Genomic DNA, 56,188 nt, shown 5'->3' with positions numbered 1-56,188 from the left:
CCGCTCAGCCGCGCGCACCTGCTGGACCGGATGGCCGCGCTGCTCCCGGACGTCGACCCGGCCACGGTGACCGGGCTGCGGGCGCACCACCTGCCGCTGTCCACCCACCGGCCCGCGCCCGGCCGCGGACGGGTGGTGCTGGCCGGGGACGCGCTGTCGCTGATCAACCCGTTCACCGGCGAGGGCATCTTCTACGCGCTGCGCTCCGGGGCACTCGCCGGCGCGGCGGCGGCCGGCTCCCCGGCCGAGGCCGCCCGGGCGTACGCCGCCGCGCTGCGCGCCCGGCTCGGCACCCACCTGCGGCACAGCTCGATCGCGGCGTGGCTGGCGCGGCGGCGCCGGGTGGTCGACGCGGTGGTCGGCGCGGCCCGGCGGGACGAACGCGTCTACCGCACCGTCGTGGAGCTGGGCCTCGGCGACGGCCGGTTGGACGCGCGCACCCTGATGGCGATCGGGGCGGACCTGCCGCGACCGCGCCGGACCGGCGCACAGTCAGGTGATATGCCACCGAGACACTGATCTCTCCCGCGGGTCGCTACCCTGCAAGGTGATGACTCTGCGGAAACTCCTCTACTCCGTGTACGAGCGCCGGCTGACGGCGAAGCTCGCGGGCAAGCCCGTACCCGCACACGTCGGCGTGATGTGCGACGGCAACCGCAGATGGGCCCGGGAGATGGGCTTCGTCGACCCGAACGACGGCCACCGGATGGGCGCCGAGCGGATCAAGGAGCTGCTCCGCTGGTGCGACGCGGCGGGCGTCGGGCACGTCACACTCTGGCTGCTCTCCACCGACAACCTGTCCCGCCCGGCCGCCGAGCTGGACCCGCTGCTCCAGATCATCGAGGACCTCACCACCGAGTTGGCCGAGGAGGGCAACCCCTGGCGGCTGCGGATGGTCGGCGCGCTCGACGTGCTGCCGGCGCAGCACGCCGCCGCGCTCAAGGCCGCCGAGGAACGCACCCGCGACCGCGACGGCGGGGCTCAGGTCAACATCGCGGTCGGGTACGGCGGGCGGCGCGAGATCGCCGACGCGGTCCGCTCGCTGCTGGTGGAGCACGCGGCGAACGGCGGCACGATCGAGGAGCTGGCCACCTCGATCGACGTCGACCACATCTCCGAGCACCTCTACACGAAGGGGCTGCCGGACCCGGATCTCATCATCCGGACCAGTGGCGAGCAGCGGCTCTCCGGCTTCATGCTCTGGCAGAGCGCCCACTCGGAGTTCTACTTCTGCGAGCTGAACTGGCCCGACTTCCGCAAGGTCGACTTCCTGCGGGCCCTGCGCTCCTACGCCACCCGCCAGCGCCGCTTCGGCACCTGACCCGCCCCCACCCCGCCGTCCCCGCGGGCCGCGCGGGGGGTCAGCGGAGGTGGGGCAGGGCTGAGGTGAGGAAGTCGGCCAGGGCGGCGGGGGAGTCCAGGGTCAGGTCGGCGGCGTCGGCCACCTCTCGACCGGTCTCCGGGTTGGCGACGGCGACGCAGACACCGAGGAAGTCGGGATCGGCGGCGGCGCGGGCGCGCAGCGCGGCGAACGCCTTGATGTCGGAGACGTCGTCACCGAAATACCAGGCGCCACCGGCGTCCCGGACCGTCTCGCCGATCACCATGCCCTTGTCCCGGTCGACAGGGGGCTTCAGTTCCAGCACCATCCGGCCCGGCTGGGCGCGCAGTCCCAGCCGCTCGGCCTGGGCCCGGCCCCACTCCTGCACCAGGTCGCCGAGCTGCGGCGCGGTACGCCAGTGCAGCGCCACGGAAAGCCGCTTGTACTCGACGAGCGCGCCGGGCGGCAGTTCGGCGCGGGCCTGCTCGGCCAGCTCCGACATGGTCGGCACCCACGGCAGGGCGGCCGGCTCGGTGACCGTCTCGCCGCCGGAGTGACTGTGCTCCAGGCCGTAGAGCCCGTACAGGTCGATGCCGGCGAGGCCGCCGAGGTGGTCACGGAGGAAGTCCACCGGGCGGGCGGACACGATGGCGATCCGGCGGACGTGCGGGGCGAGCGCCTCCAGTGCGGTGAGCACGTTGGGCGCGGGCCGTACGGCCGTGGGATCGTCGTCGACGGGCGCGAGGGTGCCGTCGAAGTCGAAGAAGAGGACGACGTCACCCGCGCGGTCGGCGGTGGCACGCCAGGCGTGCTCCGCGTTCAACGGGGTCTTCGGCTGCTGGTTGCCCAGATTCAACGGCGGCACGCGCGTCAGCGTACCCCGCGCCGGGCGGCGTATTCGTGGCCGAGATGTGACGTCGGAACGACGTGGTGTTCAGCGTTCGGCGGCTCCTCGTCCCCGGCGACCGAACGGCACCACTGCTGCCTCCTGCCCGTGGCTGAGCAGGTAGCCCTCCACGAAGCCGGTGTTGCGGTCGCCGGTGTGCGCCTCGATCTCGTTGAGCCGCGCCACCAGGAACTCGGTGAGCGCGCTGACCCGGTCGTTTAGTCGATCGTGCAGCTCGGCGACGACGGCGAGGATCACCGCGGTGCCGGCTGTGGTGAGCGCGAAGAGGTTGACGACCAGGGGAAGCTGCCCGCCGTCCAGTACGCCGACCACCACGTTGCCGGTCACGCACGATGTCAGCGACACCACCGCGACCACGACTGCCAACCATTTCAGGGTCATGGACAGACCCCTCCTTCTGTCCCGCAGGGCTGGGTTCGGCTGTGTCCCGTCCCCCCGCCGATGACGAGCCCCTAGCAGTACAAACGTGGACGCTAGCGGGTCCGATCCGTCCCCGCGGCGAAACGATCGGGTCCGACCTTCCGTTCTTTCGCCATCTGAGGAACTACCCGGCCTGTTTACCCCTATTTCGGACACCGCCCGGCAGAGTCGGGCGATATGCGAGGTAACGAATGGTTTCTCGAATGTGGAACTTCTCCGCGTCGGAGACGTTCGGGTCGACCAGCCGGCGCAGCAGCGCCTCCACGTCCGGGTCCATCGGGGGCGGGGTCGGCGCGGTACGCGGCCCGGCGGCCCGGTCCCAGCCGAGCGCGGTGAACGCGGCGGCCGGATCGAGTCCCAGCCCCTCGCAGAAGGCGACGACGCGTTCCGCCTCCGGGTCGCTCGCCCAGTCCCCGCGTACCCATCGGTTGATGGTCTGGCGGGAGACGCCGGTGCGCCGGGAGACCTCGGTGCCGCTCCAGGCCCGCAGTGCGCGGGCGTCGTCGAGCGCGCGCCGGACGAAGGTGGCGAACGCGATCTTCCGTGCGTTGGTCGTCTCGGTCACCCCGTGACGGTACGGCCAGTCGGTCCCGGGAGGGCGGCTCGGCACGCTGCTGTCACGCCGACGTGACGCCGACAGCGGATTTCCGGTAAACGATCCAGTGCTGCTTCTGAGGGGTGTCACCCGGGCAGAATAGATCGACGCCAGTACGGCGGCAAAGGCCTGAAAAGCTGATACTGTCACGCTCATGAGACAACTTACGGTGTGTCACGTGCTTGAGACGACGAGTGCTCACATGCGTCACTCCGCGGGTGCCGAGGGGGTCTCGTGACCGAGCTCGCGACCCGTGCCCAGGCCTTCGGGCTGATCGCGGACGGAGTGTCCGCCGGGCTGAGCGCCCCCTGGCGTCTCTATCTCGCCCGCGGGTGCCGGTACCTCTCGCTCAGCGTCGGCGACCGGGGGGAGTGGGACGCCTGGCGGACCCACCTCGGCTGCCCCGAACTGAGCGTGCGGGTCTACGACTCCGGCGGCGAGATCCGCCGGGCGTCGGTGGCCGAGGTGATCCTCGACGGATGCCGGATCAGCGTCGAGCTGGTCGAGGAGGTCAGCACCGACGACCTGGAACGGCTGCTGGTGGTCGACCCGCTCCCCGGGGCGGACGAGCGATGACCCCCTTTCTCGCCGTGGTGCTCGTCCTCGTGCTCGGCTCCACCTGCTACGCGGCCGGCCGCCTGCACGGCCAGCTCAGCTACCGCATCGGCTACCGGTTCGGTTACCGCCAGGGCTACTTCGACGGCGACCGGGGCGCCTGGAACCGCCGCCGGCGCGACGCCCAGGCGGCCATCGCCTCCGCGTTGTCCGGTCCCAGCCCCACGGTGGTGACCTCGGCCGGGCGCTCGGCGGTGCCGTTCGCCGGCACCTCCGTACCCGCGGCGGTCGCCGCCCGGCCCGGCTCGGCTCCGGCCGTCCGCGTCACCGCCACCGGCCGGCTCGGCGCCGTCGGGCGGGTGGGCACCACGTACACCGGATCGTCGTTCGGCGCGGCCGGTGCCGGACCGCGGGCCGGGACGCTGGTGCGCCGCCAGGGCTGAGGCACGCGCCGCGTCGCGGCGCCGCAGTGGACGACCGGCCGGGGTGCGCGCAGGGGGCATGCATCCCGGCCGGTTCCGGTCCGCCGGTCACTCGAACGGGTGTACGTCCGGCGAAGACCGCGCGATGATCCACGCGCGCCTCTAGCCGCGCGGCCCCGGTGCGATTAGCGTCTAGGCATGGCACGGGGTTTTCCCGGGCCAGCCGGACAGCCCGGACCTGCGTCCTTGCGCACGGGGCCCGCATCCGACCCCGTGTCCTCCGGGCACCGGAAGAGGCGGAACTCGGGTGGCCGGGTGCCCATCCGCGGAGCAGGCCTGTGACCACTCGCCGTACCCCCGCCGGAGCCGAGCAGACCCCGGCCTCGACCGCCCCGACCCGCCGGACCACCCGTAGCCGCCGCGCCGCCGCCGAGGCCGAGGAGCCCCGACCAGCCGGCCCGGCCTTCGTCCTGGACACCTCGGTCCTGCTGTCCGATCCGGCGGCGTTCCACCGCTTCGCCGAGCACGAGGTGGTGCTGCCGCTGGTGGTGATCTCCGAGCTGGAGGGCAAGCGACACCACCCCGAGCTGGGCTGGTTCGCCCGCCAGTCGCTGCGCATGCTGGACGAGCTGCGGGTGCGGCACGGCCGGCTGGACCGCCCGGTGCCCGCCAACGATCAGGGCGGCACGCTGCGGGTGGAGCTGAACCACACCGACGACGGGGTGCTGCCGCCCGGTTTCCGCAACGAGTCGAACGACGCGCGCATCCTGTCGGTGGCGCTCAACCTGGCCGCCGAGGGGCGTGAGGTCACGCTCGTCAGCAAGGACATGCCGCTGCGGGTGAAGGCGGCCTCGGTGGGTCTGCGCGCCGACGAGTACCGGCACGGCCAGGCCAGCGATCCGACCTGGACCGGGATGGCCGAGCTGGACCTGGCCGAGGAGGAGATCGGCCGGCTGTACGCGGGCGAGGCGCTCGACGTCGACGCCGCGGCGGGCCTGCCGTGCCACACCGGCCTGGTGCTGCACTCGGGGCGGGGCTCGGCGCTGGGGCGGGTGCTGCCGGACAAGACGATCCGGCTGGTCCGGGGCGACCGGGAGGCGTTCGGCGTGCACGGGCGCTCGGCGGAGCAGCGGATCGCGCTCGACCTGCTGCTGGACGAGTCCATCGGCATCGTGTCGCTCGGCGGGCGGGCCGGCACCGGCAAGTCCGCGCTGGCGCTCTGCGCCGGCCTGGAGGCGGTGATGGAGCGTCGCCGGCACAAGAAGGTGATCGTGTTCCGTCCCCTGTACGCGGTCGGCGGCCAGGAACTCGGCTACCTGCCCGGGTCGGAGTCGGAGAAGATGTCGCCGTGGGCGCAGGCCGTCTTCGACACGCTCGGCTCGGTGGTGCACGAGAACGTGCTGGAGGAGGTCACCTCGCGCGGGCTGCTGGAGGTGCTGCCGCTGACCCACATCCGCGGTCGGAGCCTGCACGACGCGTTCGTCATCGTGGACGAGGCGCAGTCGCTGGAGCGGGGCGTCCTGCTCACCGTGCTGTCCCGGATCGGTCAGGGGTCGCGGGTGGTGCTCACCCACGACGTGGCCCAGCGGGACAATCTGCGGGTCGGCCGGCACGACGGGGTGACGGCGGTGATCGAGGCGCTGAAGGGGCATCCCCTCTTCGCGCACGTCACGCTCAGCCGATCGGAGCGTTCCCCGATCGCCGCTATGGTCACCGATCTGTTGGAGGACATCCCTGGCTGACCGCCGCTTTTGTCCCACTTTGTCCGCATTTTTAGGGTGACGCAGATCACTTTTGAGCCCGGCCATTTCCCACCGGCCTCACTGTGCGCAATGGTGTCCATCGAGCGTCACCTACCACTCGGGAGCCGGACACGGCCCGGAGTCACACCGGTACCGGTGCGCTCACGGCACCGGCGTGACCCGACCCGGCCATGCGCGTGCCGTGTCCCTGCCCCCGACGAAGGGAAACTTCGTGAGTCGGCTCTGGAGCCGGTTCGGCGCCCGTACGGCCGCTGTCGCGCTGCTCTCCGTGGGCGTCGCCGGCGGCTTCTATCTGGGTGAGGATCGACAGACCCAGCAGCAGGGCCTGACCGCGCAGGTCGGCCTCGAGGTCGACCAGGCGGAGTACGCGTACCAGCGCGACCGGCTGTCCGACCACCGCGTGGACTCGTCCCGGCAGCGTGCCGCCGAGTACCAGGCGAAGCTGCGTGCCGCCGCGGCGGCGAAGGAGGCCGCCGAGCGGGCCAGGAGGGCCGAGGCGGCCGCCGCCACCCGCAAGAAGGAGCGGGCCGCGGCGGAGGAGGAGACGAAGATCAAGCCGTACGACGGCCCGATCCCGTCCTCGTGCGCGGAGTACAGCGGCAACCGGAAGATCGGTTGCGCCGTCATGCTCGACAAGGGCTTCGGCATCGACCAGTTCCCCTGCCTGGACAAGCTCTGGACCAAGGAGAGCGGCTGGAACCCGAAGGCTTCCAACAGCTCCTCCGGGGCGTACGGGATCCCGCAGGCCGTGCCGGGCAGCAAGATGGCCTCGGTGGCCGACGACTGGAAGACCAACCCGGCGACCCAGATCACGTGGGGCCTCGGCTACATCAAGGGCCGGTACGACACCCCCTGCGGCGCCTGGCAGAAGTCGCAGAGTTCGGGCTGGTACTGACATCACGACGACGGCGGGACACGCGGGGAGACCCGGTGGCCCGCCGTCGTCGTATCGGCCCCCGACTGGCGGCCTGCCACTTTTGCTGATAGCTCTTGGTAGGTGACCTGGCACGGCGGCCCCAGCGGCGACCCCTACCGGTTCGGCACCGACGCGTTCTACGCGGCGCTCGGCCGGGCCTTCGTCGCCATGTGCGCGGTCGTGCCGGTGCTGTTCCTCATCGAGGCGCTCGACGTCGGCCTGCGACTCGGCCTGGACTACACCGCCGGCATCATCCCGCAGCGGCTCCAGGGCCTGGACGGCGTCTTCTTCTCACCGTTCCTGCACGCTGGCTGGAACCACCTCTACAGCAACAGCATCCCGCTGATCCTGCTCGGCACGTTCGTGCTCGCCGCGGGCACCCGCCGGTTCCTCTGGTCCACCGCCGTCATCATCCTGGTCAGCGGCCTGGGCGTCTGGTTCACCGGCTCACCCGACTCGGTGGTGGTCGGCGCCAGCGGCGTCATCTTCGGCTACCTCGGCATCCTGCTCACCCGGGGCGTGGTGGAGCGGAGCTGGTGGAACTTCGCCGTCGGCCTGCTGGTCGGGTTGCTCTACGGCTGGCAACTGCTCGGCATCCTGCCCACCGACGAGCGCATCTCCTGGCAGGGCCACCTGTTCGGGCTGCTCGGCGGCGTGGTCGCGGCGATCCTGTTCCGCCGCCGCAACGACGCCGGCGAATCCGACCGCCTCGGCTCACCCAGGATGACGCTGCCCTGACGGCGCGTTGATCGAAGCGCGGGACGTGCTTGCCCGGGGCCACCCGCCCGCCTACCGTTTCGGCATCAGCACGGGGTGATCCGAAGCGGAAAGTGACGGTACGCCATGCGCGAGGTCGATGTCGCCGTGATCGGGGCCGGTCCCGCCGGGCTCTTCGCCGCCTACTACGCCGGTTTCCGCGGACTCTCCGTGTCGGTGATCGACGCGCTGCCCGAGCCGGGCGGCCAGGTCACCGCGATGTACCCGGAGAAGCTGATCCTCGACGTCGCCGGCTTTCCCGCGATCAAGGGCCGTGAGCTGGTCACGAACCTGGTCGCCCAGGCCGCGCCGTTCCACCCCGACTACCGGCTCGGCGTACGCGCGGAGAAGCTGTCCTATTTCGACGGCCGGCCGGTGCTCGGCCTGGCCGGGGGCGAGCAGCTCACCTGCGGCGCGGTGCTGGTCACCGGCGGGCTCGGCAGCTTCACCCCCCGGCCGCTGCCGGTCGCGGAGAGCTTCACCGGCGGCGGGATCGTCTACTTCGTGCCGCAGCCCACCGAGCTGACCGACCGGCACGTGCTCATCGTCGGCGGCGGCGACTCGGCGTTCGACTGGGCCGCCACGCTCGCCCCGCTGGCCCGGTCGGTGACGCTGGTGCACCGGCGGGACCGCTTCCGGGCGCACGCCGCCACCATCGAGCGTGTCCGGGCACTGCCGGTGCGGATCGTGGTGAACGCCGAGGTGAGCCGGCTGTACGGCGAGGAGACGGTCACCGGCGCAGAGCTGACCGTACGCGGCGGCGAGGTGGAGACGCTGCCGGTGGACACCGTGGTGGCCGCGCTCGGCTTCACCGCCGATCTCGGCCCGCTCGCCGAGTGGGGGCTGAACCTCGATCGGCGGCACATCGTGGTGGACAGCGCGATGGCGACCAACCTGCCCCGGGTGTTCGCGGCCGGGGACATCACCGAGTACCCGGGCAAGGTCCGCCTGATCGCCACCGGCTTCGGTGAGGCCGCCACCGCCGTCAACAACGCGGCCGTCGTCATCGACCCGAGCGCGCACCTGTTCCCGGGTCACTCCTCGGACGGCACCTGACGCCGTTCGGTGTCAGGGCAGGCCGACCAGGTCCGCCATCAGGCCGATCTGGTGGTCGAAGTACTCGTCGCGGTGCGGTAGCGCCCGGTTGATCCGGCCGAACAGCTCGAAGCTGATCAGCCCGAACAGCTGGGTCCATCCGGCCATGCCGCGGGCCAGCAGCGCGGGCGGCACGTCCATGCCGAGCAGCCCGACCAGTTCGGCCACGTCGCCGCGCAGCGGCTCGGGCAGTTCCTCGTCGGGCGGGGCGAGCCGGCCGGAGGCCAGGCCGTCGCGCAGGATGCCGACCAGGGTCACCGGAGGGCGCTGGGCCGGCGCGACGGTGTCGTCCGGGGCCGCGTACCCGGGCACCGGGCTGCCGTAGAGCAGCGCGTACTCGGCGGGGTGGGCCAGCGCCCACGTGCGGGCGGCCCGGCAGGCGGCGAGCCAGCGTCCGCGCAGGTCGGCCTGGTCGGCGGCGGCGTCGGCCGCCTCCACCGCGTCGCCGAGCGCGTCGTACGCCTCGAGGATCAGCGCGGTGAGCAGGTCGTCGCGGCTGGGGAAGTAGCGGTAGATCGCCGAGGAGACCATGCCGAGGTCGCGGGCCACAGCGCGCAGGGAGAGGTTCGCGCCGTCGGTGTCCAGGTGTCGGCGGGCCACCGTCTTGATCTCTTCGATCATCCCGGCGCGGACCCGGGCGCGGAGCGAGGGAGCGACCATGCCGTCACTCTGCCACGGATGAGAGCGGCAATCAAAAGAGAGAGCACTGCTCTTGACGCGGACTGCTCGCATGAGTCATGCTCTGTTTCGAGAGCGGTGCTCTCGATTCGGACAACTGCTTCAGCAAAGGTGGAACCTGTCATGGCACTGCACGTGATCGTCGGCGCCGGCCCCGTCGGCACCGCCACCGCCCGCCTCCTCGCCGAGCGCGGCGAGCGCGTCCGCGTGGTCACCCGGCGCGGCACCGGCCCCGAGCACCAGGCGATCGAGCGGGTGGCCGCCGACGCCGCCGACGCGGACCGGCTCGCCGCGCTCACCGAGGGCGCCGACGCGCTCTACAACTGCGCCAACCCGGAGTACCACACGTGGCAGACGGACTGGCCGCCGCTCGCCGCCGCCCTGCTCACCGCCGCCGAGCGCAGCGGCGCCGTGCTCGCCACAGTCGGCAACCTCTACGGGTACGGCCCGGTCGACGCACCGATGACCGAGGCCACCCCGCTCGCCGCCACCGGCGTCAAAGGCCGGGTCCGCAACCGGATGTGGGCCGACGCCCTGGCCGCCCACCGCGCCGGCCGGGCCCGGATCACCGAGGTACGCGGCTCCGACTACATCGGCCTCGGCGGCAAGTCGCTGCCCATGATGGTGCTGCCCAAGGTGGTCGCCGGGCAGCGGGTGTTCCTGCCGGTCGCCTGGGACGCCCCGCACACCTGGACGTACGTGGGCGACGTCGCCCGTACCCTCGTCGCCGCCGCCACCGACCCGCGGGCCTGGGGACGGGCCTGGCACGTGCCGAGCGCGCCCCCGATGTCCATGCGGGCGCTCGCCGACCGGGCGGCGCAGCGGGCCGGGGCGCCGGCGCCCCGGCTGACCCGGATGCCCTACCCGGTGCTCTGGCTCGGTGGCCTGGCCGACCCGTTCGCCCGGGAGCTGCGGGAGACCGCGCACCAGTTCGCCGGACCGTTCGTGATGGACTCCACCGCCGCCAGTGAGACGTTCGGGATCGAGGGGACGCCGCTGGACCGGGTGGTCGACGAGATGGTCACCGGCCTGCGCGCCGCGCCCGCCGCCGCCCGCTAGGGGCGGCGGGCCGGGCCGAAGGCGGCCACGAGCACGGCGACCATGGTCAGCGCCGCGCCGAGCAGCGTGTCCAGCCCGGGGTGCGAGGCGGCGGTCGGCAGTACCAGGTCCAGCAGCACCGCGCCGACGATCTGCCCGGCGATCGTGGCCAGACCCAGCAGCAGCACCCCGGTGAACCGGACGAGGGCGGCGGCAAGCGCGATGAACACGATGCCGAGCGGGCCGCCGAGATAGAGCCACGGCTCGCTCGGGAACGCGCCGTCCGGCCGGCCCCGTACCGCCAGGTCCACCGCGAGAGTGACGAGCAGTGCCGCCGTGCCGACGGTGAAGTTCACGAGCGTGGCCGTCATGGCGCTGCCCGCCGCCGCCCGCACCCGCCCGTTGACCGCCTGCTGCCAGGCGATGCCCACCCCGGCCGCCAGCGGCAGCAGGGCCAGCACCAGCGCCTCCGGGTCGCCGAGCCGGTCGCCCACCGCCAGCAGGACGGCGAGCACGGTGAGCACCGCGCCGATCAGCCGGTTCGGGGTGACCGGCTGCCGGCCGCTCGGGCCGATGCCGGCCCGGTCGACGAGCAGGCTGCTCCCGGATTGCCCGGCCACCACCGCGACGGTGAAGACCGCCACGCCGAGCGCGCCGATGGTCAGCCCCTGCGTCGCCACCAGGAACGCGCCGCACACCCCGCCCAGGCACTGCCACGGTCGCAGCGTGCCGGCGCGCAACGCGCCGCGCAGGGCGGCCAGTCCCCGCCGGCCACCGGGGGTGGCGGGGACCAGCACCAGCAGGATCAGCAGACCCACACCGAACGAGACCACCGCGGCGGCGATCCCGTCGGCCAGGCGTACGCCCAGCTCACCGTTGATCCGGGACTGTACGGCGACCATCACGCCCGAGGCGGTGGCCAACCCGACACCGGCGACACGTCGCCCGGTCGACAGCGTCGGCGGTGCCGGTGGTGCCGCCGTCCCGGCCCGGCTCACTCCTGCTCGGCCAGCGGGCGGCCGTCGAAGTCGACAGCCGAGTAGAGGGCGAGCTTCTCCAGGCGGTGGTACGAGTCGATCACCCGGATCGTGCCGCTCTTGGACCGCATCACGATCGACTGGGTGTACGCGCCACCGGAGCGGTACCGCACGCCGCGCAGCAGGTCGCCGGAGGTGACGCCGGTGGCCACGAAGAAGCAGTTGTCGCCGGTGACCAGGTCGTCGGTGAACAGCACCCGGTCCAGGTCGTGCCCGGCGTCCAGCGCCTTACGGCGCTCGTCTTCGTCCTTCGGCCAGAGCTTGGCCTGCATCATGCCGCCCATGCACTTGAGCGCGCACGCGGCGGTGATGCCCTCCGGGGTGCCGCCGATGCCCATCAGCACGTCCACGTCCGACTCGCCGCGAGCCGCCGCGATGGCGCCCGCGATGTCGCCGTCGGAGATGAACCGGATCCCCGCGCCGGTACGCCGGATCTGCTTGACCAGGTCGTCGTGGCGCGACCGGTCCAGCACGCACACGGTCACCTCGGCGGCGTCGGTGCCCTTGACCTTGGCGATCCGGTTGATGTTCTCGGCCACCCCGGCGTTGATGTCCACCACGTCGGCGTACATCGGGCCGACCGCCAGCTTCTCCATGTAGAAGACCGCACTCGGGTCGAACATCGCGCCGCGCTCGGCCACCGCGAGCACCGCCAGCGCGTTCGGCATGCCCTTGCTCATCAGCGTGGTGCCGTCGATCGGGTCGACCGCCACGTCCACCTCGGGGCCGGTCCCGTCGCCGACCTCCTCGCCGTTGAACAGCATCGGGGCGTTGTCCTTCTCGCCCTCGCCGATCACCACGACGCCGCGCATCGGGATCGAGTTGATCAGCTTTCGCATGGCGTCGACAGCTGCGCCGTCGCCGCCCTCCTTGTCGCCTCGGCCGACCCAGCGGCCGGCGGCCATCGCCGCGGCCTCGGTGACCCGGACCAGATCGAGGGCGAGGTTGCGGTCGAGATCCTGGGGCGTCCGCGTCCTGGTGGTTGTCATGGCGGCCTCCTCGCGACGTTGCGGGGTGGGACCGGCGGCCACCGCCGCCGGTTTTGTCGCTGATCCTCACACGATCTCAGGTTCGCCGTCCCGGCGGGGCGGAGGAGGCCAGGATCACGTCACCCGGTGGGCTGCGACAATGACCCTGTGGAAGCCGCACAGCCTGCCGACCGCACTCCGACCGACGCCACCCCGCCGGACGGCCAGCCCGCGCTGGTCGAGCCCGCGACCGCGCCGTCCGCGGCCCCGCAACCAGCGGCTGTGGCACCCGAGCCCGAGCCCGCTCCTGCGACGGGCAAGGCCCGGTCCGAGCGGTCGCCGAAGGACATGGCGCTGTCCCTGCTGATCCTGCTGGTCCCGATCGCGTTGCTGCTCGCCTTCTACCGGGGCTTCCTCGGCGGCGACTCGCCGGTCACCGTCGACCCGGCGCCCGCGCTGGAGCAGGCCCGCTCCGCGAACGCCTTCCCGGTCAGCGAGCCGACCGGGCTGGGCGACGACTGGCGTACTGTCAACGCCCGCTTCCGGACCGAGCCGGACGGCTCGACGCTGCGGATCGGGTACGTGACCCCGGAGGGCCGGGGCGCGCAGCTCGTGGAGAGCGACGTCCCGGCGGAGAAGCTACTGCCGGCCGAGCTGACCGAGGGGCAGCCGCAGGGCGCCGCCGACCTGCCCGGCGGGCTGAGCTGGCAGCGCTACACGGCACGCGGCAACGAGCAGGCGCTCGTCCTGCTGGAGCCGAACCGCACCGTGATCGTGGTCGGTGACGCGGGCGAGACGGAGCTGCGCAAGCTCGCCACGTCGCTGCGCTGACTCCTCCCTCCGGGTGAGGCGGGATTGCGGATCCCCGCTTCCGGGAACAGAAGGGACATCGAGCCCGGACGACCCACCTGGAGAGGTTGACGTGAAGATACGACGCTTCAGCGCCACCGCGTTCGCCGCGGCGCTGCTCATTCCCGGCCTGGCGGCCTGCAACGGCGACGGGACGACGTCCGACGCCTCCGCGACCCCGAGCGCCTCCGGCAGCGTCGCACCGAGCGCCACGGCGTCCAGCAGCGCGGCCAAGCAGGCCCTGCTCGACTCCACGAACGCGATCCGCGAGGGGAACTTCAAGTTCTCCATGACCGGCGCGGGCTCCACCGCCGAAGGGCAGGTGCACGAGCCGAGCCAGAGCGCCGACATGCGGATGACCATCGGCGACCCGTCGTCGGACCTGATGATGAAGCTGGACCTCATCCACGCGAAGCCGGACAGCTGGGTCAAGCTGGAACTCGGTGGCACCGCCGCCACGCAGATCCCCGGCGTGAAGAACCTCAACACCGGCAAGTACCACCACCTCGACCAGAACCGGATCAAGGGCAACCGGGCGCTGGGCTTCGACTTCGAGAAGCTCGACCCGGCCGGCAGCGCCGTGCTCACCCAGGGCATCACCGAGGTACGGCAGACCGGCGAGGGCGCGTACGAGGGCACCGTCGACGTGTCGAAGGCCGCCCAGGCGGGTTCGCTCGACCCGGCCGTGATCACCGCGCTCGGGGCGCAGGCCCAGTCGGTGCCGTTCACCGCCAAGGTCGACACGCAGGGCCGGCTCAGCGAGATGGTGCTCAAGATCCCGGCCGCCGGGCAGAGCGCCGCGCAGGACCTGAAGATCACCTACACCGACTACGGCAACGCGGCGCCGGCCCAGAAGCCCTCGGCCGACCAGGTCGTCGAGGCCCCCGCCGAGCTGTACAACCTGTTCAACTGACGTCTGCGGTGGGGTTCGGCTGGCGCGCCGAACCCCACCGTCAGTCCTCGGCGCGCTGCCGGGCGGCGTCGATGCGGGCGCGGGCGCCGTCCAGCCAGCGCTGGCACACCCCGGCGAGCTGCTCGCCGCGCTCCCAGAGGGCCAGCGACTCCTCCAGCGAGGTGCCGCCCGCCTCCAGCTTCTCCACCACCGAGGCCAGTTCGGCGCGGGCCTGCTCGTAGCTGAGCTGTTCGTCCTGCTTCGTCCCGGTCATCGTCTCTCTTCCCTCACCCGTCGACGGTGGCGGTCAGCTCGCCCTCGGCGAGGCGTACCCGCAGTGGATCGCCCTTGGCGACTTCGGAGGCCGCGCGGACGACGTGGCCGTCGGCGCGCTGCACGATCGCGTAGCCGCGCTCCAGCGTCGCGGCCGGGGACAGCGCGCGCAGCCGGGCCAGCGTGTGCCGCAGGTCGTCGGTGGCGCCCCGCAGCCGGTGCTCTAGGGACCGGCCGGCGCGGTCGCGCAGCGCTGACACGTCCACCGCCCGCTGCTCGACCATCACCTGCGGCCGGGCCAGCACCGGGCGGGAGCGCAGCAGGTCGATCCGGTGCTGCTCCCGGTCGACCAGGTGACGCACCGCCCGTTCCAGCCGGGACCGGGCCTGGCCGATCAGGCGGACCTCCTCGGTCAGGTCCGGCACGATGCGCTTCGCCGCGTCGGTCGGGGTGGAGGCGCGCACGTCGGCCACGTAGTCGAGCAGCGGCGCGTCCGTCTCGTGGCCGATCGCGCTGACCACCGGCGTGCGGCAGGCGAAGACCGCCCGGCACAGCGCCTCGTCGGAGAAGGGCAGCAGATCCTCGATGCCGCCGCCGCCGCGGGCGATGACGATCACGTCGACGGCCGGGTCGGCGTCGAGCACCTTCAGCGCGCCGACGATGTCGGGTACCGCGCTCGGCCCCTGCACCGCCACGTTGATCGTGCGGAAGTCGACGGCGGGCCAGCGGCGGCGGGCGTTGGTCAGCACGTCCCGCTCGGCCGCCGAGGCGCGGCCGGTGATCAGGCCGACCCGGCCCGGCAGGAACGGCAGCCGCCGCTTGCGGGACCGGTCGAACAGGCCCTCGGCGGCGAGCAGCTTCTTGAGCTTCTCCAGCCGGGCCAGCAGCTCACCGAGGCCGACCTGGCGGATCTCGTCGGCGCGCAGGCTGAGCGTGCCCCGCGCGGCGTAGAACTCCGGTTTGGCGTGCAGCACCACCCGGGCGCCCTCGCGCAGCTCCGGCGCACCCGCGTCCAGCACGTCGCGGTTTGTGGTGACGGTGAGGCTGAGATCGGCCGACGGGTCGCGCAGCGTGAGGAAGACGGTGCTCGCGCCCGGGCGACGGCTGATCTGCGCCACCTGGCCGTCGACCCACACCCAGCCCAGGCGGGCGATCCAGGCGCCGACCTTCTGGCTGACCACCCGGACCGGCCACGGCTCCTCAGCCGTGCTCCGTCCGTCCGGGCTGCTCCGCCCGTCCGGCGCCCCCCGGCCGTCCTCTCCCGCGCTCACCCGCCCACCCTACGGCCCGGGACCGACAGCGCCCGCGCGCGCCTCGCGGCCGCTGCCGTGCGGGAGGGCGGCACGTACGATGGGCGGGTGACTGACGCTGAGACGACTCCCCGGACCGGCAAGCGCGTGCTCCTGGCCAACCCGCGCGGCTACTGCGCAGGCGTGGACCGGGCGGTGCAGACCGTCGAGGAGGCGCTGAAGCTCTACGGCGCGCCGATCTACGTGCGCAAGCAGATCGTGCACAACAAGCACGTGGTGCGCACGCTGGAGGCCCAGGGCGCGATCTTCGTGGAGGAGAACGAGGAGGTGCCGGAGGGCGCCACGGTCATCTTCTCCGCCCACGGCGTGGCCCCCGAGGTCTACGAGCAGGCCAAGCAGCGCTCGCTGCGGGCGATCGACGCCACCTGCCCGCTGGTCACGAAGGTGCACCACGAGGCCCGGCGGTTCGCCGCGCAGGACTACGACATCCTGCTCATCGGGCACGAGGGGCACGAGGAGGTCATCGGCACCGCCGGTGAGGCCCCCGCCCACATCCAGCTCGTCGACGGCCCGGACGGGGTCGACAAGGTCACCGTGCGCGACCCGGAGAAGGTGGTCTGGCTGTCCCAGACCACGCTGTCGGTGGACGAGACGCTGGAGACCGTGGCCCGGCTCAAGAAGCGGCTGCCGCTGCTCCAGTCGCCGCCCAGCGACGACATCTGCTACGCCACCTCCAACCGCCAGCACGTGGTCAAGGAGATCGCCCCCGAGTGCGACGTGGTGATCGTGGTCGGCTCGCGCAACTCCTCGAACTCGGTCCGGCTGGTCGAGGTGGCGCTGGACGCCGGGGCCCGCGCCGGCTACCTGGTCGACTTCGCGCACGAGATCGAGGACGCCTGGCTGACCGGCGCCCGGACGGTGGGTGTGACCTCCGGCGCGAGCGTGCCCGACGAACTGGTCCAGCAGGTGCTCGCGCACCTGGCCGAGCGCGGTTTCGGCGACGTGGAGGAGATCACCACCGCGGACGAGCGGCTGACGTTCTCGCTGCCGCAGGAGCTCAAGCGCGACATGAAGGCCGCCGCCGCGGCCCGCGGCTGACCGGGAACGGATCGGCGGCCCGCCGCGTCCAACCGACCATGAAGACTCCTCGTACGGTGCTCGTCGCACTGCTCGCCGGCCTCGCGCTGACCGCCTGCGCCGCGCCCGGCGACGGGTCCGCCGATTCCAGCCCGAACCCGAGCCCGAGTACGACGGGAGCCGCCCCCGTGACCAGCCAGCCCGACCCCGGTACGAGCCCGAAGCGTCCCGGCCCCTCCTGGAAGGGTGGCCCGTCGACCCCGCCGGGGGTCGGCGGCACCGTCATCAGCGGCACCGTGCAGGCCGGCGTGGAGCCGAACTGCCTGCTGCTCGACGGCCACCTGCTCGTCGGCGGGCCGCGTGACGTGCTCAAGGCCGGCGCCCGGGTCGAGGTCACCGGCCGCCCCGAGCCGGGCATGATGACCACCTGTCAGCAGGGCACCCCGTTCGTGGTCGAGTCCGCCCGCCGCGCCTGACCGCAAGCGCGAAGGAGCCCCGCCCCCTCCGAGAGGGGACGGGGCTACTTCGTGTCAGCGGCTCAGTTGACCGCGAGGACCTCGACCGAACCGCGGCCGACGACCGCGCCCTCGGTGGTGGTCACGGCCATGTCGCCGTACAGCTCCCGGCCGGCGGCCGGGGTGGACAGGGCGGTCACCGCACCGGTGAGGGTGGCGGTGGCGCCGTTGGCCAGGGACAGCGGCGTGGACGGCGCGGAGAGCGTGCCCAGCGCCGGGGACGCGAACGAGTCCCGGTAGTCGTACGCGGTGCTCGGGTCACTCATCGAGTAACCGTCGACCACGACCCGGTAGGTGCCGGGCGTCGGGTTGGTCAGCGTGACCGCCTCCTCCGAGTCACCGTCGGCCGACTGGCCCACCTGCGTGGTGCCGCGGAAGACCGTCAGGTCCAGGTCGGCGCTCAGGTCGGACGGGTTGCCGATCCGGGCGGTGAACGAGGTGGCGCCAGCGGGCACCTCCACCGTGTACTCCTGGGTCGCGCCCTCGGTGATGCTGGGACGCTCGGACCGGACGCTCGCCAGCGGACCACCGACGCCGGTCACCTGGACCGGGCCGAACGTGTTGGTCAGGCTCCAGCTCACCGAGGCCGGGGTGCCGGCGGTGACCGACGGGAGCTGGACCACTGCCGGCTCCACAGTGACGCCCTGCACGCGGGCCTGGAGCCGGAACGGGTTGTCCAGCGCCGGCGAGGTGCGACGCGCCTCCACCTCGATCTCCCACACGCCCGGCAGCGGGTTCTGGTAGTCCCGCTCCTGCGGCTTGCAGACCGCGGCGTCGGAGAAGTTGGTGTAGCAGGCGGTGCTGGCGGTGCTCTCGACCGGCACGCCGTACGGGTTGATGGCGATGAAGCGGGTCTGCGAGCCGGTCGCGATGCCGGACAGGTTGACCTGCAGCGCGCCGGCACCCGGCGGCACCGTCACGAAGTACGACCGGAAGCCGTTGCGCTCGACCGAGCCGTCGGCCGAGAACGAGTACGCCGGAGCGGCGACCGGGTTCGAGGCGATCACGACGGTGGCGACCTCGAAGTCGACGACGGAGGTGGCCGGGTCGTCGACGGTCATGATGGCGCCGTGCGCACCGGCCGTCATCGGCTTGGCCTTCACCTTGACCGTGACGGTCTTGTTCAGCGGCAGCCACACCACCTTGGGGGCGCTGTAGGTGCCGTCGTTGCCGCGGAAGGCGACCTCGTGCTTGACGCCCTTGTTCGGGCCGCTGGTGCGGGTCAGCTTCACCTCGTAGTGGCGGCTCTCCTTGACCTTCTGGCCACCACGGTCGGCGGCGCAGCGGTTGTAGAGGCCGGTGCCGACGTTCGGGTTCGGCACGAACGTGCCGGAGGCCCGGTCGTAGCGGGTCAGGTTCGGCGACAGCTCGGTGCAGACCGGCGCCTCGGAGGTGTAGGTGCGGGTCTGCACGCCCTTGGCGAGCAGGCTCCACGCGCCCGGTACGTCGAACATGCCGTAGCCCTGCGCGTACGTCGGGACGCCGCTGATCGGGTCCGCCGAGGTGTAGACGGCCCGGCGCAGCGCGGCCGGGGTGACGCCCTTGCCGGTCGCCTTGGCGGCCGACAGCAGCAGCGCGGCGGCACCGGCGGCCTGCGGGGACGCCATCGAGGTGCCGTTGAGCATCTGGTAGCCCGGGGGCAGCGAGTAGCCCGCCTCCGGCACCGGGTTGCCCGGCTGCCAGGTCGGCGCGGTGGAGATGGCCGAGCCGGGGGCGGCGATGTTCGGCTTGAAGCCGCCGTCCTCACGCGGGCCGCGCGACGAGAAGTTGAACAGCGCGTTGTCCTTGCGGACCACCGAGCCGTAGTTGGCCAGCCAGGTGTCCTTGCTGACGCTCGCCGCCACGCTGACCACGTCGGTGGCGACAGACGGGTCACCGACGGTGTTCACGCCCGGACCGGAGTTGCCGGCCGAGATGAACAGCTGCACGCCGTAGGTGTTGATGAGGTCGTTGTAGAGGACCGCACGGGCGTTCGAGCCGTCGTTGAGCGCCGGCAGACCGCCGATCGACATGTTCACCACGTCGACCTTGCGGTTGATCACCAGGTCGGCCATGCCGGTGGTGAGCGCCGCGGCGGTGCAGCCGCCACCCCAGGAGCAGGCGCGGGCGGAGACCAGCTTTGCACCCGGCGCGGCGCCGTCGAAGGCGCTGTTGCCGAGCATGTCGTTGGCGGCGGTGATGCCGGCGACGTGGGTGCCGTGGGTGCTCTCGATGATGCCGATGTTGACGTAGTCGACCAGGCCGGGGCCGCCGACCGGGGCGGTGTTCACGTTGCGCCGGTACTCGACCACGAACGGGATCTGCTCGCGGACCGCAGTGGCCGGGTTGTCGGTGCCGAAGTGGCCGACCTGGAACTTCTCCTTGTACGGCCGCATCACCTCGTCGTCGGTGAAGTCGTTGTTCTGGTTCGCGTCGACGCGGACGTCACCGGTGGTGGGGTTGTAGAGGACGCCCCAGAAGTCGGTGGTGTCGCCGTCGCGGTTGAGGTCGCCGCGCGCGTCGCTGTTCGCGGTGATGTTCTCGCGGAACACGTTGAACCGGTAGTTGCCGGCCGGCGCCGTCCAGGTGCCCAGCGAGGTGGTGAACGTCGGGCCGCTGACCTCGGTCAGCATGGGGCGCCAGGAGGCGTCCTCCAGCGGGTCGGTGGCGGTGACCCAGTCGACGATCTTGCGCTCGCCGGTGGTGGTCTGCTGGAGCGCCGGGTGGTCGAGGTCCACACCGGAGTCCATGATGCCGATGGTGACGCCGCGGCCGTCCCACTGCGGGTTCGCGGCCTTGAAGGCCTCCGCGCCGGTCTCGTTCGTCGGCATGTACGGGTTCACCGCGCCGGTGTCGCCGCCCGGCCCGGCGAGCGTCTCGGCCTGCGAGGCGGTCTTGGCACCCTTCGGCGCCGCCTCGGGCGCCGGGTCGGGGAGCTTGATGGTCTCGTCCAGGTCGACGGCGGCGACACCCGGCAGCGTGGCGGCCTTGAGCGCCTTCGCGGTCGGGACCTTCGCCAGCACGTAGCCGATCTGGTCGTACCGCTGGCTGACGGTGGCGCCCAGGCCGGTCAGGCCGTCGACGACCTTCTTGGCCGAGCCCTTCTTCGCCGCGATGATCATCGTGACGGTCGACGCGTTCTTCGCCTCGGCCTCGTCGAGCAGCTTGGCGTCGTGGGCGCCCAGTGCCTTCGCGGCGGTCGGCTGCGAGGGCGGGGTGGCGGGGGCGGCGCTCGCGGTGCCGGCGCCACCCCCCACGGTCAGGGCGCCGGCCGCGAGGACCGAGGCCAGGAGCGCGGCGGACGGTCGCCGGCTGCGCGTGCGGGGTTTACTCAACGTTCTCTTCCTCCAGAGAACAGGGCCCTCGAGGGGCAGGGCACGTGTGACGGTGATCCTGCGTGTCAGGACGGCAGGTGTCACTACTCGGCCTGGGTTTGTGACCAGTCCGTGATAGAAATCGGCCTACGTCATCACGTGCGGCGTGTTAGGCGTCGACGTCCGTCGACCTCTCGGCCGATGTGGACGGCGTGCCCAGCAGCTCGGGTGCCTGCGGCTGCCTCGGCGCCAGCTCGACCTGCGCCGGCGCGGCCAGCTCGTCGTCGGAGACGCCCAGCTCGGCCAGCTTGCGGGCGCTGACCAGCACTCGCGCCTCCAGCGACCCCACCGCCCGGTTGTACGCCGTCACCGCCCCGCTCAGCGAACTGCCGAGCTTGCCCACGTGGTCGCCCAGAGTGGACAGCCGCCCGTACAGCTCGCGGGCCAGCGAATGGACGGTCGCGGCGTTACGCGCCAGCGCCTCCTGCCGCCACGAGTAGGCCACCGTGCGCAGCAGCGCCACCAGCGTGGCCGGCGTGGCGAGCACCACGTTGCGGGCGAACGCGTGCTCCAGCAGGGACGGGTCGCGTTGCAGCGCCACGTCGAGGAACGGGTCCGCCGGCACGAACAACACCACGAACTCGGGCGTCTGGTCGAACGCCGACCAGTAGGACTTGGCCGCCAGGCCGTCCACGTGCGCGCGCAGGTGCCGGGCGTGCGCGTCCAGGTGGGTGTCGCGCCCCCGCTCGTCGCGCGCCTCCATCGCGGTCAGGTACGCGTCGAACGGCGCCTTCGCGTCCACCACCACCGTCCGGCCGCCGTGCAGGCGCACCACCAGGTCGGGGCGTACCCCCTGGTGGTCGGTCGCGGCGGTGACCTGCTCGCTGAAGTCGCAGTGTTCGAGCATGCCGGCGGCCTCGACGATCCGGCGGAGCTGGTGCTCGCCCCAGCGGCCGCGTACCTGCGGCGCGCGCAGCGCGGCGACCAGCTGCTTGGTCTCGGTGCGCAGCTCGCCGGAGACGGCGCTCATGGACCGCACCTGCTCGCGCAGCTCGGCGTACGCGTCGACCCGGTCCCGCTCCAGCTCCGCCACCCGCTGTTCGTAGCGGCGCAGCGTGTCGTGCAGCGGCGCCACCGCGCGGGCCACCGCCTCCTGGGACTGCGCCGTCGCCTCGTAGCTGAGCGCCCGCATGGACTGCTCCAGCCGCCCCTCACCGGCCCGGGTGGCGGCGAGCGTCGCCTCCAGGCGGGCGATGTCGGCCGCCGCGCGCGCCCGCGCGGCCAGCCAGCCCACCGCGCCGCCCGCGGCGAGGCAGAGCACCACCACGGCCAGCGTCGCAAAGCTCATGGCCAAGAGCTTGCCAAACGGGTACGACGAGCGCCCGGTGGGTACGTTCGAGTCATGGAGTTCGCGTTGTGGCTGGTCCTGATCCTGCTGCTCGGAGGTGCGTTCGTGTTCTGGCGGAGGGGCAGCAGATCGCGTCGGTCGAACGAGCTGGCCGACGCCCGCGCCGAGGCGCAGCGCTGGTGGGAGCGGCTCGGCGGCCAGCTGATGAACCTGCACGGCGACGCCCCGGCGGTCCGGCAGGCGCTCGCCGACGCCGGTGAGCGCTACAACGCGGCCGGTTCGCAGCTCGAGCAGGCCACCACGCCGCGCCAGTTCGGGCTGGCCCGGGAGACCGCGCTGGAAGGGCTGGCGTACATCCGGGCGGCGCGGACCGCGATGGGCATCGACCCGGGCCCCGAGCTGCCGCCGCTCGCCGCCGCCCAGGGTACCGGCGCGCTGACCAAGGAGCGCCAGGTCGACGTGCAGGGGCAGACGTTCCGGGCCGGCCCGCAGCCGGGGAACGCGACGCCCTACTACTACCCGGGTGGCCGGTTCCAGGGGCGGCCGGTGCCGGCCGGCTGGTACTCCACGCCCTGGTGGAAGACCGCGCTCGGCGCGGGCGTCGGTGTGGTCGGCGGCCTCCTGATCGCGGACGCGCTGTTCTCGCCCGCGTTCGCCGACCCCGGGTACGACGCCGGTTACCAGGAGGGCTTCGGCGACGGCCAGGACTTCGGCGACCAGGGCGACATGGGTGGCGGCGACGCGGGCGGCGGTGGTGACTACGCCGGTGGCGACTTCGGCGGCGGCGGGGACTACGGCGGCGGTGACTTCGGTGGCGGTGACTTCGGTGGTGACTTCGGCGGCGGCGACTTCTAGCCGACGCCGCCCCGCGGGCGCGGCACCGCCGCGCGGGGCGCGGTGCCCCGCGCGTCGGGCGCTGCTCGCGACGCGCCGCGCGCAGGCGTTAAGAAGGGCCCCCTCTTATGCACGAGGCGTTAAGAGGGGGCCCTTCCTTACACCTCAGCCGGTGTTGCGCATGCCGGCGGCGATGCCGTTGACGGTGGTCAGCAGCGCCCGCTCCAGCGCCGTACCGTCGTTCGGGGCCCGCCGCCCACCCGGCGCGGTCGCCACCGCCCGCCCGGCCGCGCCTGATTCGCGGTACTGCCGCAGCAACGCCACCTGGAGGTGGTGCAGCGGCTCCAGGTAGGTGTCCCGCACGGCGAGCGTGCGCTGCAGCACCGGAGAGTTGTCCAGCAGCGCCGGTGCGGCGGTGACCGCGAGCACCTCCTGCTTGGTCAGCTCGTACTCCTGCTCGATCTTGTCGAAGATCGGGTGCAGCTTCTTCGGCACCAGCGTCTCGACGTACCGCCGGGCGATGGTCAGGTCGGTCTTGGTCAGCATCATCTCGACGTTCGACAGGAACGTGCGGAAGAAGTGCCAGTTCCGGTTCATCTCGGCGAGCACGTCGGCCAGCCCGGCCGCCCGGGCGGCGGCCAGCCCGGAGCCCACACCGAACCAGCCCGGCACGATCTGCCGGGTCTGCGTCCAGCCGAACACCCACGGGATGGCCCGCAGGCCGGACAGGCCGGCGCCGGTGTTCGGGCGCTTCGCCGGCCGGGAACCGATGTTCAGCGCGCCGAGCAGCTCGGTCGGCGTGGACGCCCAGAAGTACGCGGGCAGGTCCGGATCCTCGACCAGCGACCGGTACGACCGGAACGCCGACTCCGACACCACGTCCATGGCCGCGTCCCAGCGCTCCAGCATCTCGGCCGGCTGCCGGGGCGCGGTGTGCAGCAGCGTCGCCTGGAGCACCGCCGCCACTGTCAGTTCCAGGTTCTCCCGGGCCAGCGCCGGCAGCGTGTACTTGTCGGAGATGACCTCGCCCTGCTCGGTCACCTTGATCGCGCCGTCCAGCGTGCCGTACGGCTGGGCCAGGATCGCGTCGTGCGTGGGGCCGCCGCCCCGGCCGACGGTGCCGCCCCGGCCGTGGAACAACCGCAGGTGTACGCCGTGCCGCGCGGCCACGTCCCGCAGCGCGCGCTGCGCCCGGTGGATGGACCACTGGCTGGTGGTGATGCCGGCCTCCTTGTTGGAGTCGGAGTAGCCGAGCATCACCTCCTGCACGTCGCCCCGGGCCGCCACGAGCGCCCGGTACGCGGGCAGCGACAGCAGCTCGTCCAGCAGCTCTCCACCGGCGTTCAGCTCCGCCGGGGTCTCCAGCAGCGGCACGATGCCGATGCGGGCCCGCCCGGAGTGCACGTCCACCAGGCCGGCCTCGCGGGCCAGCACCACGGCGGCCAGCACGTCGTCCACGCCGAGCGTCATCGAGATGATGTACGACTCGATCACCTCGGGGCCGAACCGGTCCTGCGCCTCGCGGATCGCCGCGAACACGTCGAACGTCTTGCGGGCCGACTCGGTGAGCGGGCTGTCCTGGGTGGAGAGCGGCCGGCGGCCGGTCAGCTCGTCGGCGAGCAGCTTGGTGCGCTCCAGCCGGGACAGCGCCGGGTAGTCGGAGACCTCGCCGACCGCCTCGTAGAGCTGGGCCAGCACCTCGTGGTGCTTCTCCGCGTGCTCCCGGATGTCCATGGTGGCCAGGTGCAGGCCGAACGCGGACACCGTACGGATGGCCGAGGCCAGCCGCCCGACGGCGGTGAGCTGGCCGGAGTTGCGGGCCAGCGACGCGCGCAGCAGTTCCAGGTCGGCGATCAGCTCGGACGAGCCCCGGTAGTCGCGCCCCGGCACGTGCGGGGTGTCGGCGCGCAGCCGTTCCCGGGTGTTGGCGAGCTTCGCCTTCACGCACCGCGCCTTGAGCCGGTACGGCTCCTCCGCGTTGACCCGGCGGAACCGGGGCGCTACCTCGGGTAGCGCGTCCAGATCCTTGGCGAGGCTGGCGGACAGGTCGAGCGACACCGCGCGCAGCCGCCGGGAGACACTGACCTCGGTGATCAGCTCGTCCATCGCCTTCTCGGTGGCGGCGATGCCGTGTTCGTGCTGGATGCGCAGCACCTCGCGGGTGACCACCGGCGTGACGAACGGGTTGCCGTCGCGGTCGCCGCCGATCCAGGTGCCGAAGCTCAGCGGGCGGGACGTCGGCGACGTCTCCACGCCGAGCGTGCGCAGCGTGTCGGCGAGGTCGTCGAGGACCTGCGGCGCGGCCTCGGCGTACAGGTCGCGCAGGTAGTAGATCGCGTTGCGCGCCTCGTCTGTCGGATCAGGCCGGTCGAGCCGCAGCTCGTCGGTCTGCCACATGAGGTCGAGCAGTTCGGCCAGGCGGCGGTTCGCCGGGCCCTCGTCGCTGGCGCCGTACAGGATCGCGTTCGCGGTCTCGGTGTCCAGCTCGTCGGCCACGGCGCGCAGCTTGGACAGGATGGACCGGCGGGCCGCCTCGGTGGGGTGGGCGGTGAAGACCGGGCGTACGGCCAGCCGGCGGGCCGCGGCGGCGATCTCCTCGGCCGGTACGCCCCGCTCGGCGATCATCTTGGCCGCCTGGTCCAGCCAGCCGCCGTGGGTGGCGCGGCGGCGGCGCAGGTCCCGGGCGCGGTGTACCTGCTCGGTGATGTTCGCCAGGTGGAAGTAGGTGGAGAAGGCACGGGCCAGCTTCGTGCCGGTGGTGACGTCGAGCCCGGCGAGGCGCTGGGCGGCGGCCGGCGCGTCGGAGCGGACCTGGGCGCGGATCTCCTCGACCAGGTCGAGCAGCGGGCGGCCCTCCTGCCGGGCGAGGGTCTGCCCGAGCAGCGTGCCGAGGCGGCGGATGTCGGCCCGGAGAGCGGCGTCGGGGCCGTCGTGGTCGTGCTGGTCGGTCACGGTTGCGCTCCTTACGCGAGGACGAAGGACAGCGCTGTCCGACTCCTCTGGATGGTATCCGCGCGGCCCCGGGGGACAGGAGGGGGACGGCGTGATGATCTGCACTCTGGGACGGCCCGCCGGTCAGCTCCGCTCGACGGCGTGCCGTCCCGCCTTCGGTCCGCGGCGCGCCCGGAACAGGGTCGCGGTGAGCAGCCCGGCCAGGCCGGCGACCACCCAGACCAGCAGCCCGGTCAGTGCCCATCCGCCGCCACGCCAGTCGAAGTAGATGGCCGACTTGAACAGGTCGGTGGCGAGGCCTGGCACGTTCCAGCGGTGCATGCCGCGCAGGAACGGCGGCAGGAACTCGGGCGCGTAGATGCCGCCGGAACCGGGGTTGCCGAGCACCACGAGCAGCAGGATCACGATGCCGGTGCCGAGCAGCCCGAGCCAGCCCTGGACGGCGGCGGCGACCATCCCGGCCGCGAACGCGGCGAGCGCCCCGACCACCGCCACCGTCGCCACCTGATCGGGGAACACGCCGAGCACCGGTCCGACCAGGATCGCCCCGATGACGCCGAGCAGGATGGCGTGCACCGCCAGCGTGGCGATCCGCAGCCCGGCCCGGCGCAGGTCGCGCGGGCTGGTGCCGAGCGAGATGCCGAGCGCCGTGGACGCCAGGTAGCCGCCGAGCACCACGCCGACGGCCAGGTAGAACGGGACCAGGCCGCGCGGGTCGTCGGCGGAGACCGGCACGTCGTCGGTGACCTCCAGTGGCACCCCGGCCTGCCGGGCTGCCTCGGTGAACACCTCGGTGACGAGTTCGGTGGCGGCGGGCGCTCCCGCGCTGGCGGTGGCGAGCGTCAGGCCGCCGCCCGGGGCGGAGCTGAGCACCGCGTACACCGATCTGTCGGTGAGTCCGTCCTGGGCGGCGCCGCGGCTGTCGTACCCGACGGGTTTGATCGTGTCGGTGCGGGCGCGGACGGCGGACATCACGGCCTGGGCCTGCTGGTCGCTCGTGACCACGGCGACCGGCACGTCACGCGGGTCCGGCTTGTGCAGCGCGCCGACGTAGGCGGCGATGAACGCGCTCGCCAGCGCGAGGGTGCCGAGGATCAGCGCCGCCGTGCGGGGCAGCCAGTCCCGGGTACGCAGCTCCGGCTCGTCGTCCACGGCCTCAGCCTATTGCGGTCATATGCCCGGCTCGTGGGGTTTCGCCTGGTGAAAACCGGTGGCCCGGGCCGGTAGCGTCGGGCCATGACGGTGCCTGTCTATCCCGCCAAACCGCAGCCCGGCGACCGGGTCGCGGTCGTCTCACCCTCCGCCGGCCTGCCGGGTCTCTTCCCCCACGTGTACGAGCTGGGGCTACGCCGGCTCCGCGACGAGCTGGGGCTGGAACCGGTGGAGTATCCGACCACCCGCGTCATGGGCGCCGACCCGCGCGACCGGGCGCGTGACCTGACCGCCGCGTTCGCCGACCCGACGATCACCGCCGTGCTGGCCACGGTCGGCGGGGACGACCTGATCACCGTCACCCCGTACCTGGACGACGAGGTGCTGCGGGCCAACCCGAAGCCGTACTTCGGCTACTCGGACAACACGAACGTGCTCAACCACCTGTACCGGCTGGGCGTCGTCGGCTACCACGGCGGCTCGGTGCTGGTGCACCTCGGGCGCTCCGGGAAGCCGCACCCGTCCACGCTCGACTCGCTGCGCGCCGCGCTGTTCACCACCGGCTGGTACGAGCTGACCGCAGCGTCCGAGTGGGGCGACGAGCCGTGCGACTGGCGCGACCCGGCCACGCTGGCCGAGGAGCCGCCGATGTATCCGTCCGAGGGCTGGCGCTGGCACGGCCCGGCCGAGGTGGTGCAGGGCCGCACGTGGGGCGGCTGCCTGGAGATCGTGCACTGGCTGATGGCGACCGACCGGGTGCCCACGGCCGCCGAGCTGGCCGGGTCGGTGCTGGTGCTGGAGACGTCGAACGAGCTGCCGCCCGCGCAGGAGGTCTTCCGGATCGTGCGCAACATGGGCGAGCGGGGTCTGCTGGCCGCCGTCCCGGCGATCGTGGTCGGCCGCCCCAAGGCGTGGGACTTCGACCGGCCGCACTCGGTCGCGGAGCGGCTGGCCTGGGGTGAGGAGCAGCGGGCGGCGATCCTGTCGGCGCTCGCCCCCTACGCGGGCGACCCGGTGGTGGTCTTCGACGTCGACCTGGGTCACACCGATCCGCAGGTGATCATCCCGTACGGCGGCGAGATCCGCGTGGACGCGGTGGAGCGCCGCATCGCCGTGCGCTACTGAAGGGCGCGGCGGTGCGGGTCAGGCGCCGACGATCGCGAAGGCGCGGACCGGGAACGTGCCCATGCCTGCTACCCGTGGCGGGGCGGCGGTGAACCGGAAGCCGGTCGGCGGCAACTCGGAAAGATCGGTCAGGTGCTCCACGATCGGGATGCCGGCGGCCAGCAGACCGGTGTGCGCCGGGCGCTGACCCGCTGCCGCCGCCGTCATGTCGTCGATGTTGATCGAGTCGATGCCGACCAGCGCCGCGCCCGCCTCGGCCAGCCACTGCGCGCCGTCACCGGTCAGGTAGGGCGCCTCCGGAGCGGCGTACGCGTCGGTGCCGAAGTGCGCGTCCCAGCCGGTGTGCAGCAGCACCGCGCACCCGGCCACGTCGTACGGGGCGAGCATCAGCCGGTCCACCGCCCGCGTACCGGCCGGCACGCGTACCACCAGGCCGGGCAGGTCGGCGAGACGGTCCAGCGGCACCCCGGTCAGGTCCGGGCCGTCGGCGAAGCGGTGCGACGGCGTGTCCACGTACGTGCCGGTGTTGGCGATCATGTCGATCCGCGCGACGTGGAACTCGACACCGGGCGCGTACCGATTCCGGGACTCCTCCCGGGTCAGCCAGTCGGTGATCGCCGGTCCGGGCCAGCCGGGCAGCGTGACCATGCCGTCGGTGACCACGTGACTCAGTTCGACGAGCCTCCGCCCACCGGAGGCCGGTACATCGAGGCCCCGCCCGCCCTTGTGCGGCTCCTCGACGACGGTCCGGTCGGTGATCCGTACCTCACCGACCATGAGCAGCCCCAGGTGCCGGACCAGCAGCGCGGCCACCTCGTCGTCGGTGACGTCGGGGTGCGGCACGTCCAGCCGGAACCCGTCGGTGCGCAGACCGCCACCGTTGGAGAAAAGCACCTCGGCGTCGAAGACCGTCCGATACTCGACCATCCACCCACCGCACCACGCCCGGTCGCCGCCGGTCAAGATCCAACATCGGGCGGGCCCGGTTCGTCGGTGGAGGGGGATAGGCTCGAACGGTGCACCCCCCGTCCGGCTGGACGCGGGGTCGTCGTCGTGTGTCGAGCCGCTGGAAGTGATCACTGATGCTCACCGGACTCTTCTCCGCCGCCCTGGCCGACCCGGGGCTGGCCCGGGCGCGTGACCTGGCGCGCTCCGGTGCCGCGCAGGTCGACGGGCTCGACCTGACCGCCCCGGCCGCGCTGCGCCCGTTCGCGGTGGCGGCGGTCGCCGCCGACGAGCCGGCCGGCGGCGCGGGCCGCCCCGTACTCGCGGTCACCGCCACCACCCGGGAGGCCGACGACCTGGCCTCCGCGCTGGGCAGCCTGCTCCCGCCGGAGCAGGTGGCGGTCTTCCCGTCCTGGGAGACGCTGCCGCACGAGCGCCTGTCGCCCCGATCCGACACGGTCGGACGGCGCCTCGCCGTGCTGCGCCGCCTGGCCCACCCGGACGCCGCCGACGCGCACGGCCGCACCGGGCCGCTGCGGGTCGTCGTCGCGCCGGTCCGGTCGCTGCTCCAGCCGCAGCTCAAGGGCCTCGGCGACCTGGAGCCGGTGCAGCTCGCCGCCGGGGACGAGGCCGACCTGGAGGAGGTGGCCCGCCGGCTCACCGACATGGCGTACGCCCGGGTCGACCTGGTCACCAAGCGCGGCGAGTTCGCCGTCCGCGGCGGCATCCTGGACGTCTTCCCGCCCACCGACGAGCACCCGTCCCGGGTCGAGTTCTGGGGCGACGAGGTGGAGGAGATCCGCACCTTCGCGGTCGCCGACCAGCGCACCATCGAGGGCGTCGCGCAGCTCTGGGCACCGCCGTGCCGGGAACTGCTGCTGACCCCGGCGGTGCGGGAGCGGGCCGCCGCGCTCGCCGCCGAGCACCCCGAGCTGGCCGAGATCCTGGACAAGCTGGCCGAGGGCATCCCGGTCGAGGGCATGGAGTCACTCGCCCCCGCGCTGATCGGCGCCGACGCGCTGGAACTGCTCGTCGACTGCATGCCGGCCGGCACCCACGTACTCCTCTGCGACCCCGAGCGCATCCGCACCCGCGCGCACGACCTGGTCCGTACCTCGGAGGAGTTCCTCCAGGCCAGCTGGGCCGCGGCCGCCGTCGGCGGCCAGGCCCCGGTCGACCTCGGCGCCGCCGCCTTCAAGACCCTGGCCGAGGTACGCACGGCAGCCCGCGCCCTGCGCCAGCCCTGGTGGACGCTCGCGCCGTTCGGCCTGGTCGAGACGGACGCGGCACCGGCCCGGCAGCCCTGGGAGGACGAGCCGGCCGCTGTCGACGTCACCCCCGACGACGCCATCGCGGTGAGCCTGGCCGCCCAGCCGGCTCCGCTCTACCACGGCGAGACCGCCCGGGTGGTCGAGGACCTGAAGCGCTGGGCCGGCGAGGGCTGGTCGATCGCGCTCGTCTTCGAGGGGCACGGCCCCGCCCAGCGGGCCGTCGAGGTGCTGCGCGACGCCGGTCTCGGCGCCCGGCTCACCGAGGAGGTGCCCACCGCGCCCGCGCCGGGCGAGCTGCTCGTGTCGTGCGGCTGCCTGACCGCCGGGTTCGTCGACGAGGCGTCGAAGTTCGTGCTGCTCACCGGCAACGACGTCACCGGCGGGCGGGGCACCTCCACCCGCGACATGCGCAAGATGCCCAGCCGGCGGCGCAACACCATCGACCCGCTGGAGCTGAAGGCCGGCGACTACGTCGTGCACGAGCAGCACGGCATCGGCCGGTACGTCGAGCTGGTGCAGCGCACGGTGAACGGCGCCAGCCGCGAATACCTGGTCATCGAGTACGCGCCGAGCAAGCGCGGTCAGCCCGGCGACCGCCTCTTCGTCCCCACCGACCAGCTCGACCAGCTCTCCCGCTACGTCGGCGGCGAGCAGCCCACGCTGCACAAGATGGGCGGCTCGGACTGGCAGAAGTCCAAGGCCCGGGCCCGCAAGGCGGTCCGCGAGATCGCCGCGCAGCTCATCCAGCTCTACGCGGCGCGCAAGGCGTCCAAGGGGCACAACTTCGGACCCGACACCCCGTGGCAGCGCGAGCTGGAGGACGCGTTCCCCTGGCAGGAGACGCCCGACCAGCTGGCCGCCATCGAGGAGGTCAAGCGGGACATGGAACAGACCGTCCCGATGGACCGGCTGATCTGCGGCGACGTCGGCTACGGCAAGACCGAGATCGCGGTACGGGCGGCGTTCAAGGCGGTGCAGGACGGCAAGCAGGTGGCCGTGCTGGTGCCGACCACGCTGCTGGTGCAGCAGCACTACAACACGTTCGCCGAGCGGATGAGCCAGTTCCCGGTGTCGATCCGGCAGCTGTCCCGGTTCCAGACGCCGAAGGAGACCGAGCAGACGCTGGAGATGGTCGCCGCCGGCACCGTCGACATCGTCATCGGCACCCACCGGCTGCTCCAGGCATCCACCCGGTTCAAGCAGCTCGGGCTGGTCATCATCGACGAGGAGCAGCGGTTCGGCGTCGAGCACAAGGAGCACCTGAAGACGCTGCGCGCATCCGTCGACGTGCTCGCCATGTCGGCCACCCCGATCCCGCGGACGCTGGAGATGGCGATCACCGGCATCCGGGAGATGTCCACCATCGCCACCCCGCCGGAGGAGCGGCACCCGGTGCTCACGTTCGTCGGGGCGTACGACGACCGGCAGGTGGCCGCCTCCATCCACCGTGAGCTGCTGCGCGACGGTCAGGTCTTCTACCTGCACAACCGGGTCGAGTCGATCGAGAAGACGGCACGCAAGCTGCGGGAACTGGTCCCGGAGGCACGGGTCGCGGTGGCGCACGGCCAGATGGGCGAGGAGGCGCTGGAGAAGGTGATGGTCGGCTTCTGGGAGAAGGAGTTCGACGTCCTGGTCTGCACCACCATCGTCGAGTCCGGCATCGACATCCCGAACGCCAACACGCTCATCGTGGAGCGGGCCGACCTGCTCGGCCTGGCCCAGCTGCACCAGATCCGCGGCCGGGTAGGCCGGGGCCGGGAGCGGGCGTACGCGTACTTCCTCTACCCGCCGGAGAAGCCGCTCACCGAGAACGCGCACGAGCGGCTGGCGACCATCGCCCAGCACACCGAACTCGGCGCCGGCATGTACGTGGCGATGAAGGATCTGGAGATCCGCGGTGCCGGCAACCTGCTCGGCGGCGAGCAGTCCGGCCACATCGAGGGCGTCGGCTTCGACCTGTACGTGCGGATGGTCGGCGAGGCGGTGTCCGCCTTCAAGGGCGAGAGCATCGAGGAGGAGACGGAGGTCAAGGTCGACCTGCCGATCGACGCGCACCTGCCGCACGACTACGTGGCGGTGGAGCGGCTGCGCCTGGAGATGTACCGCAAGCTCGCCGAGGCCCGTGACGAGGAGCGCCTGCGCGAGGTGGTCGCCGAGATGACCGACCGGTACGGCGAGCCGCCCGCGCCGGTGCAGAACCTGGTCGCGGTGGCGCGGTTCCGGCTGCTGGCCCGCCGCTACGGGCTCACCGACGTGTCGATGCAGGGCAAGCACATCCGGTTCGGTCCGCTGCCGCTGCCCGACTCGAAGCAGATGCGGCTCAAGCGCTACCACCCGGACTCGGTCTACAAGCAGGCGCTCGACCAGGTCAGTGTGCCCCGGCCGAGCACCCGGCGGATCGGCGGCGAGCCGTTGCGCGACCAGGCGCTGCTGGAGTGGTGCGGGCAGCTCCTGGCCGACGTGCTCGGCAAGCCCGAGGAGCTGGCCGGTGTTGCCAGGTCCGGGGCGGGTGCGCGATGAGGTGGGCGGAGTCACAGGCCGGTACGGGGCGTGAGAGAGTGACCCTCATGCGTGCTCGCCGTTCCCTCGTCGCTGTCAGCGTCGCGGCCCTCGCCGCGCTCTCCCTCGCCGCCTGTGGCCGCTCCGCCCCGGACGTCGCCGCGTACGTCGGCGACACCCGGTACTCCGTCGACCGGGTCGACGCGATCTACGAGGACGCGCAGCGGCAGTACGCGGACGCCGTCCGTAGCCAGGCCCCGCAGACGCCGTCGCCGGCGGAGCTGCGGTCCCCGGTGACCCGGCAGGACGTGCTGAACCTGCTGGTCGCGATCGACCTGGGTAAGCGTGTGGCGGCCGAGAAGGGCCTCCAGGTCACCGACCAGATCTCCCCGGAGCAGATCCAGCAGGCGCTCCGCATGCCGGCGACCACCGAGTACACGAAGCTGTGGGGCGAGTGGGTCGACCTCTCCGGCACGCTCCAGCAGAGCCTGCCCCCGGCCGACCTCAGCGACGAGTCCCTGATGGCCGTCTACCACGCCCTCGAGAAGACCGGGGCGATCCAGCCGGGCCTGAGCGTCGACCAGGTCCGGCAGGCGTTCGGCGAGGCCGGCTTCGTCCGTACCGCCACCGCGCTCAGCAGCGCGTTGCAGGAGCAGGCCGACAAGTCGGATGTCCGCGTCAACCCCCGGTTCGGCGTGACCGGCGTGCCGTCGCTCGTCAACACCGGCCAGTCGTTCGTCTTCTACTCCCTGCCGTACGTCGACAAGGACGGCCCGGTCACCGACATCTCCACGCCCGAGGCACCGGCCTCCGGCTCCCCGGCTCCCGGAGCCGCATGACCGCGCGGATCGTCCTGCTCGTCACCTCACCCCGGCTGCCCGCCGGCCTGCTGACCTCGGCCGCCTGGGACGCCGTACGCTCCGCGCCGGTCCTCGCCGGTGCGGAGAGCGAGCTGACCCGCGCGGTCCGGACGGCCGGCGCCGAGGTGAGCGTGGTGACCGAGGGTGCGACCCAGGCGCTGCTCGACGCCGCCGCCGCGCACGGCGGGGCGGTGTGGCTGGCCGGCCCGGCCGGCGACGAGACGCTGGCCCGTGAGCTTGGGCTGCGGCTTGCGCGCGAGCCCGGGCTGGCCGAGCTGGAGCTGATGTACGGCTCGTGGGATCCGCCCGGTGCCCGGCTGCTCGACGCGGTCGAGGTGATGGACCGGCTGGCCTCCCCGGGCGGCGACCCGTGGAAGCGGGCGCAGACCCACCGCAGCCTCGCGGGTTTCCTGCTGGAGGAGTGCTACGAGGCGTACGACGCGATCAGCGCCGACGACACCGACGCGCTTCGCGAGGAACTGGGCGACGTGCTGCTCCAGGTGCTGCTGCACGCCCGGCTGGCGGAGAACCTGCCGGAGGGCGAGAGCTGGACCGTCGACGACGTCGCGGGCACCCTGGTCGACAAGATGGTGCGGCGCAACCCGCACGTGTTCTCCGGTGAGCCGGCCGGTTCGATCGAGGAGATCGAGGCGAACTGGGAACGGATCAAGCGGGCCGAGAAGACCCGTGAGTCGGTGCTGGACGGCATCGCGCTGAGCCAGCCCGCGCTGTCGCTGGCCGCGAAGATCCTGGACCGGGCCGGTCGGGTCGGCCTCGCCGTACCGCCCCCGCTGGCCGAGTCGCAGGTGGACCCGGAGGCCCGGCTCGGCGCGAGCCTGCTGGCCACGGTCGCCGCGGCCCGTCATGCCGGCATCGATCCCGAGGCCGCCCTGCGGCGGGCCACCTTGGCGTACGCCGAAGCAGTCCGAGCCGCCGAACGCCCCACCCCGAACCACCCCACCTGACCCAGCCTCCCCCGCCCCGCCCCCGCGCCCCACCCTGCCCCCGCCCCGCTCCCCGCGATCTTGCACTTTCGGCCCGATCGGTGCCGCACATGCCCCATCTGCCCGGGCGCAGAGTGCAGGGTCGCCGAGCCGGACTGCCGAGCCGGACTGCCCGGCCGGACCTCGCCAGCCCCGCCCAGCCCCGCCCAGCCGTGCCCCTCCCAGCAGTCGAGATTCGCCGTCTGTATCCCGGGATCGCCGTAGATCTTGGTACGAAAGTGCCCCTATAGGGGCCGTTTCCGTCCAAGATCTACGCCCGCCCCCGGACGACGCGCGCTCGCGGCCGACCAACCGGCACGCCGGCAGACGTCGGCCTTCCAGGGGACTCCGGCGGCGATCAAGGGGTTTGGGTCGGGGGCGGGCTCGGGCGGGGACATCAACTCCTTGATCAACGGGGGGCGGCGAGGCGGGGGAGTGGGCGGGAGGGTCGGTAGGGTCGGGGGATGGAAGCGTTCGTGCCGCTGGCGGAGCGGATCGTGGAGGCGTTGCTGGAGAGCCGGCCCGGGCTGGCCACCTCCGTCGGGGATCACCGCTCCGACGACCGGCTGCCCGATCTCTCCGCCGACGCCCTCGCCGCCGACCAGGCGATGCTCAAGGACGCGGCCGACGCGCTCGCCGAGATCGACCCGGACGCGCTCGACCCGGCGGAGAGCGTCGACCACGCGCTGCTCACCAGCCTCGTCGACCGGGGACTGTTCGAGGCCACCGAGATCCGCGGCCACGAGTGGGATCCGCTGCGCCACAATCCGGGGCCGCTGCTGCACGCCCTGCTGGCCCGTCCCTTCGCCCCGGCCGAGGAGCGCCTGACCAGTCTCGCCGGGCGTCTGTCGGCCGTACCCGATGCGCTGTCGACGGCGCGCGCGACGCTGCGGGACATGCCGCGGGTCCACGCGGAGACGGCGGTCGGGCAGTTCGCCGGTACGGCGGCGCTGATCCGCGACGAGGTGCCCGGCCTGCTGGCCGAGGCGCCGGCGATGCGCGACCGGGTCGGTCCGGCGGCCACCGACGCGATCGCTGCGCTGGAGGAGTTCGTGGCCTGGCTGCGGCAGGGCCTGGCCGCGGACGCCGGCCCGGGGCGTGACCCGCGGCTGGGCCGGCGGCGGTGGGAGGCGCGGCTGTGGCACACGCTCGACACCGAGCTGAGCGCCGCCGAGGTGCAGCGCCGCGCCTGGGCCAACCTCGACCGGGTCACCGAGGAGATCCGCGCGGCGTCGGTCGAGCTGGTCGGTGGTCCGGCCGACGACGAGACGGTACGCCGGGCGCTGGACCTGCTCGCCGCCGAGCACCCGGACGACGCCACGATCGTCGACCTCGCCTCGGTCACGCTGGACGAGGCGAGTGACTTCGTCCGCCACCACGACCTGGTCAGCATGGTCACCGATCCGTGCGTCATTCAGGAGATGCCGGAGTTCGCGCGCGGCGTGGCGGTGGCCTACTGCGACTCGCCGGGCCCGCTGGAGACGGCCGACGTACCGACGTTCTACTGCATCTCGCCCACCCCTGCGGACTGGCCGGCGCAGCGGGTCGAGTCGTTCTACCGCGAGTACAACGACCACATGATCCGCAACCTGACCGTGCACGAGGCGATGCCCGGTCACTTCCTCCAGCTCGCGCACGCCCGCCGGTACGACGGCCCGACCCGGGTACGCGCGCTCACCGAGTCGGGTGTGTTCGTCGAGGGCTGGGCGGTCTACGCGGAGGAGCTGATGGCCGGGCTCGGCTTCGGCGGTCTGCCGGTGCGGTTGCAGCAGCTCAAGATGCAGCTCCGGATGACCATCAACGCGCTGCTGGACCAGCTCGTGCACTGCGACGACCTGCCCGAGTCCGAGGCGATGGCGCTGATGACCGGGCGCGGTTTCCAGGAGGAGGGCGAGGCGGCCGGCAAGTGGCGGCGGGCGCTGCTCACCTCGACGCAGCTCTCCACGTACTTCGTCGGGTACAGCGAGATGGCCGACATCGCCGCCGCCCGGCCGGACGGCGTGACGGTGCGCGACTGGCACGACGCCATGCTGGCGCACGACTGCCCGCCGCCGCGCCATCTGCGCACGCTGCTGGGGGTGTGAGGCTCACCGCCGGGCGGCGGCCCGGCCTGCGGTCACCGCCGGGCGGCGACCGCGTCGATCAGCCAGCGCGACAGGGAGTACGCGGGCGGCAGCTCGGCGGGCAGCGCATCCACCGGGAACCAGCGCGCCCCGGTCAGCTCGATGCCGTCGACGACGGGTTCGGCGGCCGGGTCGGTCACCTCGGCGGTGAAACCGGCGAGCAGCGTGCCCGGCCCGGACAGCGCCCAGGGTTGGCTGTCCACGTACACCGGTCGCCGCAGCGTCAGGCCGACCTCCTCGGCGACCTCGCGGTGCACCGCCGCCTCCAGCGATTCGCCCGCCTCGACGAACCCGGCGACGAGCGCCCACAGCTGCGTCGGCCCCTGCGCGTGCCGGACCAGCAGCAGTTCGTCTACGCCACCCGCCGGTCCGGGGCGGGTGATCGCGGTCAGCACCGCGACGGACAGGGGCAGGAACGAGGTGAGCCCGCAGTCCGGGCAGCGCCGCGCGGTCTCGCCCGGCACGTCGGCCAGCTCGGCCCGGCACGCCCCGCACCACCTGTGGGTACGCCGCCAGGTGACCACGGCGAGCGCCCGCCCGGCGAGGTCCGCGCGGGGTGCGGGCAGCTCGGCGGCGAGGCCGCGCCAGCCGCGCCACCGGCCGGGAAGCGACTCCGGATCGGTCACCTCGGCCGCCCACGCCGGGACGCCGTCGAGCGTGCCGACCGGGATCCAGGCGAGGTCGCCGGGTAGCGCGTCGATCCGCAGCGGCTGCTCGTCCGGGCCGGTCAGCAGCTTCCGCCCGGACACCGGCAGCGCCAGGTCGTCCGGGTGCGGCGGCCTCCCGTGATCGGCAGCAGGCAGGAACCCCGTGGTCATGACGTGGACGGGCGGCGGTCCACCACGCCGGCGCCGGCCGGAACCGCGAACGCGGCCGCCTCGACGCTCTCGGTGTAGCGGCTCAGCGTCACCTCGGCGGGCTTGCCGTCGAGCGTGCCGGAGAAGCTGCCCAGCACGCCCTCGGTCGTCACGCAGGCGGTGAAGCGTTCCCCGTCGTGGGTGACGTCGACGCAGGTGGCGTGGCGGCCGGCGAGCGTGGTGTCGCTCTGCTCGATGACCGCGTCCGGCGCGAGCGCCGCGTCGGTGAGCAGCCGGATCACCGCGGGCGGCGTGACCAGGCCCTGCTTGCGCGCCTCGTCGTAGACGATCACCGACGGCTTCCCGGCGGTGAGCACTGGCGGCGAGACGGTGCAGGAGGTACGGGCGGCGGTGCTGGCGCACCGGGTCACCGACTCCTGGGTCACCGTGATCTTGCCGCCGGGCCAGGTGTACGTGGAGCGCAGCGGCTTCTTGGTCTGCGCGATCGAGGCGGTCCGGCCGCCGTCGATCTGGTAGTCGGCGGCCCAGGTCTGCTCCAGCGCCCGGTCCATCCGCGCGGCGAGGTCGTTGACCAGGTCGGCGCGACCGAGCGCGACGTTCGCGTCGTCCAGGGCCTGACAGCCGGTGACCGAGAGCGACGCGATGACCGAGGCGGCGAGCACGCGGAGAGTCGTCGAGGCGGCAGGCATGATGCCCAGCCTTGTCGATCGACGCAACGTCTCGCAAACCGGTTGCCGGTTGACGACCGGTAATCCGGGAATGTCCGTCTCAGCAGGCGCCTCGGGGGCCGCCCCGAGCGGGGTGCGGCAGGGCGGGGACCGATACGCTGCGTTCAACACCTGCCTCAGCCGCACCGTCGCGGCCCATACGGACCGGAACCACACAAACGAGGAGCGACTCAGTGGCAACCATCGAGGGAATCGTCGCCCGGGAGATCCTGGACTCGCGGGGCAACCCGACGGTCGAGGTCGAGGTCGGGCTCGACGACGGCACGATCGCCCGCGCCGCGGTGCCGTCCGGCGCCTCCACCGGCGCCTTCGAGGCGGTCGAGCTGCGCGACGGTGACAAGGATCGCTACCTGGGCAAGGGTGTCGAGAAGGCGGTCGCGAACATCGAGGACCGCATCGTCGACCAGCTCATCGGCTACGAGGCCAGCGAGCAGCGGCTGATCGACCAGAAGATGATCGACATCGACGGCTCGGACAACAAGGGCGAGCTGGGGGCGAACGCCATCCTCGGCGTCTCCCTGGCCGTGGCGAAGGCCGCCGCCGGCAGCGCCGAGCTGAGCCTGTTCCGCTACCTGGGCGGCCCGAACGCGCACCTGCTCCCGGTGCCGATGATGAACATCCTCAACGGTGGCGCGCACGCCGACTCGAACGTCGACATCCAGGAGTTCATGATCGCGCCGATCGGCGCGCCGACGTTCCGGGACGCGCTGCGCTCGGGCGCCGAGGTCTACCACGCGCTGAAGTCGGTGCTGAAGAAGAAGAACCTGTCGACCGGCCTGGGCGACGAGGGCGGCTTCGCCCCGAACCTGCCCACCAACGCCGCCGCGCTGGACCTGATCGCCGAGGCCGTGGAGAAGGCCGGCTACCGGCTCGGCACCGACATCGTCTTCGCGCTCGACGTGGCCGCCACCGAGTTCTTCGACAACGGCACCTACACGTTCGAGGGCAGCGCCAAGAGCGCCGAGGAGATGAGCAACTACTACACCAAGCTCGCCGGCGACTACCCGATCGTGTCGATCGAGGACCCGCTGGCCGAGGACGACTGGAGCGGCTGGGCCACGCTCACCGCCGCGCTCGGCGACCGCATCCAGATCGTCGGCGACGACCTGTTCGTGACCAACCCGCAGCGCATCGCCCGGGGCATCGCCGAGCAGGCCGCGAACGCGGTGCTGGTGAAGGTCAACCAGATCGGCTCGCTCACCGAGACGCTCGACGCCGTCGACCTGGCCCACCGGGCCGGCTTCAAGTGCATGATGAGCCACCGTTCCGGCGAGACCGAGGACACCACCATCGCCGACCTGGCCGTCGCCACCGGCTGCGGGCAGATCAAGACCGGCGCGCCGGCCCGCTCGGACCGGGTCGCCAAGTACAACCAGCTCCTGCGGATCGAGGAGGAGCTGGCCGACGCGGCGCGGTACGCCGGTGCCGGCGCCTTCCCGCGCTACCGTTCGGCCTGAGCGAGCGCTCCGGGGGAGGGGTGTGACGATGCAGCAGCGCCGCACACCGGGTGGCCAGCGGCCCGCCCGTCGGCCGGGTCAGCCCGGCCGGACGGGCGGTGCCCGGGTCCGGTCCACGGCACGCGACAACGGCGTCCGCGCGGAGGCGCGCGCCGCCGGCCGGTCACCCGGCGCGTCCCGTGCCACCGACGGCGTACGCTCCGCGAGCCGCCCCGCCGCGGCCCGGCGTACCGCCGCCGGTGGCCCGGTCAAGCGGCTCACCGCACCCCAACCCCGGCGCTTCACCGGGCGCGCGACAGTGCTGTTCGCGGTGCTGATCGCGCTCGCCCTGGCGTACACCTATCCGGTCCGCGTCTACCTGGACCAGCAGGCCGACATCGAGCGGATGGAAGCCGCGCAGGCCGCCCAGCGGGCCGAGATCGAGCGGCTCACCGCCGAGGCGGCCAAGTGGCAGGACTCGGAGTACATCAAGACGCAGGCCCGGGAGCGGTTCTTCATGGGCAAGCCGGGCGAGACGCTGCTCGTGGTGCTCTCCGACCCGGAGGGCGCCGCGAAGGACGCCGGCAAGGGCGCGAAGCCGGGGGCGCCGAAGCCGCCCGCGCCCTGGTACGACACCCTGTGGTCGAGCGTGCAGGCGGCCAACGCCGACCGCCAGGACAAGTGAGCTTTGATTCGAGAGGCACAACCTTGAGCGTCGTACCACCGCAGGAGCCGGCGGCGGACTCCGTACCCCCGCCGGAACGCCAGCCGGCCACCGAGGCCGACCTGGCCGCGGTGGCCGCGCAGCTCGGACGCCCGCCGCGCGGCACCCGCGCGGTGGCCCACAGGTGTCCGTGCGGTCTGCCCGATGTGGTGGAGACGACACCCCGGCTGGCCGACGGCACGCCGTTCCCGACGCTGTTCTACCTGACCTGCCCGCGTGCCACCGCGGCGTGCAGCCGGCTGGAGTCGGCGGGGTTGATGAAGGAGATGGCCGAGCGGCTCGCCGAGGATCCGGAGCTGGCGGCGCGGTACCGGGCGGCGCACGAGGACTACCTGACGCGCCGGGAGGCGATCGGTGAGGTGCCGGAGATCGCCGGCATCTCGGCCGGCGGCATGCCGGGGCGGGTGAAGTGCCTGCACGTGCACCTGGGGCACGCGCTCGCGGCCGGGCCGGGGGTCAACCCGTTCGGTGACGAGACGCTGGCGCTCGTGGAGAAGTGGTGGGCGGCCGGCCCCTGCGTGGACGTGCCGCCGGCGGAGTGAGATGAGCGCCGACGAGATCACTGTGCGGCGGGCCCGCACCACCGATGTGCGCGGTATCCGTCGGCTGGTGGACACCTACACCGACGACCGGCGGCTGCTCAGCAAGGCGACTGTGACGCTGTACGAGGACGTGCAGGAGTTCCGGGTCGCGGTGACGCCTGACGGCACTGTGGTCGGCTGCGGCGCGCTGCACGTCATGTGGGAGGACCTGGCCGAGATCCGGACGGTGGCGGTCGACCCGTCCTGCCGGGGCCACCGGATCGGGCACCGGATCGTCGGCGGGCTGATCGACGCGGCACGGGAGCTGGGCGTCGCCCGGATCTTCGTGCTCACGTTCGAGACCGGCTTCTTCGGCTCGTTCGGCTTCCGGGAGATCGACGGCGCACCCGTGCCGCAGCCGGTGTACGAGCAGCTCCTGCGCTCGTACGACGAGGGTGTCGCGGAGTTCCTGGACCTGGAACGGGTCAAGCCCAACACCTTGGGCAACACCCGCATGCTGCTGCGCCTCTGAGCGCGGGCGGGCTGCCGTAGGGTGGGCGCCGTGAGTGCGCGTGTGGCAGCCATCGACTGCGGGACCAACTCGATCCGACTGCTGATCGCCGATCTGCCCGAGGCGTCGGCCGGGGACGCGGCGCCGCTGCGCGACGTCTCGCGGCGGATGGAGATCGTCCGGCTGGGGCAGGGCGTCGACCAGACCGGCATGCTCGCGCCGGAGGCCATCGAGCGGACCCGCGTGGCGCTCGCCGACTACGCGGCGGAGATCGAGAAGTCCGGCGCCGACCGGGTACGCATGTGCGCCACCTCGGCCTCCCGCGACGCCTCCAACGCCGCCGACTTCCGCACCATGGTCGAGCGCACGCTCGGCGTACCGCCCGAGGTGGTGACCGGTGACGAGGAGGCACGCCTGTCGTTCACCGGCGCGGTGCGCGGCCTGCCCGCCGACGCCGAACCGCCGTACCTGGTGGTCGACATCGGCGGCGGCTCGACCGAGTTCGTCGTCGGCACCCGCGCCGACGGGGTGCGCGGCGCGATCTCGGTGGACATCGGCTGCGTCCGGATGACCGAACGCCACCTGCACGACGACCCGCCGACCGCGGCGCAGATCGCCGACGCCGAGGCCGACATCGCCGCCGCCGTCGACCGCGCGCTCGCCGCCGTGCCCGGCCGCGAGGCCGCCACGCTGGTCGGCCTCGCCGGTTCGGTCACCACCGTGGTCGCCCTGGCGCAAGGGCTCCAGGAGTACGACCCCAGCCGCATCCACCACGCCCGGGTCTCGTACGAGCAGGTGGCCGAGGTGACCGCCGACCTGCTGGGCAAGAGCAGTGAGCAGCGGCTGGCGTACCCGGTGATGCACCCGGGGCGGGCCGACGTGATCGGCGCGGGCGCGCTGGTGCTGCGGGTGATCATGGAGCGGGCCGGGATGCCGTCGGTGGTCGCCTCCGAGCACGACATCCTCGACGGCATCGCCTGGAGCCTCGCCTAGCCCTCATCTTCTCGCCCGCCCCTTCGGCGGTGATCAAGGAGTTCGTGTCAGATCCGGACGCCTCCGGGTACGCAAAGTCCTTGGTCAACGGGACGGGCGGGGTTAGTCCGTCGCCAGGTCGGGGCGGTGTTCCCTGATCCACTTCTCGACGTCGGACTTCCGCCAGACCTTGCCCATCGCCAGCACGGCGATCGGCTCCGGGAAGTTGCGTTGGTTGGCGATCACGGATGCGCGCTGACGCGACACGTTGCCGAGCATCGCCCGGATCTCCGACACGCCCACCAACTCCACACGTTGACGATGGCAGCGTCGGCGTCGCCGAACAGCGACAACTACGGAGGCTATTGACGTTGACAACAGGGCGCGACACGATCGGGGGATGACCGTGAGGAACTGTTCTCCCGTACCCGATCGCAGTCGCCGTGCGGTGCGGCCGCACGTACCGATGCGGCCCCTGTGGTTGTGCCGGGTGTGCGCGGCCCCCTGGCCGTGCCAGCCGGCCCGCCTGTTGCTGCTGCTGGACTACCGGCGCGACCGCGTCGCCCTGTCGATCCACATGGCGGGCTGCCTGTTCGACGCCACCGCCGACCTGATGGCCGCCAACCCGAACCCGGCCGACCTGTTCGACCGTTTCATCGGGTGGACCGCCCACCCGTAGGTGCTGTGTCGTTGACGGTAGTGCGCAATGCGCACTAGTGTGCGGAGCGTGGATACCACGCAGCTCCTCAAGGGCGTGCTCGACCTGGCGGTGCTCGCCGTGCTCAAGGACGAGGACGGATACGGCTACGACATCCTGCGGCGGCTGCGCGAAGCCGGTCTGACCGAGGTCGGCGACGCCTCGGTCTACGGCACGCTGCGCCGGCTGTTCGCCGCAGGTCTGCTCACCACGTACGTGGTGCCGAGCGAATCCGGGCCGCACCGCAAGTACTACTCGCTCAACGCCGCCGGGCGTGACCAGCTCACCCGCTCCGGCAAGACCTGGCGCTCGTTCGCCACCACCATGGACGCACTGCTCGACGATCGGGGGATGGCGGCATGACCGTCACTGGGCAGGAGATCACGGACTACGTCGACCGGGTACGCGCGGCGCTCGCCGACCTGCCGCCGGCGGTCCGCGACGAGCTGACCGAGGACCTTCCGGAACACCTCGCCGAGGTGGCCGCCGAGGGCGAGGGCGCGCTCGTGGACCGGCTGGGCACCCCCGAGGCGTACGCGGCCGAGCTGCGCGCCGCCGCCGGCGCCGGGGAGGGGCGGCGACCGGCGCGCTTCCACCGGCTGGCCGAGGCGCGGGAGCGGGCGGCCACGCAGATCCGTCTGCTGGATCGTCAGCTCGGCCCGGTGCTCGGGCACGAGACGGTGAGCGACTTCCTGCGTCCGCTGCGCCCGGCCTGGTGGCTGGTGCGTGGCTGGCTGGCCGCGTTGCTGATCAGCGTGATGGTGGACGGTGGCCGGCCCGGTCTGCTGCCCCGGCCGGACGACAACGCGTCGGCCGGCCTGCTGCTGCTCATCGGCGCGGTGGTCGCGTCACTGTGGCTCGGCCGCCGTTCCGCGGGCTTCACCGGCTGGCCGCGCCGCCTGCACCGGCTGGGTACGGCCGGGCTGCTGCTCTTCGGCTTCGCGGTGCTCGTCGATGTGGACCGGAACGCCAGTTCCGACGTCTACAGCGGCTACGAGCAGACGTCTGTCGACCGGCGGTACGACCGGATCGAGGACGTCTTCGTCTACGACCAGCAGGGGCGGCTGATCCGCGACGCGCAGCTGTTCGACCAGAACGGCGTGCCGATCCGGCTCGGCTGGCCGAACTGCCTGGACTCGTCCGGCGCCGTGCCCGCACCCCGCAACGCCTACCCGTACTGTCCGGAGCTGGCACCGTTCGGCGCACCGGCCTCCCCGTCGATCGCCCCGCCGGCACCCGCACCCACAGACAGCCCCACCCCAACCGCCCCCACAACACGCTAGCGCGCCCGATCCCGCGAGATCTTGGTACGAAACGGCCCTCATGGGGGCCGGAATCCTCCAAGATCTCGCGGGCCTGCGGCACGAGGCGTCCGGCGGTCGTCTGTGAGGTCGACAGGAGGTGAATGCCACTGTTGTTCCGTCTTCCCCGCGCCGGTGACGGCGTGGCACGCTACCGGCACGTAGCAGCCAACTGGGCGACCAGCCAATGATGACTGACCGCTAGGAGGACGGGCCCATGGGCGAGATGGTGAGCTTCACCGGCAACGGGGGGACGAGCGAGGGGTATCTCGCGATACCCTCCGGCGGTGCGGCCAGCCCGGCGGTCATCGTCATCCAGGACTGGTGGGGACTGGTGCCCCACGTCCGGGCCGTGGTGGACCGCTTCGCCGAGGCCGGCTTCGTCGCCCTCGCGCCCGACTTCCGGCACGGCGGGCCGGCCGTGAAGCCGACCGAGCCGCGGCTGATGCTGAACAGCCCCCAGATGGACGAGGCGGCCAGCGACATCGCCGCCGCCGCCGAATACCTGGCGAGCCGGTCCGAGGTCGCCGGCAAGGTGGGCTGCGCCGGGTTCTGCGCGGGCGCCAGCCTGGCCCTGTGGTCCGGCACGTTCTCCGAGCGCATCGTCGCGACCGCCGGGTTCTACCCGCGCCTGCCCTGGGAGGGGATGGCCACCGACTGGGCCGACTACGCCGGGAAGGCAGCGCTCATCCACTGCTCCGAGGCGGACGGCCTGTCCGCCGCCGACGGGGTGCAGAGCGTACGCCGGTCCATCGAGTCCGCCGGCGGCACCTGCCAGACGTTCGACTACCCGGGCACCTCGCACGCGTTCTTCAACGAGGACCGGCCCGAGCACTACGACCAGCGGGCGGCCGCCACCGCCTGGGCCCGCACGCTGGAGCTGTTCCGGGCGAAGCTTGGCTGAGTCGCGTACCCCGCAGGACGTGGTCGCCCGCGCCGCGCGGGCGGCCGACCTGGCCGACCTCGACGGCGCGGTCAGCGACTGCTTCGCCTGCCCGCGCCTGGTGGCGTGGCGGGAGGAGGTCGCCCGGGTCAAGCGGGCGGCCTTCCGCGACCAGGACTACTGGGGGCGGCCGGTGCCCGGCCTCGGGCCGGCGGACGCCCGGATCGCGATCCTCGGTCTGGCACCGGCCGCGCACGGCGGCAACCGCACCGGCCGGATCTTCACCGGGGACCGGTCCGGTGACGTGCTGTTCGCCGCGTTGCACCGCGCCGGGCTGGCCAACCAGCCGACGAGCGTGTCCGCCGACGACGGCCTGACGCTGCGCGACACCCGCATCTTCGCCGCCGTGCGGTGCGCGCCGCCGGACAACAAGCCCACCCCGGACGAGCGGGACACCTGCGCGCCGTGGCTGCACCGCGAGGTCGAGTTGATCCGGCCCACGCTGCGCGTCGTGGTCGCGCTCGGCGCGTTCGCGTGGGCCGCGTGGTGGCCGGTGCTACGCCAGGTGTACGGGCAGCGACCGCCCACTCCGCGACCGGTGTTCGGCCATGGGGCACACTGGTCCGGCGAGTCGGTGCCGGCGTTGCTGGGCTGCTATCACGTCAGCCAGCAGAACACGTTCACCGGCCGGCTCACACCGGCGATGCTGGACGACGTGTTCACCCGGGCGAAGGACCTGGCCGGGGTGGACTGAGGAGCACCTGGGGCGGTGGGATGGATTTCGGCGTACTGCGCAGGTGGTGGCCGGTCGCCGCGGTGACGGTGCTGCTCGCGCTCGCCGCGTTCGCCGCCGGTCACTCCGCCATCGGGGCCAGCCGGATCCCGCCCGCCGCCGACACCATCCCGTACGTGCCGGAGTACCCGTCGCCCGAGGCGGTCCCGTCGATCCCCGTCGAACCCCGCGACGTGGGCGAGTCCACGGCGGGCGGTGTGCCCGACTGGCTGGCCACCGCCGCCGTGGCGTTGCTGTCCGCGGCGGTGCTGGGCGCCGTCGGGTACGTCCTGTGGACCGTGCTCCGGGGCGCGCTGCGGCGCACTACTCGCGCGGTTCCGGTGCGGCGCACCAGGCGTACCGCTGAGGGGACCGCCCGCGAGGTGGTGGCCGCGCTCGACGCCGGACTCGTCGAACTGGACGACCGTTCCACCGACCCGCGGACCGCCGTCATCGCCTGCTGGGTACGCCTGGAGGAGGCCGCCGAGGACGCGGGTGTGCCCCGGCACACCGGTGACACCCCGACCGACCTGGTCGGCCGGCTGCTGCGCGGCGACGCGGCGGCCGGGATCCCGGCGATCGCCAGCGCCGACGTGCTCGACGGGTTCGCGCACGTCTACCGGGAGGCCCGGTACGCCACGCACCCGGTCGACGAGCACACCCGGGACCAGGCCCGCGCCGCGCTGCGCCGGCTGCGCGGCGAGCTGACCAGCCTGGCGGGGGAGGCGTCGTGAGCACCAGCATCGACGACCTGATGTCGTTCGGCGAGGAGCCCGCCGGGGAGGACGTGCGCCCCTCGGGGAGTGGCCGGGCGCGCCTGCTGCTGCGGAGTGCCGCGGTCACCGCAGCCGTCGTCGTCGTGGTCGTGGTCGGGCTGCGCGCGGTCGGCCTGAAGGTGCCGATCTGGATCATCGTGGCCGGGGTGCTCGCCGTGCTCGCCGTACGCCGGGTCACCGCCGCGCTCTCGCCTCCGCCGCCGCCCCGCGCGGGCGTCCGGGCACCCGCCGGCGAGGAGCCCGGCACCTGGAACTGGTCCGCCCGGGACGCGCTGCGTACCGCGATCAACGGCTGGGAGCGGCCGCTGGACTGGTCCTCCGACAACCGGGAGCGGTTCACCGAGCGCATCCTGCCGCGCCTCGGCGAGCTGGCCGACGAACGGCTGCGCCAGCGCCACGGCGTCACCCGTGAGTCCGACCCGGCCCGCGCCCGGGCGGTGCTCGGCGAGCCACTGTGGACGTTCCTCGCCACCCCCGTCCGCCGCCCCCCGTCGCCGCGCGACCTCGCGGCGATCGTCGCCGAACTGGAGAAGATCTGATGAACGACGTGGACCGGAGCATGGCCCCCGCCGAGGTGGGCCGGCTCGCCCGGGCCGTCCTGGAGGCGGTCGGCACCGTCGTGGTCGGCAAGCGGGACGCGCTGGAGCTGGTGCTGGCCGGCATCCTCGCCGGTGGTCACGTGCTGCTGGAGGATCTGCCCGGCCTGGGCAAGACGCTCACCGCGCGCTGTTTCGCGCAGGCGCTCGGGCTGGACTTCCGGCGGCTCCAGTTCACCCCGGACCTGCTGCCCGCCGACGTGACCGGCTCGTTCCTCTACGACCAGAGCAGCGGCGACTTCGCCTTCCGCGCCGGGCCGGTGTTCACCAACCTGCTGCTCGCCGACGAGATCAACCGGACGCCGCCGAAGACGCAGTCGGCGCTGCTGGAGGCGATGCAGGAGAAGCAGGTGTCGGTGGAGGGCGTGACCTACCGCCTGGACGAGCCGTTCCACGTGCTCGCCACCGCGAACCCCATCGAGTACGAGGGCACGTACCCGCTGCCGGAGGCGCAGCTCGACCGGTTCCTGCTGCGGGTCTCGTTCGGCTACCCCAGCCACGACGAGGAGTGGGACGTGCTGCGCCGCCGGATCGCCCGCCGCCGCGAGGAGGCGGAGATCAAGCCGGTGGTGGACGCCGCCACGCTGCGCGCCATGCAGGCCGCGCTGGAGGACGTGGTGGTCGAGGACTCGGTCGGCCGCTACATCGTGGCGCTCACCGCAGCCACCCGGGAGCATCCGTCGGTGCTCGTCGGCGCGTCCCCGCGCGGCTCGCTGGCGCTGCTGCTGCTGTCCCGCGTCCGGGCGGTGCTCGCCAACCGGGACTACGTGGTGCCGGAGGACGTCAAGGCGGTGGCGGCGCCCGCGCTGGCGCACCGGATCACGCTGCGGCCGGAGATGTGGCTGCGCCGCGTCGACCCGTCGTTCGTGGTCGGCGAGGTGCTGGAGTCGACGCCCGCCCCGGCCAGCGGCGCGCTGCCCAGCTACGCCACCGGACGCTGATGGACCGGGCCGACGCGGCGAGCGGCTGGGCACCCACCTGGGCGCTCGGCCGGGCCGTGCTGCTCACCGGCGTGCTGCTCGTCGCGGCCGTCCTGCTCGGCCGCATCGACCTGGTGGTGCTCGCCACGCCGTTCGCGCTCGGGACCGCGTACGCGCTGCGCCGCCGCCCCGCCGGGCTGCCCGAGCTGGAACTGGGCGTGGGGGACACCCACCTGGTCGAGGGCGCGCCGCTGGCCGCCAGCGTCGCCGTGGCCAACCCCGACCTGATCGGGTACGACCTGGCGGTGGTCCGGACCCGGATGTCGCGCTGGCTTCGGGTGGAGCAGGTCGGCTTCGGCGGCACCGGGCTGGACGTGAGCCGCTCCGGCGGGGCGGACCGCCCGTTCGTCACCTCCGTACCCCCGGGCAGCGCCGTCGACCTGGAACTGACCGGCACCGCCCTGCGATGGGGACGGCACCCGATCGGCCCGGCCGGGGTGCGGGTCGCCGCCGCCGACGGGCTGCTGGTCTCCCGCGCGGTGCTCACCGACCCGATCCGGGCCCGGGTCTATCCGCGTACCGAACCGTTCGACGCGGTCGAGGCGATGCCCCGGGCCGCCGGGCTGGTCGGCGCGCACCGGTCGCGGCGGCCGGGCGAGGGCGGCGAACTGGCCGGGGTACGCGTGTTCGCACCCGGTGACCGGCTGCGCCGGATCGACTGGCGGGTGTCGCTGCGGGCCCGCCAACTGCACGTCGCCGCCACGCTCTCGGACCGGGACGCCGAGGTGGTGGTGCTGCTGGACGTACTGGCCGAGGCCGGGCGCTCCGGTGGCGTGAACGGCACGGCGTCGGTGCTGGACACCACCGTGCGGGCCGCCGCCGCGATCGCCGAGCACTACCTGCACCGCGGTGACCGGGTGTCGATGCTGGAGTACGGCCCGGCCGCCCGCCGGCTGCGTCCGGCCACCGGCCGGCGGCAGTACCTCACAGTGCTGGAGTGGCTGCTCGACGTGCAGGCCACGACGTCCCCGCACGAGCCGTACGACCAGGTGTTCGGCCCGCAGGTGCTCTCCTCGGACGCCCTCGTGGTGGTGCTCACCCCGCTGCTCGACGAGCGGTCCGCGCAGATGCTGGCCCGGCTGGCCCGGGGCGGCCGGTTCGTGGTGGCGGTGGACACGCTGCCGACCGAGCTGCCGGTGCCGAAGGAACGCGGCTGGGCCGAGGTGGCGTACCGGCTGTGGCGGCTCGACCGGGACACGATGATCGGCCAGCTCCGCGAGCACGGCGTGCCGGTGGTGCGCTGGGCGGGCGCGGGCAGCCTGGACGAGGTGCTGCGCGACGTGTCGCGCCTGGCGACCGCCCCGAAGGCAGGGCTGCGGTGAGCGCGAGGAACGCAGCCAAGCGGAGTCCCGCAGTCGCGAACGAAAGGCCGGCTCGGTGAGCGCGAGGAACGCAGCGAAGCGGAGTCCCGCAGTCGCGAACGAAAGGCCGGCTCAGTGACGGACGCCCTGGTCGAGCGGGTGCGGGCGCTGCGGTACGCGGCCGCCCGGGTCAGCCCGCTGCCGCTGCTCGTCCGCGGCGGCATCTTCCTCACCGTGCTGGCCGGCTTCCTGCTCGCGTACCCGGTGCAGGCCCTCACCCCGCGCTCGCTGCTGGCCATGACGGTGGCCGCGGTGCTCCCGGCGGCCGGGCCGCGCCGGATCTGGCCGACGTTCACCGCGCTGGTGACCGTCGGCGGCTGGCTGCTGGCCACGCTCGGCTTCGACCGGCCACCGGCGCTGTGGCGGCTGCTCGCCGTGGCGACGCTGCTCTACCTGGCGCACTCGCTCTGCGCGCTGGCCGCGCTGCTGCCCTACGACGGTCTGATCGACCCGGACGTGGTGCTGCGGTGGCTGGGCCGGGCGGGCGGCGTGGTGCTCGCCAGCGCCGTGCTCGGCGTGGTGCTGGCGTGGCTCGGGGGAGTGGGCGGCACCGACGGCTCCCAGGCCGCGACAGTGGCGGGACTGCTGGTGGCGGTGGGGCTGAGCGGGTTGCTGGGCTGGCTGCTCCGGCGCAGGTGACCCAGCGTTCCAGGGACGTTGCGCAGGTCACACCGGTTGTGCTCCGTCACAGAAGGGGGTCTCGCGCGGGATTACCCGAAGCACCCGGGGAAAGATAGATGACGTGAACCCGAAGCGGATCCTTGTCGTGGGTGCCGGTCACGTGGGCCTGTACGCCGCTCTGCGCCTGTCCAAGAAGCTGAGCAGGCGTGAGGCGGAGGTCATCGTCGTCGACCCGCAGCCGCACATGACGTACCAGCCGTTCCTCCCGGAGGCATCGGCGGGCAACATCTCCCCTCGGCACGCCGTGGTGCCGCTGCGGCGGGAGTTGCGCAAGTGCACCGTGGTGGCGGGCACCGTCACCCGGATCGACCACGACCGCATGACCGCCGTGGTGCAGCCGATCAGCGGCCCGGCCCGGGAGATCCAGTACGACCACGTGGTCGTCGCCCCCGGCTCGGTCTCCCGCACCCTGCCGATCCCCGGCCTGCACGAGAACGGCATCGGGTTCAAGACCATCGGCGAGGCCATCTTCCTGCGCAACCACGTGCTGGACCGGCTCGACGTGGCGGCCTCCACCACCGACCCGGCGGTCCGCAGCCGTGCGCTGACGTTCGTCTTCGTGGGCGGCGGCTACGCCGGCATCGAGGCGCTCGCCGAGATGGAGGACATGGCCCGGGACGCGCTGCGCTACTACCCGGAGCTGAAGCCGGAGGACATGCGCTGGGTGCTCGTCGAGGCCACCCAGCGGGTGCTGCCCGAGGTCGACCGGGACATGGGCGCCTACACGGTGCAGCAGCTGATGAAGCGGGACATGGACATCCGCCTGGACACCCGGCTGGAGTCGTGCGTCGACGGTGTGGTGAAGCTCTCCGACGGCGACAGCTTCCCGTCCGACACCATCGTCTGGACCGCCGGTGTGAAGCCGTCGCCGATGCTCGACGCGACGGACTTCCCGCGTGACGAGCGCCGCCGGGTCACCTGCCGGCCGACGCTGCAGATCGTGGACGGCGACCGGGTGGTCGAGGGCGCGTGGAGCGCCGGTGACTGCGCCGCCGTACCGGACCTGACCAAGGAGCCGGGTAACTTCTGCTCCCCGAGCGCCCAGCACGCGGTGCGGCAGGCGGCGCGGATGGCCGACAACATCGCGAACGTGATCCGCGGGCGTGAGCCGGTCGACTACAAGCACAAGCACGCCGGCAGCGTGGCGAGCCTCGGCCTGCACAAGGGCGTGGCGCAGGTCTACGGCATCAAGATGACCGGCTGGCCGGCGTGGTTCATGCACCGGACGTACCACATGTCGCGGATCCCCTCGTTCAACCGCAAGGTGCGCGTGGTTGTCGACTGGACCCTGGCGTTCTTCCTCAAGCGTGAGGTGGTCGCGCTGGGCCAGCTGCACGACCCGCGCGAGGAGTTCGCCGAGGCGTCCGCCCCGCCGGTCGCCGCGCGCGTCTGACGCCTGCCGGACGAAAGGCCCTTCCCGTACGCGGGAGGGGCCTTCGCCGTGTCCGGGATCAGAACCGCCAGGTCCAGGCGTCGGCGAGCCGCGTACCCGGCCGCCCGAACAGCTGCTCCACGGTGCGGCGCAGCATCTCCGCGTGCGGCGTGTCGTCTGTCACCGCGACGCACGAGGCGTGCCAGAACTCGACGTCCCGGGCGGCCTGGCGGCGTTGCCGGTCACCGATCGCGGGCGCCACGCCCCGGCGGGCCACGTCGGCGAGCAGCGCCGAGGTGGGACGCTGCCAGGTGCCCATGGTGGCCGTGCCGTGCGGGCCGTACGGGCCGATGAAGAAGCCCTCCGGCATGGCGAACGCGACGCCGGTGGCGGTGGCCCAGCGCATCGGCCAGGGATCCTGCGGGGTGGCGGTGGGCACCGGCACCAGCACCCCGCCAGGGCGTACGCACTTCTGCCAGTGGCCGCCGGTGACGAACTCGGGCAGCGGCGGCCGGTCCATCGTGGGCAGCGGCGTGGGGAAGACGCTGAGCAGCGCCGCGCCGGCCGCGAACGGGACGACCCGGCGGGCCCGGCCGGATTCGCCGAGCGCCCGGTGCACGGCGAGGGTGAGCACGGTGCCGACGAGCGGCAGCACCGCCAGCGCGAAACGCATCGGCAGCGCGCCGTCCACCACCGGCAGCCCGGCCAGCAGCGCGTACGGGCCGGGGATCCCGGTCCGCTCACCGCCCGCCACCACCTGCGGGCCGAGCGCCAGCGCGGCCATCGTCAGCGCCCCGGCCACGAGCGCCACCACCGGGGCCCGCCGCCCCAGCCAGACCGCGAAGGCGGCGGCGACCAGCAGCAGCGGCCAGCCCAGGAACGTGGTGAACTCGGCCGGGCCGGTGGTGAGCCGTACCGCCTCCGGGCTGCCGAACACCGTCAGCGCGGACAGGCGGGTCCAGCCGATCAGGTCGGCGGAGAAGTAGGCGGGCGGGAACATGCCGTCCGCGACGCCCTGCGGGCCGGCGAACTGCACCCACAGCGGGTACGCCAGCACCGGCAGCGCCAGCCCGGCGGCGACGAGCAGGCCACCGGCGAACCCGGGCCCGGCCCGGCGCAGCAGGTCCCGGTCGGCCAGCCCGTACGCGACGGCGGTCACCGCCAGGGTGAGCGCGGCGAGGAACAGCACCTCCTCGCCGACGAAGACCTGCACGGTGACGACCGCGGCGAGCCCGGCCGCGGAGGAGGCCATCCGGCGGCGGTCCGGGCCGTCCGGGCGACCGGACGGATCGGCGGCGCGCAGCAGCCGGACCACGAGCCAGACCAGCACCGGGACCAGCCACTGCGCGGTCATGTGCAGGTGGCCGTTGCTCTGCGAGACCATGCCCGGCCCGAAACCGCAGAGCGCCGCGCCGAGTACGGCAGCGAGCCGGCGGGCCCGCAGGACGCGGGTGAACAGCAGGTACCAGGCGAGCGCCGTACCGGCCATGTTCCCGGCGACGAGCAGCGCGAACGTGACAGGCGCCCCGAACGCCAGCGTGACCGGGGCGAGCAGCACGCCGAGCGCCACGACCGAGGTGTTCGCCATCAGGTTGACCCCGTCCGGCGCGTTCAACCGGCCGGTGACCAGGCTCAGCTCGCCGCGCAGGGCACGCGCGTCCAGCGCCAGGAACCACTCGTACAGCGTCTGGTCCGTCGGGTTGAGGGCGAGTGCGCGCGTGCCCGGCGCCGGCCAGAGGCCGTGGGTGAGCCAGGCGGCGAGCGCGACGAACGCCAGCCCCACGAGCAGGTCCGCGCGGTGCCGCCGGACGACAGCCGTCACCCGCCGCGCGACCCCCGCCGGACCGGCCGCCCGGCGGTGATCGGGCCGGAGGGCCGGGCGGGCGGCGCTGGTCACGGCCTCGACCATAACGGCCGCAACCGCCGGGGTACGCCGCGTCGCGGACGAGCCGCTACGGTGAGATCTGCACCGCCGCGTGTCGACGCGCCGGTGTCACCCGCCCGGGTGGTGGAACGGCAGACACGGCCGCCTTAAAAGCGGCTGCCGCAAGGCGTGCGGGTTCGACCCCCGCCCCGGGCACGTGAACTCTCAGCTTTCCCACAGCTAGCCGTGGCGCGCGCGATTGCGCCCACGTCTACCCTGGAGTAGCACGTCTTTCGTGCGATCGACCCCCTGAGGGAGGCCTGAGAAGTGAAGACGTCGAACCCGGTGCTCGCCCGGCTCGGCCAGGCGGCAGAGCGTGAGCGGGCGGCCGGGTACGCCCAGCCCGGGCCGTATGGACAGCCCGGATACCCCCAGCAGTACCCGCAGCAGCAGTACCCCCAGCAGCCCTACGCCCAGCCCTACCCGGGCGGCTACGGCCAGCCGGTGGCCCCGCCCACCGTGACCCCGATGACCCTCGACGACGTGGTCGTCAAGACGGTCCTCATGCTCGCCATCCTCGGCGCCTCGGCCGCTGCGGCCTGGGTGCTCGTGCCGGACTCGCTCGTCGGCGTCGCGTGGATCGGCGCCGCGGTCGTCGGCCTGGTGCTCGGCCTGATCATCTCGTTCTCGCGGATGGCCAACCCGGCGCTCGTCGTGGCGTACTCGGTCATCGAGGGCGTCTTCGTCGGCATGGTCAGCAAGGCGTTCGAGTCGCTCTACGACGGCATCGTGCTCCAGGCGGTCGTGGCCACGTTCGGCGTCTTCTTCCTGATGGCGATGATCTACAAGGCGCGGATCATCCGGGCCACCCCGAAGTTCGCCCGGATCATGGTGGCGATCATGGCCGGCCTGTTCGGCGTGATGCTGGTCAACCTGGTGCTGGCGCTGTTCGGCATCAACACCGGCCTGCGTGACGGCAGCCCGCTGGCGATCGGCTTCAGCCTGGTCTGCATCGTGGTGGCGTCGCTGAGCTTCGTGCTCAACTTCGCCGACATCGAGGAGGGGGTCCGGATGGGCCTCCCGCAGCGCTACTCCTGGACGGCTGCCTTCGGCATCGTGGTCGGCCTGGTCTGGCTCTACATCGAGATCCTGCGGCTGCTCAGCTACTTCCAGGGCGACGACTGACATCACGCCCTCCCCGACGACGCCCGCCTGCCGCATCCGCGGCGGCGGGCGTCGCCGTTTCCCCGCCCCCGCCGGGCCGCCCGGGGCAGAGTGGGATCCGGGTACGTGGGCGGGAGGTGGTCACGGTGCGCAGTGCCAACCCGGTGCTGGACCGGCTGGACGACGTCGGCCGTACCGAGCGGCAGGTACTCGGGGTCGGGACCGCCGACACGATGACTGTCGCCGACGTGGTCAGCCGGACCGTGGGCCTGCTGCTGGTCACCGGCGTCACGGCGGCGGTGTCCTGGGTGGTGGTGCCGCAGGCCGCGTGGATCTCCGCCGCGCTCGCCGGGAGCGCGCTGGCCAGCCTGGCCCTGGTGCTCGTCATCTCGCTGAAGCAGATCACCAGCCCGCCGGTGATCGTCGGGTACGCCGTGCTCCAGGGGCTGCTGCTCGGGGTGGCCAGCCGCGCCTTCGAACTGGTCTATCCGGGCATCGTGGCGCAGGCGGTGGTCGGCACGTTCGGCGTCTTCCTCGGCATGGCGGTGCTCTACCGGGCCCGGCTGGTACGCGCCACCCCGCGCCTGGCCCGGCTGGTCATCGGCATGCTCGTCGGGATCGTGGCGATCGGCCTGGTCAACCTGTTCGCGTACCTGTTCACCGGGCGGCAGGGGGTGGTCGTCTACAGCCTCAGTGACCAGGTGGGCTGGTTGCCGTACCTGTTCTCGGTGGTGGCGATCATCTCGGGCGCGCTCAGCTTCATCCTCGACTTCGACCTGGTCGAACGGTCGGCCGCGAACCGGCTGCCCCGCCGCTACGCCTGGTACTGCGCCTTCGGCCTGCTGGTCGGGTTGATCTTCCTGTACTGGCAGATCCTCCGCCTGCTCAGCTACGTACGCCGCTGACCGTAGACTCGGCGGCGATGAGCGCAGCGGAACTGGACCGGGCGGTGACCCTGCTGGTCCGACAGGTCGGGCACTGGCAGCAGCCGCGCTGGTCGGCCAAGGCGGACGGCGGCAACGTGTCCCGGGCCGACCTGGTGCACAAGCTGGTCCAGGAGATCGCCAACCTGGCCGCCGACGCGGCCGGTGAGCCGCGCCGCGACGTGCCCCGCCTCCCCAGCGACCTGGCCCTGCCCGACCAGCTCCGCGTGGTCACCGCCGACCTGACGCTCGCCGACCCCCCGGACCAAGTCCTGGCCGCCGCCACCGACGCGGTGACCCGAACCCGCACCGCCCTCTGACCCGCCCTCTGACCCGCCCTCGCCCCGCCCCCGCCCTTGGCCCCGTTGATCATGAAGTTGGCGGCGACAAAACGGG

The 56,188-nt window shown here is 73.0% G+C and carries 55 protein-coding genes and 1 tRNA gene (1 of these 56 cut by a window edge); 39 read left to right on the top strand and 17 right to left on the bottom strand.

Annotated features, from left to right (window positions below; all coding sequences use genetic code 11):
* Positions 1–519, top strand: partial view of a geranylgeranyl reductase family protein gene (locus tag ACPCK6_RS15705; RefSeq protein ID WP_423481463.1) — the 3' end only. It extends 642 nt beyond the left edge of the window; only the last 519 of its 1,161 coding nucleotides appear in the window; the start codon falls outside the window, past its left edge; its stop codon occupies positions 517–519.
* A gap of 31 nt (positions 520–550) precedes the next feature.
* Positions 551–1,321 (top strand): isoprenyl transferase, encoded by a 771-nt coding sequence (locus ACPCK6_RS15700; protein WP_423481462.1) that lies wholly within the window; start codon positions 551–553, stop codon positions 1,319–1,321.
* A 40-nt stretch (positions 1,322–1,361) separates the two neighbouring features.
* On the opposite strand, the gene otsB is transcribed toward ACPCK6_RS15700, so the two are convergent.
* The 3 genes from otsB to ACPCK6_RS15685 form a co-directional block, all read right to left on the bottom strand.
* Positions 1,362–2,186 carry a trehalose-phosphatase gene (otsB, locus tag ACPCK6_RS15695; RefSeq protein WP_396879937.1) on the bottom strand — a complete coding sequence of 275 codons (825 nt, stop codon included), beginning with the start codon at positions 2,184–2,186 and terminating at the stop codon, positions 1,362–1,364.
* 69 nt (positions 2,187–2,255) lie between these two features.
* Complete coding sequence (locus tag ACPCK6_RS15690; protein ID WP_013284062.1) at positions 2,256–2,609, bottom strand: hypothetical protein; 354 nt, start codon at positions 2,607–2,609, stop codon at positions 2,256–2,258.
* Positions 2,610–2,772: 163 nt separating this feature from the next.
* Positions 2,773–3,213 carry an XRE family transcriptional regulator gene (locus tag ACPCK6_RS15685; RefSeq protein WP_013474018.1) on the bottom strand — a complete coding sequence of 147 codons (441 nt, stop codon included), beginning with the start codon at positions 3,211–3,213 and terminating at the stop codon, positions 2,773–2,775.
* Between the two features lie 264 nt (positions 3,214–3,477).
* On the opposite strand from ACPCK6_RS15685, the gene ACPCK6_RS15680 reads away from it, so the two are divergent.
* From ACPCK6_RS15680 to ACPCK6_RS15655, 6 genes are all read left to right on the top strand, one after another.
* Positions 3,478–3,819, top strand: a complete 342-nt coding sequence (locus ACPCK6_RS15680; RefSeq protein ID WP_013284064.1) for a hypothetical protein — start codon at positions 3,478–3,480, stop codon at positions 3,817–3,819.
* Positions 3,816–4,241 carry a hypothetical protein gene (locus tag ACPCK6_RS15675; protein ID WP_135243334.1) on the top strand — a complete coding sequence of 142 codons (426 nt, stop codon included), beginning with the start codon at positions 3,816–3,818 and terminating at the stop codon, positions 4,239–4,241. Before ACPCK6_RS15680 ends, ACPCK6_RS15675 begins: the two co-directional genes overlap by 4 nt.
* Positions 4,242–4,558: 317 nt before the next feature.
* Positions 4,559–5,962: an RNA 5'-3' helicase PhoH2 gene (gene phoH2, locus ACPCK6_RS15670; RefSeq protein ID WP_396879939.1), complete on the top strand. Its 1,404-nt coding sequence runs from the start codon at positions 4,559–4,561 to the stop codon at positions 5,960–5,962.
* A gap of 232 nt (positions 5,963–6,194) precedes the next feature.
* Entirely contained in the window at positions 6,195–6,878 is a 684-nt protein-coding gene (locus ACPCK6_RS15665) for an aggregation-promoting factor C-terminal-like domain-containing protein (RefSeq protein ID WP_396879940.1), read from the top strand.
* A gap of 102 nt (positions 6,879–6,980) precedes the next feature.
* Positions 6,981–7,637, top strand: coding sequence for a rhomboid family intramembrane serine protease (locus tag ACPCK6_RS15660; RefSeq protein ID WP_355506665.1), 657 nt, complete (start codon positions 6,981–6,983; stop codon positions 7,635–7,637).
* A gap of 105 nt (positions 7,638–7,742) precedes the next feature.
* Positions 7,743–8,711, top strand: a complete 969-nt coding sequence (locus tag ACPCK6_RS15655; protein WP_423481461.1) for an NAD(P)/FAD-dependent oxidoreductase — start codon at positions 7,743–7,745, stop codon at positions 8,709–8,711.
* A gap of 12 nt (positions 8,712–8,723) precedes the next feature.
* Here the strand turns inward: ACPCK6_RS15655 and ACPCK6_RS15650 are convergent, their stop codons facing one another.
* Positions 8,724–9,410: a TetR/AcrR family transcriptional regulator gene (locus ACPCK6_RS15650; RefSeq protein WP_135243339.1), complete on the bottom strand. Its 687-nt coding sequence runs from the start codon at positions 9,408–9,410 to the stop codon at positions 8,724–8,726.
* Between the two features lie 141 nt (positions 9,411–9,551).
* Here ACPCK6_RS15650 and ACPCK6_RS15645 point away from each other — a divergent pair, with 141 nt between their 5' ends.
* Complete coding sequence (locus ACPCK6_RS15645) at positions 9,552–10,487, top strand: NAD-dependent epimerase/dehydratase family protein (protein ID WP_396879942.1); 936 nt, start codon at positions 9,552–9,554, stop codon at positions 10,485–10,487.
* Here ACPCK6_RS15645 and ACPCK6_RS15640 read toward each other — a convergent pair.
* Positions 10,484–11,368 (bottom strand): DMT family transporter, encoded by an 885-nt coding sequence (locus tag ACPCK6_RS15640; protein WP_396880394.1) that lies wholly within the window; start codon positions 11,366–11,368, stop codon positions 10,484–10,486. The genes ACPCK6_RS15645 and ACPCK6_RS15640 overlap by 4 nt on opposite strands.
* Positions 11,369–11,460: 92 nt before the next feature.
* Positions 11,461–12,492: a class II fructose-bisphosphatase gene (gene glpX, locus ACPCK6_RS15635; protein ID WP_318332395.1), complete on the bottom strand. Its 1,032-nt coding sequence runs from the start codon at positions 12,490–12,492 to the stop codon at positions 11,461–11,463.
* A 147-nt stretch (positions 12,493–12,639) separates the two neighbouring features.
* Between glpX and ACPCK6_RS15630 the strand changes: the two genes are divergently transcribed.
* Both ACPCK6_RS15630 and ACPCK6_RS15625 read left to right on the top strand, forming a co-directional pair.
* Positions 12,640–13,302, top strand: coding sequence for a DUF4245 domain-containing protein (locus tag ACPCK6_RS15630; protein WP_423481460.1), 663 nt, complete (start codon positions 12,640–12,642; stop codon positions 13,300–13,302).
* 91 nt (positions 13,303–13,393) lie between these two features.
* The gene (locus tag ACPCK6_RS15625; RefSeq protein WP_396879944.1) at positions 13,394–14,233 is read left to right on the top strand and encodes a hypothetical protein; all 840 of its coding nucleotides are present in this window, start codon (positions 13,394–13,396) and stop codon (positions 14,231–14,233) included.
* 40 nt (positions 14,234–14,273) lie between these two features.
* Here ACPCK6_RS15625 and ACPCK6_RS15620 read toward each other — a convergent pair whose 3' ends face one another.
* On the bottom strand, positions 14,274–14,486 hold the full coding sequence (locus ACPCK6_RS15620; RefSeq protein ID WP_120571616.1) for an exodeoxyribonuclease VII small subunit: 213 nt from the start codon (positions 14,484–14,486) through the stop codon (positions 14,274–14,276).
* A 13-nt stretch (positions 14,487–14,499) separates the two neighbouring features.
* Positions 14,500–15,756: an exodeoxyribonuclease VII large subunit gene (gene xseA / locus ACPCK6_RS15615; protein WP_194798573.1), complete on the bottom strand. Its 1,257-nt coding sequence runs from the start codon at positions 15,754–15,756 to the stop codon at positions 14,500–14,502.
* Between the two features lie 87 nt (positions 15,757–15,843).
* Here xseA and ACPCK6_RS15610 point away from each other — a divergent pair, with 87 nt between their 5' ends.
* Positions 15,844–16,833, top strand: a complete 990-nt coding sequence (locus tag ACPCK6_RS15610; protein ID WP_030270742.1) for a 4-hydroxy-3-methylbut-2-enyl diphosphate reductase — start codon at positions 15,844–15,846, stop codon at positions 16,831–16,833.
* 38 nt (positions 16,834–16,871) lie between these two features.
* On the top strand, positions 16,872–17,288 hold the full coding sequence (locus ACPCK6_RS15605; RefSeq protein ID WP_423481459.1) for a hypothetical protein: 417 nt from the start codon (positions 16,872–16,874) through the stop codon (positions 17,286–17,288).
* A 62-nt stretch (positions 17,289–17,350) separates the two neighbouring features.
* Here the strand turns inward: ACPCK6_RS15605 and ACPCK6_RS15600 are convergent, their stop codons facing one another.
* Together ACPCK6_RS15600 and ACPCK6_RS15595 are read right to left on the bottom strand one after the other, a co-directional pair.
* Positions 17,351–20,641, bottom strand: coding sequence for a S8 family serine peptidase (locus ACPCK6_RS15600; RefSeq protein ID WP_423481458.1), 3,291 nt, complete (start codon positions 20,639–20,641; stop codon positions 17,351–17,353).
* A gap of 148 nt (positions 20,642–20,789) precedes the next feature.
* Positions 20,790–21,968 (bottom strand): DNA recombination protein RmuC, encoded by a 1,179-nt coding sequence (locus tag ACPCK6_RS15595; RefSeq protein WP_151013422.1) that lies wholly within the window; start codon positions 21,966–21,968, stop codon positions 20,790–20,792.
* A 54-nt stretch (positions 21,969–22,022) separates the two neighbouring features.
* Here ACPCK6_RS15595 and ACPCK6_RS15590 point away from each other — a divergent pair, with 54 nt between their 5' ends.
* Entirely contained in the window at positions 22,023–22,823 is an 801-nt protein-coding gene (locus tag ACPCK6_RS15590; RefSeq protein ID WP_355506648.1) for a hypothetical protein, read from the top strand.
* Positions 22,824–22,967: 144 nt separating this feature from the next.
* Here ACPCK6_RS15590 and ppc read toward each other — a convergent pair whose 3' ends face one another.
* Positions 22,968–25,754 carry a phosphoenolpyruvate carboxylase gene (ppc, locus tag ACPCK6_RS15585; protein ID WP_423481457.1) on the bottom strand — a complete coding sequence of 929 codons (2,787 nt, stop codon included), beginning with the start codon at positions 25,752–25,754 and terminating at the stop codon, positions 22,968–22,970.
* Positions 25,755–25,877: 123 nt separating this feature from the next.
* Complete coding sequence (locus ACPCK6_RS15580; RefSeq protein ID WP_396879949.1) at positions 25,878–26,906, bottom strand: ABC-2 transporter permease; 1,029 nt, start codon at positions 26,904–26,906, stop codon at positions 25,878–25,880.
* Between the two features lie 84 nt (positions 26,907–26,990).
* On the opposite strand from ACPCK6_RS15580, the gene ACPCK6_RS15575 reads away from it, so the two are divergent.
* Positions 26,991–28,031 (top strand): S66 family peptidase, encoded by a 1,041-nt coding sequence (locus ACPCK6_RS15575; RefSeq protein WP_423481456.1) that lies wholly within the window; start codon positions 26,991–26,993, stop codon positions 28,029–28,031.
* Positions 28,032–28,049: 18 nt separating this feature from the next.
* Here ACPCK6_RS15575 and ACPCK6_RS15570 read toward each other — a convergent pair whose 3' ends face one another.
* On the bottom strand, positions 28,050–28,958 hold the full coding sequence (locus ACPCK6_RS15570; RefSeq protein ID WP_423481455.1) for a cyclase family protein: 909 nt from the start codon (positions 28,956–28,958) through the stop codon (positions 28,050–28,052).
* 155 nt (positions 28,959–29,113) lie between these two features.
* Between ACPCK6_RS15570 and mfd the strand changes: the two genes are divergently transcribed.
* The 4 genes from mfd to ACPCK6_RS15550 all read left to right on the top strand — a co-directional run bounded on the left by mfd (position 29,114) and on the right by ACPCK6_RS15550 (position 36,673).
* Positions 29,114–32,767: a transcription-repair coupling factor gene (gene mfd / locus ACPCK6_RS15565; protein WP_396879952.1), complete on the top strand. Its 3,654-nt coding sequence runs from the start codon at positions 29,114–29,116 to the stop codon at positions 32,765–32,767.
* Between the two features lie 47 nt (positions 32,768–32,814).
* Complete coding sequence (locus ACPCK6_RS15560; protein WP_423481454.1) at positions 32,815–33,585, top strand: SurA N-terminal domain-containing protein; 771 nt, start codon at positions 32,815–32,817, stop codon at positions 33,583–33,585.
* Positions 33,582–34,571: a nucleoside triphosphate pyrophosphohydrolase gene (locus tag ACPCK6_RS15555; protein ID WP_423481453.1), complete on the top strand. Its 990-nt coding sequence runs from the start codon at positions 33,582–33,584 to the stop codon at positions 34,569–34,571. The genes ACPCK6_RS15560 and ACPCK6_RS15555 overlap by 4 nt, the downstream gene beginning before the upstream one ends.
* Before the next feature lie 482 nt (positions 34,572–35,053).
* Positions 35,054–36,673 (top strand): DUF885 domain-containing protein, encoded by a 1,620-nt coding sequence (locus ACPCK6_RS15550; protein WP_423481452.1) that lies wholly within the window; start codon positions 35,054–35,056, stop codon positions 36,671–36,673.
* 32 nt (positions 36,674–36,705) lie between these two features.
* On the opposite strand, the gene ACPCK6_RS15545 is transcribed toward ACPCK6_RS15550, so the two are convergent.
* Positions 36,706–37,530, bottom strand: coding sequence for an NAD(+) diphosphatase (locus ACPCK6_RS15545; RefSeq protein WP_423481451.1), 825 nt, complete (start codon positions 37,528–37,530; stop codon positions 36,706–36,708).
* Positions 37,527–38,219: a hypothetical protein gene (locus ACPCK6_RS15540; RefSeq protein WP_396879957.1), complete on the bottom strand. Its 693-nt coding sequence runs from the start codon at positions 38,217–38,219 to the stop codon at positions 37,527–37,529. Before ACPCK6_RS15540 ends, ACPCK6_RS15545 begins: the two co-directional genes overlap by 4 nt.
* A gap of 212 nt (positions 38,220–38,431) precedes the next feature.
* Here ACPCK6_RS15540 and eno point away from each other — a divergent pair, with 212 nt between their 5' ends.
* Genes eno through ACPCK6_RS15515 form a run of 5 tightly spaced genes read left to right on the top strand, consistent with a single transcriptional unit; the run spans position 38,432 to position 42,443 of the window.
* The gene (eno, locus tag ACPCK6_RS15535; RefSeq protein ID WP_423481450.1) at positions 38,432–39,715 is read left to right on the top strand and encodes a phosphopyruvate hydratase; all 1,284 of its coding nucleotides are present in this window, start codon (positions 38,432–38,434) and stop codon (positions 39,713–39,715) included.
* A 28-nt stretch (positions 39,716–39,743) separates the two neighbouring features.
* Positions 39,744–40,379 carry an FtsB family cell division protein gene (locus ACPCK6_RS15530; RefSeq protein ID WP_423481449.1) on the top strand — a complete coding sequence of 212 codons (636 nt, stop codon included), beginning with the start codon at positions 39,744–39,746 and terminating at the stop codon, positions 40,377–40,379.
* 23 nt (positions 40,380–40,402) lie between these two features.
* On the top strand, positions 40,403–40,960 hold the full coding sequence (locus ACPCK6_RS15525) for a DUF501 domain-containing protein (RefSeq protein ID WP_135243360.1): 558 nt from the start codon (positions 40,403–40,405) through the stop codon (positions 40,958–40,960).
* A 1-nt stretch (position 40,961) separates the two neighbouring features.
* On the top strand, positions 40,962–41,471 hold the full coding sequence (locus tag ACPCK6_RS15520) for an amino-acid N-acetyltransferase (protein ID WP_396879958.1): 510 nt from the start codon (positions 40,962–40,964) through the stop codon (positions 41,469–41,471).
* Between the two features lie 42 nt (positions 41,472–41,513).
* The gene (locus tag ACPCK6_RS15515; protein WP_423481466.1) at positions 41,514–42,443 is read left to right on the top strand and encodes a Ppx/GppA phosphatase family protein; all 930 of its coding nucleotides are present in this window, start codon (positions 41,514–41,516) and stop codon (positions 42,441–42,443) included.
* Between the two features lie 102 nt (positions 42,444–42,545).
* Here ACPCK6_RS15515 and ACPCK6_RS15510 read toward each other — a convergent pair whose 3' ends face one another.
* Positions 42,546–42,734 carry a hypothetical protein gene (locus tag ACPCK6_RS15510; protein ID WP_176921700.1) on the bottom strand — a complete coding sequence of 63 codons (189 nt, stop codon included), beginning with the start codon at positions 42,732–42,734 and terminating at the stop codon, positions 42,546–42,548.
* 178 nt (positions 42,735–42,912) lie between these two features.
* On the opposite strand from ACPCK6_RS15510, the gene ACPCK6_RS15505 reads away from it, so the two are divergent.
* The 11 genes from ACPCK6_RS15505 to ACPCK6_RS15455 all read left to right on the top strand — a co-directional run bounded on the left by ACPCK6_RS15505 (position 42,913) and on the right by ACPCK6_RS15455 (position 51,862).
* Positions 42,913–43,101 (top strand): hypothetical protein, encoded by a 189-nt coding sequence (locus ACPCK6_RS15505; RefSeq protein ID WP_318332418.1) that lies wholly within the window; start codon positions 42,913–42,915, stop codon positions 43,099–43,101.
* 48 nt (positions 43,102–43,149) lie between these two features.
* Positions 43,150–43,482: a PadR family transcriptional regulator gene (locus tag ACPCK6_RS15500; RefSeq protein ID WP_030271259.1), complete on the top strand. Its 333-nt coding sequence runs from the start codon at positions 43,150–43,152 to the stop codon at positions 43,480–43,482.
* Positions 43,479–44,402 carry an HAAS signaling domain-containing protein gene (locus ACPCK6_RS15495; RefSeq protein WP_423481448.1) on the top strand — a complete coding sequence of 308 codons (924 nt, stop codon included), beginning with the start codon at positions 43,479–43,481 and terminating at the stop codon, positions 44,400–44,402. The genes ACPCK6_RS15500 and ACPCK6_RS15495 overlap by 4 nt, the downstream gene beginning before the upstream one ends.
* Before the next feature lie 235 nt (positions 44,403–44,637).
* The gene (locus tag ACPCK6_RS15490; protein WP_423481447.1) at positions 44,638–45,324 is read left to right on the top strand and encodes a dienelactone hydrolase family protein; all 687 of its coding nucleotides are present in this window, start codon (positions 44,638–44,640) and stop codon (positions 45,322–45,324) included.
* 19 nt (positions 45,325–45,343) lie between these two features.
* Positions 45,344–46,057, top strand: coding sequence for a uracil-DNA glycosylase (locus ACPCK6_RS15485; RefSeq protein ID WP_013284105.1), 714 nt, complete (start codon positions 45,344–45,346; stop codon positions 46,055–46,057).
* Between the two features lie 20 nt (positions 46,058–46,077).
* A complete protein-coding gene (locus tag ACPCK6_RS15480) occupies positions 46,078–46,809 on the top strand; it encodes a DUF4129 domain-containing protein (protein WP_396879961.1) in 732 nt (243 codons plus the stop codon).
* A gap of 20 nt (positions 46,810–46,829) precedes the next feature.
* A complete protein-coding gene (locus ACPCK6_RS15475) occupies positions 46,830–47,390 on the top strand; it encodes a hypothetical protein (RefSeq protein ID WP_396880397.1) in 561 nt (186 codons plus the stop codon).
* Positions 47,390–48,388 (top strand): AAA family ATPase, encoded by a 999-nt coding sequence (locus ACPCK6_RS15470; protein ID WP_396879962.1) that lies wholly within the window; start codon positions 47,390–47,392, stop codon positions 48,386–48,388. Before ACPCK6_RS15475 ends, ACPCK6_RS15470 begins: the two co-directional genes overlap by 1 nt.
* Positions 48,388–49,749 (top strand): DUF58 domain-containing protein, encoded by a 1,362-nt coding sequence (locus tag ACPCK6_RS15465; RefSeq protein WP_396879963.1) that lies wholly within the window; start codon positions 48,388–48,390, stop codon positions 49,747–49,749. The genes ACPCK6_RS15470 and ACPCK6_RS15465 overlap by 1 nt, the downstream gene beginning before the upstream one ends.
* Positions 49,750–49,863: 114 nt before the next feature.
* The gene (locus ACPCK6_RS15460) at positions 49,864–50,427 is read left to right on the top strand and encodes a hypothetical protein (RefSeq protein WP_396879964.1); all 564 of its coding nucleotides are present in this window, start codon (positions 49,864–49,866) and stop codon (positions 50,425–50,427) included.
* A 103-nt stretch (positions 50,428–50,530) separates the two neighbouring features.
* A complete protein-coding gene (locus tag ACPCK6_RS15455; protein WP_013284111.1) occupies positions 50,531–51,862 on the top strand; it encodes an NAD(P)/FAD-dependent oxidoreductase in 1,332 nt (443 codons plus the stop codon).
* Positions 51,863–51,920: 58 nt separating this feature from the next.
* Here ACPCK6_RS15455 and ACPCK6_RS15450 read toward each other — a convergent pair whose 3' ends face one another.
* Entirely contained in the window at positions 51,921–53,750 is a 1,830-nt protein-coding gene (locus ACPCK6_RS15450; RefSeq protein ID WP_423481446.1) for a DUF6311 domain-containing protein, read from the bottom strand.
* 90 nt (positions 53,751–53,840) lie between these two features.
* On the opposite strand from ACPCK6_RS15450, the gene ACPCK6_RS15445 reads away from it, so the two are divergent.
* The 4 genes from ACPCK6_RS15445 to ACPCK6_RS15430 all read left to right on the top strand — a co-directional run bounded on the left by ACPCK6_RS15445 (position 53,841) and on the right by ACPCK6_RS15430 (position 56,112).
* Positions 53,841–53,921: transfer RNA gene (locus ACPCK6_RS15445), tRNA-Leu, on the top strand.
* A 111-nt stretch (positions 53,922–54,032) separates the two neighbouring features.
* Positions 54,033–54,890: a Bax inhibitor-1/YccA family protein gene (locus ACPCK6_RS15440; RefSeq protein WP_128138118.1), complete on the top strand. Its 858-nt coding sequence runs from the start codon at positions 54,033–54,035 to the stop codon at positions 54,888–54,890.
* Positions 54,891–55,015: 125 nt separating this feature from the next.
* A complete protein-coding gene (locus ACPCK6_RS15435; protein ID WP_423481445.1) occupies positions 55,016–55,774 on the top strand; it encodes a Bax inhibitor-1/YccA family protein in 759 nt (252 codons plus the stop codon).
* 17 nt (positions 55,775–55,791) lie between these two features.
* On the top strand, positions 55,792–56,112 hold the full coding sequence (locus ACPCK6_RS15430; RefSeq protein WP_318332429.1) for a hypothetical protein: 321 nt from the start codon (positions 55,792–55,794) through the stop codon (positions 56,110–56,112).
* The last annotated feature ends 76 nt before the right edge of the window (positions 56,113–56,188 follow it).

Source organism: Micromonospora sp. AB353 (assembly GCF_049538395.1).
In the GTDB taxonomy this organism is placed as follows: Bacteria; Actinomycetota; Actinomycetes; order Mycobacteriales; family Micromonosporaceae; genus Micromonospora; species Micromonospora aurantiaca.
Note: the sequence above shows the minus strand (reverse complement) of the source record. Positions and strands in the feature narration are given on the sequence as shown.

Excerpts from the sequence above, each read along its gene's own strand:
- ACPCK6_RS15570 (WP_423481455.1), bottom strand. The coding sequence starts at position 28,958 with ATGGTCGAGTATCGGACGGTCTTCGACGCCGAGGTGCTTTTCTCCAAC.
- ACPCK6_RS15480 (WP_396879961.1), top strand. The coding sequence starts at position 46,078 with ATGGATTTCGGCGTACTGCGCAGGTGGTGGCCGGTCGCCGCGGTGACG.
- ACPCK6_RS15620 (WP_120571616.1), bottom strand. The coding sequence starts at position 14,486 with ATGACCGGGACGAAGCAGGACGAACAGCTCAGCTACGAGCAGGCCCGC.
- ACPCK6_RS15645 (WP_396879942.1), top strand. The coding sequence starts at position 9,552 with ATGGCACTGCACGTGATCGTCGGCGCCGGCCCCGTCGGCACCGCCACC.
- ACPCK6_RS15465 (WP_396879963.1), top strand. The coding sequence starts at position 48,388 with ATGGACCGGGCCGACGCGGCGAGCGGCTGGGCACCCACCTGGGCGCTC.
- ACPCK6_RS15675 (WP_135243334.1), top strand. The coding sequence starts at position 3,816 with ATGACCCCCTTTCTCGCCGTGGTGCTCGTCCTCGTGCTCGGCTCCACC.
- ACPCK6_RS15540 (WP_396879957.1), bottom strand. The coding sequence starts at position 38,219 with ATGCCTGCCGCCTCGACGACTCTCCGCGTGCTCGCCGCCTCGGTCATC.
- ACPCK6_RS15605 (WP_423481459.1), top strand. The coding sequence starts at position 16,872 with ATGAAGACTCCTCGTACGGTGCTCGTCGCACTGCTCGCCGGCCTCGCG.
- ACPCK6_RS15690 (WP_013284062.1), bottom strand. The coding sequence starts at position 2,609 with ATGACCCTGAAATGGTTGGCAGTCGTGGTCGCGGTGGTGTCGCTGACA.
- ACPCK6_RS15450 (WP_423481446.1), bottom strand. The coding sequence starts at position 53,750 with ATGGTCGAGGCCGTGACCAGCGCCGCCCGCCCGGCCCTCCGGCCCGAT.
- ACPCK6_RS15700 (WP_423481462.1), top strand. The coding sequence starts at position 551 with ATGACTCTGCGGAAACTCCTCTACTCCGTGTACGAGCGCCGGCTGACG.
- ACPCK6_RS15495 (WP_423481448.1), top strand. The coding sequence starts at position 43,479 with ATGACCGTCACTGGGCAGGAGATCACGGACTACGTCGACCGGGTACGC.
- ACPCK6_RS15555 (WP_423481453.1), top strand. The coding sequence starts at position 33,582 with ATGACCGCGCGGATCGTCCTGCTCGTCACCTCACCCCGGCTGCCCGCC.
- ACPCK6_RS15530 (WP_423481449.1), top strand. The coding sequence starts at position 39,744 with ATGCAGCAGCGCCGCACACCGGGTGGCCAGCGGCCCGCCCGTCGGCCG.
- ACPCK6_RS15470 (WP_396879962.1), top strand. The coding sequence starts at position 47,390 with ATGAACGACGTGGACCGGAGCATGGCCCCCGCCGAGGTGGGCCGGCTC.
- mfd (WP_396879952.1), top strand. The coding sequence starts at position 29,114 with ATGCTCACCGGACTCTTCTCCGCCGCCCTGGCCGACCCGGGGCTGGCC.
- ACPCK6_RS15590 (WP_355506648.1), top strand. The coding sequence starts at position 22,023 with ATGGAGTTCGCGTTGTGGCTGGTCCTGATCCTGCTGCTCGGAGGTGCG.
- ACPCK6_RS15560 (WP_423481454.1), top strand. The coding sequence starts at position 32,815 with ATGCGTGCTCGCCGTTCCCTCGTCGCTGTCAGCGTCGCGGCCCTCGCC.
- ACPCK6_RS15490 (WP_423481447.1), top strand. The coding sequence starts at position 44,638 with ATGGGCGAGATGGTGAGCTTCACCGGCAACGGGGGGACGAGCGAGGGG.
- ACPCK6_RS15655 (WP_423481461.1), top strand. The coding sequence starts at position 7,743 with ATGCGCGAGGTCGATGTCGCCGTGATCGGGGCCGGTCCCGCCGGGCTC.
- ACPCK6_RS15650 (WP_135243339.1), bottom strand. The coding sequence starts at position 9,410 with ATGGTCGCTCCCTCGCTCCGCGCCCGGGTCCGCGCCGGGATGATCGAA.
- ACPCK6_RS15475 (WP_396880397.1), top strand. The coding sequence starts at position 46,830 with ATGTCGTTCGGCGAGGAGCCCGCCGGGGAGGACGTGCGCCCCTCGGGG.
- ACPCK6_RS15545 (WP_423481451.1), bottom strand. The coding sequence starts at position 37,530 with ATGACCACGGGGTTCCTGCCTGCTGCCGATCACGGGAGGCCGCCGCAC.
- ACPCK6_RS15595 (WP_151013422.1), bottom strand. The coding sequence starts at position 21,968 with ATGAGCTTTGCGACGCTGGCCGTGGTGGTGCTCTGCCTCGCCGCGGGC.
- ACPCK6_RS15640 (WP_396880394.1), bottom strand. The coding sequence starts at position 11,368 with ATGGTCGCCGTACAGTCCCGGATCAACGGTGAGCTGGGCGTACGCCTG.
- ACPCK6_RS15430 (WP_318332429.1), top strand. The coding sequence starts at position 55,792 with ATGAGCGCAGCGGAACTGGACCGGGCGGTGACCCTGCTGGTCCGACAG.
- ACPCK6_RS15550 (WP_423481452.1), top strand. The coding sequence starts at position 35,054 with ATGGAAGCGTTCGTGCCGCTGGCGGAGCGGATCGTGGAGGCGTTGCTG.
- ACPCK6_RS15575 (WP_423481456.1), top strand. The coding sequence starts at position 26,991 with ATGACGGTGCCTGTCTATCCCGCCAAACCGCAGCCCGGCGACCGGGTC.
- ACPCK6_RS15520 (WP_396879958.1), top strand. The coding sequence starts at position 40,962 with ATGAGCGCCGACGAGATCACTGTGCGGCGGGCCCGCACCACCGATGTG.
- glpX (WP_318332395.1), bottom strand. The coding sequence starts at position 12,492 with ATGACAACCACCAGGACGCGGACGCCCCAGGATCTCGACCGCAACCTC.